The sequence below is a fragment of the Bradyrhizobium sp. MV1.5 genome, assembly GCF_055807615.1.
On the sequence record NZ_JBVVPL010000009.1, the window covers coordinates 89516 to 146499 of the forward strand.

Annotated in this window: 52 protein-coding genes and 1 tRNA gene (1 of these 53 cut by a window edge); 26 read left to right on the forward strand and 27 right to left on the reverse strand. The window is 61.1% G+C overall.

Annotated elements, in window-relative coordinates; translation table 11 throughout:
* Positions 1-139 precede the first annotated feature (139 nt).
* Entirely contained in the window at positions 140-1918 is a 1779-nt protein-coding gene (locus AC0L2J_RS11595) for an acyl-CoA dehydrogenase (RefSeq protein WP_473389633.1), read from the reverse strand.
* 253 nt (positions 1919-2171) lie between these two features.
* Here AC0L2J_RS11595 and AC0L2J_RS11600 point away from each other — a divergent pair.
* A tRNA-Gln gene (locus AC0L2J_RS11600) sits at positions 2172-2246 on the forward strand.
* A gap of 369 nt (positions 2247-2615) precedes the next feature.
* On the opposite strand, the gene AC0L2J_RS11605 is transcribed toward AC0L2J_RS11600, so the two are convergent.
* The 4 genes from AC0L2J_RS11605 to AC0L2J_RS11620 all read right to left on the reverse strand — a co-directional run bounded on the left by AC0L2J_RS11605 (position 2616) and on the right by AC0L2J_RS11620 (position 8014).
* The gene (locus AC0L2J_RS11605) at positions 2616-5018 is read right to left on the reverse strand and encodes a membrane-bound PQQ-dependent dehydrogenase, glucose/quinate/shikimate family (protein ID WP_473389637.1); all 2403 of its coding nucleotides are present in this window, start codon (positions 5016-5018) and stop codon (positions 2616-2618) included.
* A gap of 318 nt (positions 5019-5336) precedes the next feature.
* Positions 5337-6719 carry a DUF2254 domain-containing protein gene (locus AC0L2J_RS11610; RefSeq protein ID WP_473389641.1) on the reverse strand — a complete coding sequence of 461 codons (1383 nt, stop codon included), beginning with the start codon at positions 6717-6719 and terminating at the stop codon, positions 5337-5339.
* Positions 6720-6803: 84 nt separating this feature from the next.
* Positions 6804-7556: a PRC-barrel domain-containing protein gene (locus AC0L2J_RS11615; RefSeq protein ID WP_473389644.1), complete on the reverse strand. Its 753-nt coding sequence runs from the start codon at positions 7554-7556 to the stop codon at positions 6804-6806.
* A gap of 74 nt (positions 7557-7630) precedes the next feature.
* On the reverse strand, positions 7631-8014 hold the full coding sequence (locus AC0L2J_RS11620) for a BA14K family protein (RefSeq protein WP_473389648.1): 384 nt from the start codon (positions 8012-8014) through the stop codon (positions 7631-7633).
* Between the two features lie 262 nt (positions 8015-8276).
* Between AC0L2J_RS11620 and AC0L2J_RS11625 the strand changes: the two genes are divergently transcribed.
* Both AC0L2J_RS11625 and AC0L2J_RS11630 read left to right on the forward strand, forming a co-directional pair.
* Positions 8277-8654: a response regulator gene (locus tag AC0L2J_RS11625; protein ID WP_473389650.1), complete on the forward strand. Its 378-nt coding sequence runs from the start codon at positions 8277-8279 to the stop codon at positions 8652-8654.
* A 217-nt stretch (positions 8655-8871) separates the two neighbouring features.
* The gene (locus AC0L2J_RS11630; RefSeq protein ID WP_007607434.1) at positions 8872-9045 is read left to right on the forward strand and encodes a DUF1328 domain-containing protein; all 174 of its coding nucleotides are present in this window, start codon (positions 8872-8874) and stop codon (positions 9043-9045) included.
* A 178-nt stretch (positions 9046-9223) separates the two neighbouring features.
* On the opposite strand, the gene cax is transcribed toward AC0L2J_RS11630, so the two are convergent.
* Both cax and AC0L2J_RS11640 read right to left on the reverse strand, forming a co-directional pair.
* Complete coding sequence (cax, locus tag AC0L2J_RS11635; RefSeq protein WP_473389653.1) at positions 9224-10339, reverse strand: calcium/proton exchanger; 1116 nt, start codon at positions 10337-10339, stop codon at positions 9224-9226.
* 250 nt (positions 10340-10589) lie between these two features.
* Positions 10590-11402: a Crp/Fnr family transcriptional regulator gene (locus tag AC0L2J_RS11640; protein ID WP_473389657.1), complete on the reverse strand. Its 813-nt coding sequence runs from the start codon at positions 11400-11402 to the stop codon at positions 10590-10592.
* A gap of 370 nt (positions 11403-11772) precedes the next feature.
* Between AC0L2J_RS11640 and AC0L2J_RS11645 the strand changes: the two genes are divergently transcribed.
* Positions 11773-12486, forward strand: coding sequence for a PRC-barrel domain-containing protein (locus AC0L2J_RS11645; protein WP_473389661.1), 714 nt, complete (start codon positions 11773-11775; stop codon positions 12484-12486).
* A gap of 163 nt (positions 12487-12649) precedes the next feature.
* On the opposite strand, the gene AC0L2J_RS11650 is transcribed toward AC0L2J_RS11645, so the two are convergent.
* The 13 genes from AC0L2J_RS11650 to AC0L2J_RS11710 are packed head-to-tail and all read right to left on the reverse strand — an operon-like array spanning position 12650 to position 26646.
* Positions 12650-12949, reverse strand: coding sequence for a cytochrome C oxidase subunit IV family protein (locus AC0L2J_RS11650; RefSeq protein WP_473389665.1), 300 nt, complete (start codon positions 12947-12949; stop codon positions 12650-12652).
* Complete coding sequence (locus AC0L2J_RS11655) at positions 12946-13590, reverse strand: cytochrome c oxidase subunit 3 family protein (protein WP_473389669.1); 645 nt, start codon at positions 13588-13590, stop codon at positions 12946-12948. Before AC0L2J_RS11655 ends, AC0L2J_RS11650 begins: the two co-directional genes overlap by 4 nt.
* On the reverse strand, positions 13587-15260 hold the full coding sequence (locus tag AC0L2J_RS11660) for a cytochrome c oxidase subunit I (RefSeq protein ID WP_473389673.1): 1674 nt from the start codon (positions 15258-15260) through the stop codon (positions 13587-13589). The genes AC0L2J_RS11655 and AC0L2J_RS11660 overlap by 4 nt, the downstream gene beginning before the upstream one ends.
* Positions 15253-16194: a cytochrome c oxidase subunit II gene (gene coxB, locus AC0L2J_RS11665; RefSeq protein ID WP_473389677.1), complete on the reverse strand. Its 942-nt coding sequence runs from the start codon at positions 16192-16194 to the stop codon at positions 15253-15255. Before coxB ends, AC0L2J_RS11660 begins: the two co-directional genes overlap by 8 nt.
* Positions 16191-16946, reverse strand: a complete 756-nt coding sequence (locus AC0L2J_RS11670) for an SCO family protein (protein WP_473389920.1) — start codon at positions 16944-16946, stop codon at positions 16191-16193. The genes coxB and AC0L2J_RS11670 overlap by 4 nt, the downstream gene beginning before the upstream one ends.
* A 14-nt stretch (positions 16947-16960) precedes the next feature.
* Complete coding sequence (locus AC0L2J_RS11675; RefSeq protein ID WP_473389680.1) at positions 16961-17365, reverse strand: hypothetical protein; 405 nt, start codon at positions 17363-17365, stop codon at positions 16961-16963.
* Positions 17355-18425: a hypothetical protein gene (locus tag AC0L2J_RS11680; protein WP_473247741.1), complete on the reverse strand. Its 1071-nt coding sequence runs from the start codon at positions 18423-18425 to the stop codon at positions 17355-17357. The genes AC0L2J_RS11675 and AC0L2J_RS11680 overlap by 11 nt, the downstream gene beginning before the upstream one ends.
* Positions 18422-18952 (reverse strand): c-type cytochrome, encoded by a 531-nt coding sequence (locus tag AC0L2J_RS11685; protein ID WP_473389684.1) that lies wholly within the window; start codon positions 18950-18952, stop codon positions 18422-18424. The genes AC0L2J_RS11680 and AC0L2J_RS11685 overlap by 4 nt, the downstream gene beginning before the upstream one ends.
* A complete protein-coding gene (locus AC0L2J_RS11690) occupies positions 18949-19467 on the reverse strand; it encodes a DUF3341 domain-containing protein (protein WP_473389688.1) in 519 nt (172 codons plus the stop codon). The genes AC0L2J_RS11685 and AC0L2J_RS11690 overlap by 4 nt, the downstream gene beginning before the upstream one ends.
* Positions 19464-20831 carry an NrfD/PsrC family molybdoenzyme membrane anchor subunit gene (gene nrfD, locus AC0L2J_RS11695; RefSeq protein WP_007607460.1) on the reverse strand — a complete coding sequence of 456 codons (1368 nt, stop codon included), beginning with the start codon at positions 20829-20831 and terminating at the stop codon, positions 19464-19466. The genes AC0L2J_RS11690 and nrfD overlap by 4 nt, the downstream gene beginning before the upstream one ends.
* Positions 20828-23683 (reverse strand): 4Fe-4S dicluster domain-containing protein, encoded by a 2856-nt coding sequence (locus AC0L2J_RS11700; protein WP_473389694.1) that lies wholly within the window; start codon positions 23681-23683, stop codon positions 20828-20830. Before AC0L2J_RS11700 ends, nrfD begins: the two co-directional genes overlap by 4 nt.
* On the reverse strand, positions 23671-24324 hold the full coding sequence (locus AC0L2J_RS11705) for a cytochrome c3 family protein (protein WP_007607463.1): 654 nt from the start codon (positions 24322-24324) through the stop codon (positions 23671-23673). The genes AC0L2J_RS11700 and AC0L2J_RS11705 overlap by 13 nt, the downstream gene beginning before the upstream one ends.
* A 27-nt stretch (positions 24325-24351) precedes the next feature.
* Positions 24352-26646 carry an FdhF/YdeP family oxidoreductase gene (locus AC0L2J_RS11710; RefSeq protein ID WP_473389700.1) on the reverse strand — a complete coding sequence of 765 codons (2295 nt, stop codon included), beginning with the start codon at positions 26644-26646 and terminating at the stop codon, positions 24352-24354.
* A gap of 317 nt (positions 26647-26963) precedes the next feature.
* Between AC0L2J_RS11710 and fdhD the strand changes: the two genes are divergently transcribed.
* The 4 genes from fdhD (at position 26964) to AC0L2J_RS11730 (ending at position 29972) form a co-directional block, all read left to right on the forward strand.
* The gene (fdhD, locus tag AC0L2J_RS11715; protein WP_473389704.1) at positions 26964-27797 is read left to right on the forward strand and encodes a formate dehydrogenase accessory sulfurtransferase FdhD; all 834 of its coding nucleotides are present in this window, start codon (positions 26964-26966) and stop codon (positions 27795-27797) included.
* Between the two features lie 479 nt (positions 27798-28276).
* Positions 28277-28867 carry a Crp/Fnr family transcriptional regulator gene (locus AC0L2J_RS11720; protein WP_473389708.1) on the forward strand — a complete coding sequence of 197 codons (591 nt, stop codon included), beginning with the start codon at positions 28277-28279 and terminating at the stop codon, positions 28865-28867.
* Between the two features lie 125 nt (positions 28868-28992).
* On the forward strand, positions 28993-29715 hold the full coding sequence (locus AC0L2J_RS11725; RefSeq protein WP_473389712.1) for a DUF4396 domain-containing protein: 723 nt from the start codon (positions 28993-28995) through the stop codon (positions 29713-29715).
* A gap of 104 nt (positions 29716-29819) precedes the next feature.
* Positions 29820-29972 carry a zinc ribbon-containing protein gene (locus tag AC0L2J_RS11730; protein WP_083843319.1) on the forward strand — a complete coding sequence of 51 codons (153 nt, stop codon included), beginning with the start codon at positions 29820-29822 and terminating at the stop codon, positions 29970-29972.
* Positions 29973-30849: 877 nt separating this feature from the next.
* Here the strand turns inward: AC0L2J_RS11730 and AC0L2J_RS11735 are convergent.
* Complete coding sequence (locus AC0L2J_RS11735) at positions 30850-31890, reverse strand: AI-2E family transporter (protein WP_473389716.1); 1041 nt, start codon at positions 31888-31890, stop codon at positions 30850-30852.
* Between the two features lie 229 nt (positions 31891-32119).
* On the opposite strand from AC0L2J_RS11735, the gene AC0L2J_RS11740 reads away from it, so the two are divergent.
* Together AC0L2J_RS11740 and AC0L2J_RS11745 are read left to right on the forward strand one after the other, a co-directional pair.
* Positions 32120-33307 carry an FAD-binding domain gene (locus AC0L2J_RS11740; RefSeq protein ID WP_473389720.1) on the forward strand — a complete coding sequence of 396 codons (1188 nt, stop codon included), beginning with the start codon at positions 32120-32122 and terminating at the stop codon, positions 33305-33307.
* A gap of 69 nt (positions 33308-33376) precedes the next feature.
* Entirely contained in the window at positions 33377-35263 is a 1887-nt protein-coding gene (locus tag AC0L2J_RS11745; RefSeq protein ID WP_473389724.1) for a chloride channel protein, read from the forward strand.
* 57 nt (positions 35264-35320) lie between these two features.
* On the opposite strand, the gene AC0L2J_RS11750 is transcribed toward AC0L2J_RS11745, so the two are convergent.
* Positions 35321-36571: a cation:proton antiporter gene (locus tag AC0L2J_RS11750; protein ID WP_473389728.1), complete on the reverse strand. Its 1251-nt coding sequence runs from the start codon at positions 36569-36571 to the stop codon at positions 35321-35323.
* Between the two features lie 325 nt (positions 36572-36896).
* Between AC0L2J_RS11750 and AC0L2J_RS11755 the strand changes: the two genes are divergently transcribed.
* The gene (locus tag AC0L2J_RS11755) at positions 36897-37127 is read left to right on the forward strand and encodes a hypothetical protein (protein ID WP_085351187.1); all 231 of its coding nucleotides are present in this window, start codon (positions 36897-36899) and stop codon (positions 37125-37127) included.
* A gap of 693 nt (positions 37128-37820) precedes the next feature.
* Here the strand turns inward: AC0L2J_RS11755 and AC0L2J_RS11760 are convergent.
* Positions 37821-38495: a response regulator gene (locus AC0L2J_RS11760; protein ID WP_473247725.1), complete on the reverse strand. Its 675-nt coding sequence runs from the start codon at positions 38493-38495 to the stop codon at positions 37821-37823.
* Positions 38467-40560 (reverse strand): sensor histidine kinase, encoded by a 2094-nt coding sequence (locus tag AC0L2J_RS11765; RefSeq protein WP_473389732.1) that lies wholly within the window; start codon positions 40558-40560, stop codon positions 38467-38469. The genes AC0L2J_RS11760 and AC0L2J_RS11765 overlap by 29 nt, the downstream gene beginning before the upstream one ends.
* Before the next feature lie 137 nt (positions 40561-40697).
* Between AC0L2J_RS11765 and AC0L2J_RS11770 the strand changes: the two genes are divergently transcribed.
* The 8 genes from AC0L2J_RS11770 (at position 40698) to AC0L2J_RS11805 (ending at position 46736) form a co-directional block, all read left to right on the forward strand.
* Entirely contained in the window at positions 40698-41495 is a 798-nt protein-coding gene (locus tag AC0L2J_RS11770) for a Crp/Fnr family transcriptional regulator (protein WP_473389736.1), read from the forward strand.
* Between the two features lie 423 nt (positions 41496-41918).
* The gene (locus AC0L2J_RS11775) at positions 41919-42392 is read left to right on the forward strand and encodes a PRC-barrel domain-containing protein (RefSeq protein WP_473389739.1); all 474 of its coding nucleotides are present in this window, start codon (positions 41919-41921) and stop codon (positions 42390-42392) included.
* Positions 42393-42562: 170 nt separating this feature from the next.
* Positions 42563-42934, forward strand: a complete 372-nt coding sequence (locus AC0L2J_RS11780) for an SMC-Scp complex subunit ScpB (RefSeq protein ID WP_007607493.1) — start codon at positions 42563-42565, stop codon at positions 42932-42934.
* Positions 42935-42936: 2 nt separating this feature from the next.
* Positions 42937-43194, forward strand: a complete 258-nt coding sequence (locus AC0L2J_RS11785) for a DUF5985 family protein (RefSeq protein WP_007607494.1) — start codon at positions 42937-42939, stop codon at positions 43192-43194.
* Positions 43194-43469, forward strand: coding sequence for a DUF5985 family protein (locus AC0L2J_RS11790; protein ID WP_007607495.1), 276 nt, complete (start codon positions 43194-43196; stop codon positions 43467-43469). The genes AC0L2J_RS11785 and AC0L2J_RS11790 overlap by 1 nt, the downstream gene beginning before the upstream one ends.
* A 360-nt stretch (positions 43470-43829) precedes the next feature.
* Positions 43830-44024, forward strand: coding sequence for a hypothetical protein (locus AC0L2J_RS11795; protein WP_007607496.1), 195 nt, complete (start codon positions 43830-43832; stop codon positions 44022-44024).
* A gap of 105 nt (positions 44025-44129) precedes the next feature.
* The gene (locus AC0L2J_RS11800; protein ID WP_473389743.1) at positions 44130-46394 is read left to right on the forward strand and encodes an alpha,alpha-trehalose-phosphate synthase (UDP-forming); all 2265 of its coding nucleotides are present in this window, start codon (positions 44130-44132) and stop codon (positions 46392-46394) included.
* Positions 46395-46544: 150 nt separating this feature from the next.
* Entirely contained in the window at positions 46545-46736 is a 192-nt protein-coding gene (locus AC0L2J_RS11805; RefSeq protein ID WP_063993336.1) for a hypothetical protein, read from the forward strand.
* Between the two features lie 145 nt (positions 46737-46881).
* Here AC0L2J_RS11805 and AC0L2J_RS11810 read toward each other — a convergent pair whose 3' ends face one another.
* On the reverse strand, positions 46882-47376 hold the full coding sequence (locus tag AC0L2J_RS11810; RefSeq protein ID WP_473389749.1) for a MarR family winged helix-turn-helix transcriptional regulator: 495 nt from the start codon (positions 47374-47376) through the stop codon (positions 46882-46884).
* 113 nt (positions 47377-47489) lie between these two features.
* On the reverse strand, positions 47490-47900 hold the full coding sequence (locus tag AC0L2J_RS11815) for a hypothetical protein (protein WP_473389753.1): 411 nt from the start codon (positions 47898-47900) through the stop codon (positions 47490-47492).
* A 458-nt stretch (positions 47901-48358) separates the two neighbouring features.
* On the opposite strand from AC0L2J_RS11815, the gene AC0L2J_RS11820 reads away from it, so the two are divergent.
* The 7 genes from AC0L2J_RS11820 to AC0L2J_RS11850 all read left to right on the forward strand — a co-directional run bounded on the left by AC0L2J_RS11820 (position 48359) and on the right by AC0L2J_RS11850 (position 56634).
* On the forward strand, positions 48359-49693 hold the full coding sequence (locus AC0L2J_RS11820) for a substrate-binding protein (RefSeq protein WP_007607508.1): 1335 nt from the start codon (positions 48359-48361) through the stop codon (positions 49691-49693).
* Between the two features lie 99 nt (positions 49694-49792).
* Positions 49793-50668 (forward strand): branched-chain amino acid ABC transporter permease, encoded by an 876-nt coding sequence (locus tag AC0L2J_RS11825; RefSeq protein WP_007607509.1) that lies wholly within the window; start codon positions 49793-49795, stop codon positions 50666-50668.
* A gap of 11 nt (positions 50669-50679) precedes the next feature.
* Positions 50680-52527, forward strand: a complete 1848-nt coding sequence (locus tag AC0L2J_RS11830) for a branched-chain amino acid ABC transporter ATP-binding protein/permease (protein ID WP_473389758.1) — start codon at positions 50680-50682, stop codon at positions 52525-52527.
* Positions 52524-53222 carry an ABC transporter ATP-binding protein gene (locus tag AC0L2J_RS11835; protein ID WP_007607511.1) on the forward strand — a complete coding sequence of 233 codons (699 nt, stop codon included), beginning with the start codon at positions 52524-52526 and terminating at the stop codon, positions 53220-53222. Before AC0L2J_RS11830 ends, AC0L2J_RS11835 begins: the two co-directional genes overlap by 4 nt.
* A 78-nt stretch (positions 53223-53300) precedes the next feature.
* Entirely contained in the window at positions 53301-54506 is a 1206-nt protein-coding gene (locus AC0L2J_RS11840) for an ABC transporter substrate-binding protein (protein ID WP_007607512.1), read from the forward strand.
* Positions 54507-55015: 509 nt separating this feature from the next.
* Positions 55016-56389 (forward strand): Na+/H+ antiporter NhaA, encoded by a 1374-nt coding sequence (nhaA, locus tag AC0L2J_RS11845; protein WP_007607513.1) that lies wholly within the window; start codon positions 55016-55018, stop codon positions 56387-56389.
* An 83-nt stretch (positions 56390-56472) separates the two neighbouring features.
* Positions 56473-56634: a hypothetical protein gene (locus AC0L2J_RS11850; protein WP_473247716.1), complete on the forward strand. Its 162-nt coding sequence runs from the start codon at positions 56473-56475 to the stop codon at positions 56632-56634.
* Between the two features lie 342 nt (positions 56635-56976).
* On the opposite strand, the gene AC0L2J_RS11855 is transcribed toward AC0L2J_RS11850, so the two are convergent.
* A protein-coding gene (locus AC0L2J_RS11855; protein ID WP_473389766.1) for a cytochrome P450 family protein crosses the window boundary here: on the reverse strand, positions 56977-56984 show its end. 1213 nt of this gene lie beyond the right edge of the window; only the last 8 of its 1221 coding nucleotides appear in the window; its start codon lies off the right edge, out of view; the stop codon is at positions 56977-56979.

Consider the following 56984-nt stretch of genomic DNA (forward strand, 5'->3'; position numbering starts at 1 on the left):
TCCCCCTGGGTGCCCCCCTCCCTACGGGGTCCGCCCGTCCCCCCATCCTATCGGCGGGGGGGGGGGGGTTTTAAAAAATTGTGGTTTCGCCCGGCCCTCCGCGGCCACGACACTGAATGTGTGGCGCGCATATGCGGCCTTACCCCAACAGCACCGCATCCGCAGCAGCGACCGACTCCGCGCTCTCCGTCACGGTGCGCTCGAGCGCGCCGGCCTGCACGGCGATGTTCTCGGCGAAGAAGCGCGCCAGCGAGACGTAGCGCGCGGCATCCGTGATGCCATCGGATTTCGCGGCGAGCGCTTCGGATGCCAGCATGCAGCCGCCGAGCGTGGCGCCGAACTGTTGCAGATACGGCGTTGCGCCGGCAAGCGCCTCGTTCGGCGCGGACGCAACCCGCTCCAGCAGCCATTTGCTGGTGCGCGTCAGCGCCTCCAGTGCCTCGCGCAGTTTCACGCCGGTGGTGCCGAAAGCGGGATCGTTGGAGGCTTCGACCTGCTTCACGATTGCGGAGAGCTCGTCGAGCAGCGCCCACACCGACGCGCCGCCGTTGGCCGCGAGCTTTCGCGTGACGAGGTCGATGGCCTGGATGCCGTTGGTGCCCTCGTAGATCGCAGTGATGCGGGCATCGCGATAGTGCTGCGCCGCGCCGGTCTCCTCGATGAAGCCCATGCCGCCATGCACCTGCACGCCGAGATAGGCGACCTCGTTGCCGATATCGGTGGAATAGCCCTTGGCCATCGGCGTCAACAGCGCCGCGCGCGCGGCAGCATCGGCGCGGACCTTCGGATCTCTGGCGCGTGTCGAGATGTCGATCGCCACCGCGGTCGCATAGCAGATGGTGCGCGCCGCCGCGGTCTGCGCCCGCATCCGCATCAGCATGCGCTTGACGTCGGGATGCACGAAGATCGCATCGGAGCCGTCACCCTTCTTGCCGAGGGCGCGGCCCTGCTTGCGCTCTTGTGCGTACGACAAGGCCTGCTGATAGGCGCGGTCGGCAACACCGACGCCTTCGAGGCCGACGCCGAGGCGGGCCTGGTTCATCATCGTGAACATGCAGCGCATGCCCTGGTTCTCTTCGCCGACCAGGAAGCCGATCGCGCCGCCATGATCCCCCATGGTCATGGTGCAGGTGGGGGAGGCATGCATACCGAGCTTGTGCTCGACGCCGGAGGCGAAGATGTCGTTGCGCGCACCCAGCGAGCCGTCTTCGTTGACCATGAATTTGGGCACCAGGAACAGCGATATCCCCTTGGTGCCGGCGGGCGCGTCCGGCACGCGCGCCAGCACGAAATGCACGATGTTATCGGTCATGTCGTGCTCGCCATAGGTGATGAAGATCTTCGTCCCCTTGATGCGATAGGTGCCGTCGGCCTGCTTCTCGGCGCGGGTGCGCAGTGCGCCGACATCGGAGCCGGCCTGCGGCTCGGTCAGCTGCATCGTGCCGGTCCATTCGCCGGAGACGAGCTTCTCGAGATAGATCTTCTTCAACGCGTCGCTGCCATGCGCGTCCAGCGCCTCCATCGCCGATGCCGTCAGCAACGGGCAGAGGCCGAAGGCGACGTTGGCGGCGCTCCAGATCTCGGTGCAGGCGGCATTGATCGCGAGCGGCAGGCCTTGACCGCCAAAATCCTCGGGGCCGGACACCGCGTTCCAGCCGCCCTCGGTCCAGCGCTTGTAGGCATCCGGCCAGCCCGGCGCGGTCGTGACCTTGCCGTCGCTGAGCTTGATGCCGTGCTCGTCGCCGACCTTGTTCAGCGGCGCCAGCACGTCGGTCGCGAACTTGCCGGCTTCCTCCAGCACGGCGCTCACGATATCGCCGTCGAAATCGCCGTAGTGGCCGGCCTCCATGGCAGCCTTCAGGCCGGCGCCGTGGTTCAGCGACAGCAGCATGTCAGAGATCGGCGCGCGGTAGGTCATGGCTCACTCCCGGGGAAACAGTTCTTGCCGCCGTATTCCCATGAAATGGGGGCGGTCTCAACTGTCGGGAGGGGTGGCGGAACGCCCGTCGGAAGCGGCGGGCGTAGCGCCCTATCAGGCATGGCGCGTCGCCACCGGCGCCTGTGGTATTTTGCTCCTCCGGGCGGTTGAAATACCGCGTCTCTCCCTATAGACCGGCACCAATCGAGGGAATCCGCGGACGCTCCTGTCGCCGCCGTTCCCGAGGGCCTGATGGGGCGTAGCCAAGCGGTAAGGCAGCGGATTTTGATTCCGCCATTCGGAGGTTCGATCCCTCCCGCCCCAGCCAGCACGTAAGCTGTTGAGTTCGCTTCATAAGCAGCCTATTTCCGCCAAGGTTTTCAGGGCCGTTTGGAAATACAGATTCTGAGCTCGGTCCGGTCCGAACGAGATCGCGTCGTACTGCACGATGCCCTCCGTCGCTTTCATCCCAACATATTACTCGGGAGACGGGCCGGCGCAGGTCCACTACGTCGTCATCGTAGGATAGAGTACCCCGGCGAACAAATCGGATGTTGCTACCAAGAGCGCGCTTTCGTTTCCAAGTGCCGGCTCTCACGCTCGGAACGCCGCTGCGTGTCCCCACGTTTTTCTGAAAGCTCACAACAAACGCAATCCTGCCTCCCTGCAGCGCCGCCGATTGTGAACTAGGGTAGCACTACTTAGCCGGTAAGGCGTACGCCACCAGGGAATCACCGATCGGCGTCTCCATGAAATGATGACCGCCGGCCATGATGACCAGGTACTGGCGGCCGCCAGCCTCATAGGTGATCGGCGTGGCCTGGCCGCCGGCAGGAAGCACGTCCTTCCAGACGGTTTTTCCGGTCTTGATGTCGATGGCACGGATCAGATTGTCGGTCGTCGCTGCGACGAAGATAAGCCCGCCGGCGGTCACGACGGCACCGCCATTATTTGGCGTCCCGATCCTGATCGGCAGCATCGAAGGGATCCCGAACGGGCCGTTCGTGCGGGCTTCACCCAACGGACGATCCCACAGCGTCCTTCCGGTCTTCAGATCGATAGCGCGAATTCCGCCATAGGGCGGCTGCTTGCACAATAATCCGGTGCCCGGCAGCCGCCAGCCGGCATTGACGTTGATCGCATATGGGGAACCGAGCTGCGGATCGCCCGCGCCTTCCTGCCCGCCGATTTCGCCGCGCGCCTGGTCTCGCGGCGCCCAACCGAGACGATTGGCCTCGTCGCGCGGCACCAGCCGATTGTAATTCGGCATGTCGTTGTAATTGGCAACGATGACGTCGCGAACGGGATCGATGGCGATGCCGCCCCAATCGGAGCCGCCATTATAGCCTGGATATTCAATCCAGTGCGGGCTGGCCGTGGGTGGCGTGAAGATGCCCTTATAGCTCGCCTGACGAAACTGGATACGGCAGATCATCTGGTCGATGGGCGACATGCCCCACATGTCGCGCTCGGTGAGATCGGCCTTTCGCAGCGTGTGGTAAAGCGAGAATGGCTGGGTCTTGGCGCGCTGCGCCGGCTCAACGCCGCCTTGCGGCACCGGCCTCTCTTCGACGCCGACGAGCGGCTTGCCCGTACGGCGGTCGAGCACGAAAATGTCGCCGCGCTTGCTCGGCAACACCAGCGCCGGCACCGGCGCGCCATTGTCCGTCGGGAAGTCGATCAGCGTCGCTTGAGAGCCGAGATCGTAGTCCCAGACATCATTGTGCACGGTCTGGAAGTGCCAGGCGGGCTTGCCGGTCGTGACATCGAGCGCGACCAGCGATGTCGCGAACTCCTTCTCGCGGTCCGAGCGGCTGCTGCTCCAGTAGTCCACGGCCGAAACCCCAAGCGGCAGATAGACGAGTCCCAGCTCCTCGTCGCCGGAGGCGGTCGTCCACATGTTGGGCGTGCCCCTGGTATAGGTTTGTCCAACCGCCGGCGGCGCGCTTGCATCCGGCTTGACCATGTCCCAGGCCCAACGCAACGCCCCCGTCTGCGCGTCGTATCCCTGAATCACACCCGAGGGCGCGTCCCGCTTTTGCCCATCGAGCACTTCATGCCCGATAACAACGACGCCGCGAACGATCGTGGGCGCCGAGGTAATCGCGAACATGCCGGGATCGTGCCGGCCGATGCCCCTCGCGGTGTCGACCTGTCCATCATGTCCGAATGCCTCGCAGCGCTTGCCGGTCATCGCATCGATTGCGATCAGGCGTGCGTCAAGCGTACCTTCGATGATGCGGCTGGCACAGGCCGCGCCCTGATCGGCATTGGAGAGTTCGTAATATGCAAGGCCTCTGCAAGCTGCGGTATACGGAATGAACTCGTCCGGAACGCGCGGGTCAAATCGCCAGATCTGCTTGCCGGTCTTGGCGTCGACGGCGATAACGATGTTCTTGGGCGTGCAGACGTAGAGGTTATCCCCCACCTTCAGCGGCGTGTTCTCTGCGCCGTATGTGCCCTTTGTATTCTTGGTAGGCAAGTCGCCCGTGTGATAGGTCCAAACTTTGGTGAGCTTGGCGACGCTCGTCGAGTTGATCTCGTCGAGCGGCGAATAGCGGCGCGCGCTGTAGCTGCCGCCATACGCAGGCCAATCTGCGCCTGCCTTGAGAGAGGAAGGGTCGGCCATCGCGACGGTCGGAGATGGCATGACGCGAGGAGCGGCGCTTGCCGGCCGAAAAGCCCCGGACATCAACACAGTTGTGGCTACCAGCAGTACAAGCCCCGCAGCGATTGTCGCCGCAGCTTCATACTGGTGGCGAATGGGCCGAAGCCGCGGCGTGAGCGCCAGGACGGCGATCAGCAAAATGGCCGGTCCGACGGTCCGCGGCACCAAGGCCCAACCGTTAGCGCCAACTTCCCAGAACGCCCAAGCGAGGGTGAGCAGGAAGAGAACAAGGTAAAGCCATGCGCCTTCAACGCGCCGGCGGGCCAACAGGAGACCCGAGAGGATCAGGACGATTCCGCTGGGCAGATAATAGAAGGAGCCTCCCAACCAAAGCAGCCATGCTCCGCCGGCTCCGAGCACGAGGCCGATGAGAGCCATGACTCCTCCGAGAGTGAATGCCGCCCAATCTGCTGCGCGATATCTCTGAGCCATGCCGGTTACTCGTCATCTGTTGATTACTTTGCTCCAGATCCAAGAGTGCGTCCGCCGCTTTGGTTCCTGCATTTGCACGTACGCTTCCGGACCACGGAGCGCCGTTGGCTCGGGGAGGCGATGAGCTCAAGCGACCCTCAGCAGCCCGAACAGATGGGCAATTCGTTTCTGCTCGGCTATCTTGATTTCGGGGTCATACGCATTCTCAACGTATGTGTTCGCTGCCTATCATAAAGACCTGCCGATCGCTCGGCGCAGTTGCCGTGTTGATGACATGGCTCTGCGTCGCCGCCTATTCCGTCCTGGCGGGCGCCGAACTCAAGGCTGAGATCGGAAGGCGACTGTCTCAGCGATTGCCTTTGGCGGATCATCGTCGCCCGCTAGAGGCAAGACCTGTTCGGTGAATTGCCCCATCGGACCTGCCCGGACCATCAGAGTAAACAGCTGATGTCGGCGTTCGACATCCTCCCTGTCGCTGCGAGCGGCAATCAGGCGACGAGCGTCTGCAAGGACGAGGTCGGCGTGGTGGGAGAGCGCCGCGAGCCGGGTGGGGTCGCGCTCGGAGCTTGCGACTTGTGTCATCACCTCAATCATTCGGATCGAAATTGCAGGCTGGGCGCCTGCGCTTTGCCGGATCATATGAAACATCGTCCCGAGCAGTTGATCGTATTGCACATGCGGCACCACCAGCACCGGCTGACTTCCTCTGATCGACACTCCTGATGGCAGATGCAGGGGTACGAGATCGCAGAGCGCCGCACCCAGTCGATCCAGGACCGAGAGCGCGGTGTGTGGATCGTTGATGCCGGGCGAAAGTGCCCTCACCGCGACTTCGACGAGTTGGCGAACGGCAAAGCGCAGATCGGAAGCGATGCTGCTTGTTGCGCCCAGCGCCGTCGCATTCCGGATAGCCGCTTCGGCACCGTCGACGGGAGGATTAACCAGAGCGACGGTCGCCCCCGGAAAAACATAGTCGCCGGGGCCGATCAACAGCCGAATGGTGGCTCTATGCTTGGCCGCCCAGGTGGCCAGGCCCTCTTCGTCCAGATGCTGCAGATAACCGCGCCGCGAGTCCTTCAGAGGCAGGGAGCCGATCCAGTACTCGCCCGGCGGAGGCTTCGGCTGCGGATCCTGGACCGTTAGCTGGCGTGTAGCGCTGCGGAGGTCTTCACTGACGAGTTCGACGACAGTTTCAACGTTGATCCGGCCGGCGACGTGACCGACGAAGTAGACGAGCGTCGCCACGCAAGCCAATGCGAGCAGAATTCCAACGCTTAATGATAGATGAGGGACGAAGCCCCCCTCGGGCTCTGTCCGGATGCTTCTCAGCACGACGAGAGCGTAACAGAAGGTGCCGAGCAGCATCCCCAGTGTGAGTTGATTGCCGCGATCGCGAGTGAAATTGCGCAGCAGTCTCGGCCCCATCTGACCTGCAGCGAGAGACAACGCGGCAATGGTGATCGAGAACACGGTTCCCGCGACACCGATCGTCGCGCCGGCTACGGTGCCGAGAAGGGTGCGAGCGCCGGTCGCGCCGCCGTCGTACATCCAACTCTGTAGATTGGAGAGGTAGACCGTGTTGCTCTGGTCGATATGAACGAGGGTGAAGGCGCCGATCAGGCTGCAAAGCACCATGACCATAGGCACCAGCCAGAATGTCTCGCCAAGGTCAGCCAGCAGTTTTTCAGCGCGGGCGAGCATATTTTGAGCCGCATAACCACATCGAACCTGGAACCAACATCCGGGAGGTGGAGCGGTTCCGCCCAACCGCTCCACCTCAGAAGATTACCCGTTGCTGGGGTACTTGAATTCAGGCGCCGACTTCAACTGGTCGGCCGTCGTGTCCATGGTCGCGGTCCACTTGTTGGCCGCATGATCGAACTTCAGATTGATTGCCGAAGGCCGCACTGCGACGTAGTGGTCGCCAAGGCCCAGGAACCCTCCCACCGAGAGGACATAGCCGTCGATGCCGTTCTCGTTCAGCGCGACGTCCTTGATCGTGCCAATGTCCTGTTTGGCGTTGTTGTACACCTGCAGACCCATCAACTGCGAGCTCAGGCCGTCCTTCGGCGGCACCGATGTGAAGGCTCCGCCCAGGCGATCCGAAGTTGCGTTAGCGCTGTTGCTGGATGAGTTTGAATTCGTAGACGACTTCTGCGCGTTAGCGCCGACCGTTTTCACCTCGGCAAACGTATTTGGACCAACGAACATTGTCACCGGATTTCCTGATCGATCCCTGGCCTCCACCAGGAACGACTGCGGCCGTACCTTGACGTCGGTGAAACCTGCCTGTTGCAGGTCGTTGACCATCTGTTGCCGAGTGCTCGCCTGACCAGGGTCGGACTGGACCGCGTCTGCCTTGTTGCCCCCCTTGTTTGTCATGCTGTTTTCAGCGCGTTGGTCGGCCGACTGATTGCGGCTCGAGCTCTGCACGGCGCTATGGTCCACGGGACCGGTAGCTTGCGGGGCGCTTTGCGCCATCGCAAGCGATGATGCGCCGACAAGAGCTGCCGCCGCCAGGAATGAGGTCGCTTTCATGCATGGTTCTCCTTGCTCGAGTTCAAAAGTTGATGGCGTTCGTAACGGCCCGCGCCGGCAGAACGCCGTCTTGCTCAGGGACATGGATGCCGGATGCCGTCGTATCCCATGTAGGTCCCGGAGCTCGGGTCGTACGACTTGTATCGCTGGGAGCAGTAGGCGTTGTTCTCGGCAGCTTGCGCCCGGCTGTTGGCGACGGCGCTTCCAATCGCCGCACCTGCCACGAAGCCACCTAACGCTGGACCCCAGCCGCGGCTATAGCGGTGCCGGTAGCCGTCACGCCAGTGATGACGATGCCAACCGTGGTGGCGGCCATGCCTCCATTGAACTTCCACCAGGCTTGCGTGGTTCTTGGCCATCCCGCTCGCAGCCAACAACGGTGCGGCTTGCGCAGTAGTTCCGACCGGAATCGCGAGCGCCAATACGGCGACGGCAACGTACCATCTGTTTGCTTTCATAAACTCATCTCCGCGGTTTTCGTTACCTGAAGAAAATGCGCGAGCTGCGGTGCCGTTGCAGAGACAGTTGGTACATATGTGTACCCCCGCCGGGAGCACCTGCTTCCTGCAGCAGCAAGGCTCCGGTCAAAGCACCACTGGCCCCGTGCGGCAGCGGACCAACTTATGCGGTCTGCAATCCGGCTCCGGGTTGATCACCGCGGCATCATCCATACGATAGGCGAAGACTCGTAGGGCTTGCCGCAAGGTCATTGGAGTCCCAATGCGAATAGTCATAATCGAAGACGAATATTTCATCGCCGACGATCTCGCGGTGGAGATCCGGCGCAGCGGTCATCAACCAATCGGCCCGTTTGCAGAGCTAAGCCCAGCTTTCCATGCAGCTGCGAGCGCAGCTATCGATGCGGCGCTTCTTGACGTCGACCTGCACGGGCGGGCCTCGTTCGAATTCGCAGATTTCCTCTTGAACAGAAGCATCCCCTTCCTGATCTACACGGGATACAGTCGCGAAGTCATACCCAGCCGATTTGCCCGGTACATGGTTGAAAAGCCGGTTCCAATTCGTGACGTGGTTGATCGCTTGTGTCGCCATGCGCTTGTGCACGGCTCGCCGCGGGACTGGTATGGCGTTGGTCCGTAATTGCCGCGACAGGGGGCCATAGCGTTGTGGCTTGGCGTCTGACGTAGCGCGTACGCAGCCGCGCCGACCTTCTGCCGGGCATAAAACGTTCTGATCGGAACGCCGAATGCCCAGAACGATTGTCGCTAGGCAAGCCCGGGAGCACCTTCGAAGTGGGTGTGCTTCCGAACCGGACTTGTGCATACCTCGACTGTAAAGAGGGCCGTAGGAGCTTGGCATGCTGAAGTGGGCGTTGATCTTCTTTGTGATATCGATCGTAGCCGGATTGCTCGGGTTCAGCGGAATCGCCGCTGGTGCATCCACCATCGCCAAGTGGCTGTTTTTCGCGGCCGTTGCGATTTTTCTGGTGTTCGTGCTCCTCGCTTTCTTTGCGGGAGAGGTGATTCTTTAGCGCTGATCAACGGGCGCTCGGCACGTCCAGCAATCGCGAGGGTCTGCTCCGAAGGCGGTCCCACTTAGATCTTGGAGAGGCGCCGGGGCGATGGCCGGCGGCGCCTCCGATCTGTCAACACGCAACTACTTTGGAGCTCCAACGGCTGCCGCTGTTGAGCTCATCTCGGCTTTGCACTTCAGGAAAAAAAGTATGCAAGGGCCAGCACGACGTAAACTCCAATGAGCAGTACGCCCTCGAACCAGGTGGTCTCGGCGTCTCTGGTGATGGCATTCACGATGAACGCAGTGCCGGCGATTGAAAAGAGGTCGACGGGATTTTGGAAGACAAGGGTCATCGGCTTGCCGATCACCCAGGAGAAAATGACGAGAAGCGGAGCAACAACCAGCGCAATCTGAATGGCGGATCCAATGCAGAGCGTCATCACGAGTCCCATCCTGTCGCGCCGAGCGAACCAAACAGCCGCAAAAATGTCCGAGCTGGTGCCCACAAGAGCAAGCACGACGACGCCAAGAAAGAGTGGTGTCACACCCGTTGATTTGGCCGCTTCCGTCAGAGCGCCGGACACAAATTCGCTCTGCAGGGCCGCCGCGCCGGTGCACGCCAGTAACACGATCAGGCATGTGGTTGCCGACCACGCCGATTTAGCCGAAGCCTCCTCATTGGTCGCGAAGACATTCCGGTGGGTAACGAGGGTGAAGACAAGATTTCCGGAGTAGAGAATTAGCAGCACCACGGACACAGCCAGGCTAAGTAGCTCATCGGAGGCATTCACGTTATTGACATGACGGATGCTGCGACCCGTGTAGTCGAACACTGCCGGCAGAATGAGAGCGATCACCGACAGAACGAGCATGCTCGACAACAACCCAGCGCGCGCCTGGGTGAAGCTTTGGCGCTCGCGATTGAAACCGCCGGCGACGATGGCCAGACCCAACCCCAGCAAGCAGGTCGCCGCTATGGACCCGGTGATCTGGGCATGGACCACCTCGACATGGCCGCGCGCGAGAACAAATAGCGCAAGAATGAGCTCGGCCAAGCTTCCAAGACTGACGGTCAGGAGACCGCCTATGGCAGGACCGGTGTGGGAGGATAGCTGGTCGGTTGCTACGCGAATCCATTCAGCGAGTACAGCTATTGCGAGAACGCCGGATCCGAATATCCAGATCGGAGAAAGATGAAAAATGTACTCGCCCATCGGGGTGAGCAGAACGAACACCAGCGGCACAACGCGCGCGACGGTACCGTACTGCCCAAAGATAGTCGTTGCTCTGGAGACGTTGGACTTCGGCAAGCTGGCGACTGGCTCCTGGCGATCCCGCAAGGCTCGCTACTTCGATCTTAGCCGGCACATCGGGCCATTCCGCCGCCGACGGAGCGTGGCTTCTGCACCCACAAAGCTCTCCGCATTCGATTCCCGGGCAGCTCGTGACGACTAACGCGGTAAGATACCCAGCGTTCGCTGCGCCGGCCTGAACTCGGTACGCAACCGGACAAGGCAAACGCATTGCGACGCCCAAGCCCTCATTTCTTCGCGCCATCAATCATGAGTTGCTTGCTTGTCGAGCATTGGCTGCATTGAGAGAGTTCTCATGTGCAGATAAAATCACGCGAGAGCAGTTGCAGGACAATTGCTCGAGTTGCGATTGATCCAGAATCTCGACTTGAGCGCGGCCTTGCTTGATGATGCCTCGCGCTTCCATTTCGCCCATTGTCGACGTGATACCTGCGCGCCGAACTCCAAGGGCCTGTGCAATGCATCGATGCGTGAGCGGGATTTCACGGGAGAACAATTTGTCCGCTGCAACGAGAAGCCACCGAGCCAGTCGTTGCTGCAGACTGTGACGCGAGTTACATGCAGCGAGCTGCGAGCTTTGGATCAGGGTGGCCTGCACGTACCGCAGCAACAGCTTCTGGATCTCGACATCGCCCCTCACCAGCTCAATCAAAGCATCTGCCTCGATGCGCAAGGCTCTACCGGGAACCTGAACCATGCAACGGTGAGGGGAAACGCGCATGCCAAGGATCAGGGGAATGCCGATGAAATCCTTTGCTCCGACAGTCTGTATCTCGACCGGGAGGCAGTCTCCGGCTCTGGCCGTCAGCGAGGCCGCGCCATTTTCAAGAAAATAAGCATTTTGCAACAGCACATTACGTTCCTGCAGCATTTGTCTCGGCCGCAGCGTTACTTCGTCGCAGAGTTCGACTAGCCGGCTGCGTGATGAGTGTGGAAGGCGGCGCACCAGATCGTTCGTGGTGTGGTTCGCGTGCGGCGCTTGATCGCGCTCTCGTGACGGCGCGAGAGATGGTGTCCGACCGTGCGTTGGCAGGACGTTTTCGAGTTCGTTGCTCAGCATTTCGCGGCTCCTTGGAACGGCTATCCACCAAGATGTGGGGCGTGCGCCGGCCTCCTCACAGTCGGGCTGAAGGTGAAGACTCGTCAGGAGAAACCTGACCTGGTCCTCAAGGCCTGGATCGTGAGCTTGCCTCTGATCGCGAGCAATTAATGAAGTACGTCGGCCTAGGCATGTAATAGCCTTGCCTGAATGTGCACGCGTGGATCTGCGGTGCGTTTCCCAAGGGCGGGCCGGGTACCCGATTGGTCGCTGCACTTTCTTCTTGGCACGGCAGCGGACCGTTCGCTTGACGGGCGGCCAGAACTTCGCACATCGGAAACGATTATACGATCAATCATGACGTTGGCACGAAGGATCGCAGGAGCACTGTATGGGCCTAAAGAGCAGGATCACCCTTGCAATTGTCGCAGGTACAATCTCGACCTCCGTGCTGTTGGGTCCCGCATGGGCAGAGACGGCGACGCGGGCTACGACGGAACAGTCGGCGCAGTCACAGCAGTTCGTCAACACGGTCTATAATGGATACCGTGCGTCGCGACTGCTTGGGAGCGCGGTGTTCTCGCTGAAAGGTGAGTATTTGGGAGCCGTCCGGAACGTGACCTTGGCAGACGACGGGCAGATTGATTCTTTGCTCGTCGAAGGCTTCAGGACGAAGGATGAGCCGGAGTTCATCTCCCGGATTCCCTTCAACCGGGTGCTGCGCCCGCTTCATGAAGGAGCTATCGTGGCCAACTTTTCCGATTTGAGGTCGCGAGAATACGGCCTCTTCGTTGACCCTGATCAGGCGCAAGCAGAGCCGCACGAATTCTCGGTCTCCAAGGTCATCGGAGACTATGCGCGGCTGCAGGCAGGACAAGGCTATGGCTATGTCTCCGATCTCGTTTTCGACAGCGGGGGAAAGCTCGCGGCCGTTGTGATATCCCGCGGGGCGTCCGTTGGCGGAGGGACGTATGCCTTTCCGTACCCGGGTCAAACGGGGCGGTGGAGCCCGAAGCTAAGCTATTATGGTCTGCCTTACGTCACACCGGAGCAAGCAAACAAAGCCGGTCTGCGGCTCAATATGAAGGGGTTTCAGAACTCGTGAGCCACCAACGTCCGCCTAATGGTCCGCGGCGGTGTGCCTCATGAGAGAGGCGCGCGGCTTCACGAGCGAACTGGTGCAGTCACGCCTTTGAGCGCAGCGAAAGTTCTCCTCTCCGAGGCTTGCGTTCGAACGTGGCTGCATCAGAGCGCTTTGCTCCCGTGCGTCAGATGCGTGCGAGAACATCAGCGAAGGTCAATACGAACATCGCGATCACGAAAACAAGCCCCGAGATCGCCGCGATCCGGACCAGCGGCTTCGCTGAGGCGAGTTCCATGAAGAGCAAGACGACGAGGGTCGATTTCACCCCCGCAATGATGATGCCGCTGGCTGTTGTCATTCGGCCCATGGGAACATAGGCGGCGACGAGGCTGAGCACGAGGAGTGCGAGGAGCGCTGCCCAGATCAAGAGGTTCCTCGCCCATAGGCGGCGCACAATACCACCTGATTCGCCCTGCCTGCTCATGATGCGCGCCCCGGCAAATAGATCAGCGGATAGAGGAAGATCCATACGATATCGACTAGATGCCAGTAGAGGGCTGTGACCTCGATTTCGGGATTGTCTTTGGCCGGAAGTTGGCGCCGGAGCAGCACCCAGAACAAGCGGCTCACGAGAGCAATCCCGATGGAAAGGTGGATCGCGTGGACGCCCGTGACCAGCCAATAAAATCCGTAAAACAGCTGCGCTCCGGGCTGAGACAATGCAAACCCGGCTCCCGGCACGAGCTGCTTGTCAATGTCCTCCTTGTACTCGAAGCCCTTGATGACGATGAACGCGAGCCCGAGCATCGCGGTGAGCATGAGGCACGCGAGGACGAGCCGCCGCAGTGGTGCCGACTCCTCCGCCGCCTGCGCGGCGATCGCCATGGTGAGGCTGCTGGTCAACAGCACGGCGGTGTTGATCGTGCCGTACCAGATATTTGTCTCCCTCCCGGCTACAGCGAACGCCTCCGGATGCTCGACTCGACAAACCGTGTAGGTCAGCATCAAGGCTCCAAAGAACAGCGTTTCGCTGGCGAGGAAGACCCAGATGCCGAACTTACCTGCCTCGCGCTGCTGGCCGAAATTCGACCAGGGTTCTCTCAGCAGTGCGCTTTCGTCGCTCATCGCGTTTCTCTTGCGTTTTGCATTTCGGGAGGATCGGTTCCGGCCGACATACCTTCGGCGTGGTAATCATAGGGTCCGCGATCTACGCGGGGCTGCCTGTCAAAATTCTTCGGGGGAGGCGGAGAACCCGTGGTCCACTCCAGGCCTGTCGCGCCCCAAGGATTCTTCGCGGCGTTTCCGCCGTAGAACAGGGACCAGGTGAGATATCCGAGAGGCAACAAGTAGGCGATGGCGAGGACCGCTGCTCCGGCAGACGACATGACATTGTAGATCTGAAACTCCGCCGGATAGGTATGATACCGGCGCGGCATGCCGAGATAGCCTGCAAAGAATTGCGGCAGGAATGTCATGTTGAATCCGGCATACATCAGGATGGCCGCGAACTTCGCCCAGCTCTCCGGGTAGAGCTTGCCCGTAACCTTGGGCCACCAGAAGTGGAGCCCGGCAAAGAAGGCGGATACCGAGCCGCCCACCATGATGTAGTGGAAGTGCGCGACGACGAAGTAGGTGTCGGTGACATGGATATCCACCGGGATCGACGCGAGGAACAGTCCGGAGAGCCCGCCGGTCGTAAACAGACCGACGAAGCCAAGCGCATACAGCATCGGCGATTCGAAGCTGATCTGGCCGCGATACAGCGAAGCGGTCCAGTTGAAAACTTTGATTGCCGACGGCACGGCGATGATGAAGGACAGGAAGGAGAACACCAGGCTGGCCAGGGCCGACTGTCCGGAGACGAACATGTGGTGGCCCCAGACGAAGAACCCGACGCCCGCAATCGCAAGCATGGCATAGACCATGAAATCGTATCCGAAAATCCGCCGCCTCGCGAAGCATGGGATGATTTCGGACACGACGCCCATTGCCGGCAGCACCATGATGTAAACCGCCGGGTGCGAGTAGAACCAGAACAGGTGCTGGAACAGGATCGGATCGCCGCCGCGAGCCGGATCGAAGATCGGCAAGCCCAGCACGCGCTCCGCGATCACGAGCAGGAGCGAGATGGCGAGCACCGGGGTGGCAAGCACCATGATCAGCGACGTCGCGTAGATCGCCCAGACGAACAGCGGCAGCCGGAACCAGGTCATGCCGGGAGCGCGCAGCATGTGGGTGGTCGCGATGAAGTTCACGCCGGTGGCGATGCTGGCGAAGCCGACGACGAACACGCCGGCGGCGGCCGCGAAGACGTGGGAGTTGGAGAACATCGACGAATAAGGCGTATAGAACGTCCAGCCGGTGTCGACGCCACCGGCGACAAGGGCATAAACGGTGAAAGCGCCGGCAGCGACGGTCAAATACCAGCTGAAAAGATTGAGGCGCGGAAAGGCGACGTCAGGCGCCCCGATCATCAGCGGCAGCAGGAAATTGCCGAACGTATTCGGGATCGACGGCACCAGGAAGAACCAGACCATGATGATCCCGTGGAACGAGAACAGCTTGTTGTAGGTGTCCGACGTCAACAGCCATCCGTTCGGCTGGAACAGCTCGAGCCGAACAGCGGTGATTGCGGCGCCTCCCAGAAAAAAGAAGAACGTGATGGTGATCGCGTAAAGGATTGCAATGCGCTTGTGGTCTGTCGTGGCAAGCCAAGACGAGATCGTCGAGCCGTGGCGCAGATAATCGGGGTGCGGCGGCAGCGGCAGATCTCCGGCGAGCAGGGCGTCAGTCATTTTGCTGTCCCTCCCCGAGCGAGCGGATATAGGCGGTCAGGCTCTGGATCTCTCCGTCGTCGAGCAGCCCTTTGAAGCTCGGCATGATCGGCTCGAACCCGGCCACGACGTCGCGTTTCGGCTGCAGGATCGAATCGCGGATGTAGGCATCGTCCGCGGAAACGGTGCGTCCATCCGCCAGCTGCACGGCGCGGCCGTAAAGACCCGCCAGGCGCGGCGCGTGGACGTTCGAGGAGCCGGCATGGCAGCCCGAGCATCCCCGCGATACGAACAGCCTGGCGCCCTCATGAGCAAGGTCGTCGCCCTCCGGCTGCTGCACCAGCCATTTGGCATAGTCATCCTGCCGCATGACCACGATCTTGCCGCGCATCATGGAATGGTTGGTGCCGCAATATTCAGCGCAGAGCAGTGGAAAGGTGCCGGTTTTGCTGGCCTGGAACCAGAGATCGGTGTCCCGTCCGGGCAGCACGTCCTTCTTGACCCGGAACGCGGGGACGAAGAAGGAATGGATCACGTCCTGCGAGCTCATCAGGAGATGGACTGGTTTATCCAGCGGCACGTGCAGGGCATTGATCTCACGCGCGCCGTTTGAATGCTGCGTCTTCCACATCCACTGCTTGGCGACGACGTGAATTTCAAGTGCTCCCGTGGGCGCGGCAAGGCTGCTGAGGTCAGCAGAAGATGCCCACCAGAATAGGAAGGCGAACGTCAGCAACGTCGCGACCGTCCAACCGATTTCGAACTCGCGGCTGAGAATCTCAGGCATCGGGCCGCGCTTGGCAGCTGATCCGCGGCGGTACCGGACAGCAAACAGTAGGATGAGGCCGAACACGAGGACCACGGTCGCGCCGGACAGGACGAGCAACAGATAGAAGATGTGGTCCACCGTGACGGCGTGCGTGCTCGCTTCCGGCAGCCTGAACAGCGAGTTCATGCCGACGCTCCGCGACCTCTGCTGCGGACCAGCATCAGTCCGATGAAGGCGGCCATGATGGCAACCGTGGAGGCCCCGACAATCTGCAGAATGACGGTGATCCTGCCGGTGTAGATGCCGTGCACCGCGTCAAATCCGTAGCAGAGCAGCGCGACGCGGCCGGAAAGTCCGCCGATCCGACCGTCACCGGCTTCCAACAGAGCGAGGCGAATATCAACGGGCTGCAGCGCGAGGCTGGACAGCGCGCGGACGACCCGTCCGTCGGGCGCGAGCGTGACGAAGGCTGCCGGATGCGCAATCGCGTCATGCTTGTCGTCGATTTCGGTATGGTAGCCGATTGCACCGAGCAGCGCGGCAACGGTCTCCTTCGGTCCTGACAGGACCGATGTTCCCGCGCCCCCGATCTGCCCCTGGGTAAAGCGGCGGGCGTCGTCAATGGTGTCGCGCGGATCGATTCCGACAACGACAAGGCTGTAGTCGCGTCCTGCGACAAGCCCGGTTTGCTGCAGCGCTGAGCTTGCGATTGTCAGCGCCGGCCCGCAAATCTGCCTGCAGGTGAAGTCCGCTGGAAGGAGCAGGGTCGGACGTCCGTCGATCGCATCGCGAAGGGTGACGGTGTGGCCGCCGACTGCGCTGAACTGCAGCGATAACGGAACGCGCGCGCCCTGAGGAGGATCGAAGCCGACGCGCCCGATCTGCTGCTCGGTCAAACCGGCATGCGCGAGCCCCGGCCAGAGCGCAAGCGCCAACACAACGATGGCCTGCCTCATGGATTGCCCCCACTTGCACCGTGCGGAGGGGCAGGCGCAGGTTGAAGGGCGTCATAAGCTTGATCGCCCCGTCCGGCGACGAGCTGCATCGCCTCATCGATCGGGATGCTGGCGATGTTGTGGTCGCGATCGACCCAGGCATAAGCGGTGAGCCTGGCACGCTGCGCGGCCTCGAACCGGGTCAGGTCGGCCTCCGGAAAGGTCTGGAGCTCGGGCGAGGGAAACCGGCGCTCTGCGCGCGGGGTGAATGCGCCCGGCGCTTGCGTATTCAGGAACAGCAGCATTCCCGCAATCGCGGCACCCACGAAGAGCAGGAAGCTACCCACGACGACGAGAACGGCACGGTTGTGAATGCCGGCCGGTTGCGGGAGCGCGCGGCTGCCCATCTCCTTATTCGGCATGGCGCACCTCCGCGGATGCGATGCCCTGCCCAAAGAGGACAGAACCTATCGTCAAGGTAAGGAGAGCGCCCAGAGCCGTGAGTGCAACAGGAGCTTGCGCCGAAAATGCGGGCACTAGCAGCCAAGCGAAATGCATGACGGTCCCGAAGAGCAGCAAAAGGCCGACGATGCGCAAGCCTGCAGGGCTGACGCGCACGCCCTCGAACAGCAACAACGCGAATGGAAGAACGGCTCCGGTGACGAATGTCACGAACAGAATGCCCGTCCATGCGTCCGTGCTGCGCCTCAGGAACCACTCGGCCTTGTGAGGCAGATCGCCGTACCAGGCCACCACATATGTCATGTATTCGAGGTAGACGACGCCCAGCAGCGTTGCGATCAAAAGGCCGCCGATATCGCTCAGCGCTTTGCCATCGGCATTCGACGTTGCAAGCACGGCGACAACGGCCAGCGCGGCGAGCAGCTGCTGTATCGTTATCATGGAGGCGAAGGCGGTGGAGACGTAATGCGGTTCGACGGAGAGGAACCAATCGACCGCAACCATGCTGATGGTGAAGCCGAAGAACGCAAGTCCCAGCCCGGCCAGTAGCCGCCCACCCAGTCCGAGAGCGAAAGTCACTCCGAGCACGGACCATCCGATCAATGCAATCACGGCACGCAGGACAAACCATGGCTGGTCGAGGTACCAGCGCGCGATGTCGGGCTTGATCTGGCTGGCGCCCGCGGCCCAGGGGTAGATGTCAGTCAGTCCGGCGAGAACGGGGATGAAGGCGATGGCGACGAGGGGCACCATGACTGCCAGGGGTCGCAGCACCGGTCCGGCCGCAAAGCCCCAGCGGCCGCCGGTCAAGCGATGAATCAGCAGGAGCGTCATGCTGCCGATGGGTGCGCAGCTCCAGATCGCAAATCCCAAGAGCCAGCCCTGGAGCAGGCTCGGATAAGGGCGGAGTCTCCCGGCCGCGAGCATGAGGCCAGATGCGAGCAAGATCAACACGAGGCCCGCTGCGGTTCGCGGCGTCCCGATTGCTCTAAGGGCAGGGCTGCGGAGCACGGCGGTCACGGTAGCTTGCTCCTCAGCTCCGGGAAGTCGGCGACGTCGGTTCGTTGCGACTGCTGCAGCGCGCGGATATAGGCGATGATGGCCCAGCGGTCGCGCGGCTCGACGCGCGCGGCGTAGGAATACATCACGCCGTAGCCATGGGTGATCACGTCGAAGAAGTGTTGAGCACCGGCCGAGCGGAGGCGCGCGGAATGGTAGGAGGGGGGCGCGGGAAAGCCACGCTGCACGATCATGCCATCGCCGTGGCCGGAGAACCCGTGACACGGGGAGCAATAGATGTTGTAGCGCTCGCGGCCGCGGGCCAGCAGCGCCATGTCAACCGCGGGCGGCTTGGCGATCTGCTGCAAACGGTGGAGATCGCCCTGTGCAACGACCCCTTGCGGTAAGGCCTGGGCTTCGGTGCCATCCTTGAACAGCCCAGCCTTCGAGAACGTCCCATAGCGATTCTGCTGAGACATGGAATGATCGCCACAGCCGGCGAGCGCCGATGATAGCAACAACAGCCATGGCAGCGCGCGGGCGGTCATGGCGTGCTCAGCTCCGTGACCGCCACGGCGCCGGCGTCGCGGAGGACTGTCCTCAGCTCGTTCGGGTCGCCGTCAGAAGCGGCCAGCAGGAAGTAGCGGTCCTGCGTTGCGCGTTCGAAGCCCGGAATCTCGAACATTGCATCGTGCAGACGAGGCAGGCGGCACGACCAAAGAAAGGTGATGACGCCGGCGAGCGCCGCCGCGAGGATACCGACCTCAAACGGCACCAGCAGGAACACCTGCCAGGAGTTCAGCGGCCGGCCGCCGCTGTTGATGGGATAGTCGATCACGGCGCTGTACCATTGCAGTGCGAAGGCGAATGCTGCAATTCCGAGGCCGCCGGCGAGCATCACGCCGCGAATTGCGGATCGGTCCTGCCCAAGCTGTTCGGCGAGCCCCTCGATCGGATACGGCGTGAATGCTTCGAGTGCGGCGTGTCCCGCGGTACGCACGCGCTGCAGGGCCGCCTTCAGCGCTTCACCGTCGAGGAATTCCGCCACAAGCTTGGCCGTCATGCCGCGGCCTCCTGATGGGCGAGCTCGCGCACGTCGAACATTGATATGCTCGGGACGAGCCTCACGAAGATCAGGAACAGGAAGGCGAAAAGGCCGAGCGGCGCGACAAGAAAGCTCCAGTCCCAGAACGTGAAGTGAAACGTCCGCCACAGGGATGGCATGTAACCGTGCGAAAGCGTGTTCCAGACGATGAGGATGCGCTCGAGCCACATGCCTATGTTGATCGCGATGGCAACAGGAATCAGAATGAAGAGCGACCGTCGGGCGAACGGCCACCATAGCAACTGCGGGATGAGGCAGTTGCAGGCCAGCAAGGCCCAGTACAGCGGCGCGTAGGTGCCAGTGAACTCGAAGCGAACCACCTCACGGTCGGCATGCTCACCGCCGTACCAGCCCATGAACCACTCTGTCGCATAGGAATAGAACATGACGATGGAGGCCATCAGCAGGATGCGGGCCATCACGTCGAAATGGCGGCGGGTGATAATAGCCTGAAGGCTGAGGCCCCAGCGGATCGCCGCCGCCAGCACCACGACCATCGCGAACCCGGAGTACATTGCGCCGACGACGAAGTAGGGTGGGAAGATGCTCTCCTGCCAACCCGGCATCAGGCTCGCCGCGAAGTCGAGACCGACAATCGAGTGCACCGAGCAGACCAAAGGCACGCCAAGGGCGGCCATCGTGGTATGCAGTGTCTGCAACCGCGACCACTCACGCGACGAGCCGCGCCATCCCAGCGCAAATGCGCCGTAGAGCAGTTGGCCGGCACGGCGGGGCGTGCGGTCGCGCATGGTCGCAAGGTCGGGGATCAGGCTGACATACCAGAACAGAATGGAGAACAGCAGGTAGCTGACGATGGCCCAGAAGTCCCACACCAGGGCGCTGCGCCATTGCGGCCAAAGCGCCATGGTGTTCGGATATGGGGCGAGCCAATAGGCGTAGATTGGTCGACCGAGGTGAACGATGGGCATCAGCCCGGCGATCGCGACCGCAAGCAGCGTCATGGCTTCCGCGAAGCGATTGATCGAGGCGCGCCATCTTTGTCGAGTCAACAGCAGCATCGCCGAAATCAACGTGCCGGCATTGCCGATTCCGATCCACCAGACGTAGTTGGCGATCGCGACTCCCCAGACGATGGTGGAGTTGATGCCCCATATGCCGATGCCCTCGTAGAACAGCCAGGCGATTGCAACGAACAGCCAGAGCACGAACGGCAGGGTGATTAGCAGGGCCAGCCACCATGCTTTCCCGAAGCCGGTGAAGAGCGGATCAGTTACGGCCTGGGTGACTGCGGCGTCTCCTGCCCGCGCTGCCGAGATCCAGCGGTGCGCCGGGGGATGCTGGGGAAGAAGAACTTCGCTCATGTCCGCCTCTCCGGCTCCGAAGGTGCGGGATTGCGCACGTCGGCAAGATAGGTGGTGCGCGGCCGCGTGCCGAGGTGGCCGAGCAAGGCATAGTGGCGCGGGTCGGCTTTCCTGTGGTTGATCTCTGCGTCAGCCTGGTTCAGGTCTCCGAAGCTGATGGCGCGGGTCGGGCATGCGTTCTGACAGGCAGTCTGCACCTCGTGTGGACCGAGCGGCCGGTTCTCGCGTTCCGAGGCGCGACGTGCGCCGCTGATGCGCTGGACACAGTAGGTGCATTTTTCCATGACGCCGCGGGCGCGTACGGTCACCTCCGGGTTCTTCTGGCCGCGATAGGATTCCGCGCCCAGATTGCCGTATTCCTCACCGTCGGCATAACCGAAGAAGTTGAAGCGCCGAACCTTGTAAGGGCAGTTCGCCTCGCAGAAGCGGGTGCCGATGCAGCGATTATAGACCTGCGCGTTGAGGCCCTCACTGTCGTGAACGGATGCGGCGACAGGGCAGACAGGCTCGCAAGGCGCGTGCTCGCAATGCATGCACGGCACGGGCTGAAAGCCGAGTTGCGGGCTATCCGGCGTGCCATGATCATAGGCATCGACGCGCATCCAGTGCATGTCGCGTCCCATGGCCACCTGCTCCGGCCCCACCACGGGAATGCTGTTCTCGGCCTGGCAAGAGAGCACGCAAGCATTGCAACCGATACAAACCGATGTGTCGATCACCATCGCCCAGGCATGGCCGTCGCCCGGCTTCACGGCCGGGGGCATTAGGCTTGGAGGATCGGGATTTGCCGACGGGGGCAGGGATTGCCCGAGCCGGTATTGTGGATAGAGCTCGCGGACGTCCTCTGGCGTGCGAACGACGTTCTGCGTCGTGAGAATCGGCTCCCGGCGTCCTGTCCGCTTGATCGCAACTTGCGGAAGGCGCCAACTATTGTCGGAGGTTCGGATCGTGTAGGCACTGGCGCCGACGCCGTTGCCGATCGCGCCGGCCTTTTGCCGCCCCCCACCAAGCGCGAGCGCGCCGACGCCCATGGCCATCCCGGGATCAGTCAGCACGGGCACCTCGATCGATCGGCCGTTCGCGGCGACCGTAACGACGTCCCCGGATGTGAGACCGAGGCGGGTTGCCTGATCCGGATGCAGCGCCAGCGCATTGCCCCAGACTTGCTTGCTGAGCGGTTTCGGACACTCCTGCAGCCATGCGTTATTGGCGTATGAGCCGTCCCACAGGCAAGGATCAGGGCGCAGGACTAGACGGATCTCGTCATCCTGCAGATCGTGGGGCTCGGCGTCCGGGAGCGGCGGCAGAAGCGGAGCAGCCGTCGAAAGTGCAGTGGCACCGCTTCCTGCAATGAGGCCGTCGTGCAGCACGCGCCGCCACCACGCCTCGAAATCGGCAGAAGCCATGCCTTGCCAGGTCTGCCGCACCAGCTCGTGAGAACTTGCGTCCTCTTCCCCGCTCAGCCAGGCGAGAAGCTCGTGCTCGCTGAAGCTCTCGTAGAGCGGCTTGATCAGAGGCTGGACGATGCTGGCCGTCCCGTCGCTGGCTCGCAGATCCGACCACGTTTCGAGACGATGTCTCTGCGGGACATGCCAGTTCGCGACAGCCGCGGTTTCGTCCGCGTACTCGCCCATATGCAGGCGGAATGTCGCTTTTTGCGCCCGCGCCTCGAACCGCAAATCGGCTGGTGCGTCGTAAGCGGGATTGGCGCCGATCATCACGAGCTGACGCACGCGTCCGGCGTCGAGATCGCTTGCGAGCTGTTCGAGCGATCCCGCCTGCTTGCCGGACGGCGTACGATCGATGGGATCGATGAGCCGAATGGGCGCATTGAGCTTGGCATTGATCCAATGCACCAATGCGTGGACTTCCCTGGACACTGCCGGGCCCGCGATGACGAGCGCCTCTCCCTTGTGCGAGTTCAAGTCGGCCATGATCTGCTGAAGCAGCAGGCGCTCGCGCTCCGGAAGTTCGGTTGCGCCGGTCGTCGCGCCGAACTCCCGCGCGAGGATCGCTGCGAACCGCTCGATTGCCTCGGGACGAAGCGCCAGACGTTCGTCCGCCTTTGCTCCGGTGAGCGTGAGTGCGCTCTCAAGACAATAGAGACGCGAGAAGGCATTCGCGTCGCCGCGGCCGGTTGCGTAACCGCGGCCAATCCGAATCTGATCGGGGCCATGCCCGAGCGGATCGGCATCGAGCGCGACGATCACGCGGGCCTTTGCGAAATCGGCAATGCTGCTCACAGGCTGGCCATAAGCGAGCTGCGCGCCTTGTCGCGCGTTCTCGTCGTCCGTTGGATCGTAAGCGTGCCACGATGCGGCCGGGAACGCCTCAAGCAATTCGTCGATCTGGCGCAGCAGAGTCGGGGAGGTGGTGCGCCCGGTCAACAAGCGCAGGCCTTTACCCTGGCTGCTGCGGGCCTCGGAGAGTTCGGTCACCAGCGCTCGGTTCAACGCTTCGCGCGGCGCAATCGCGCCATCGTGCAGGATCGTGCGCGAGCGGTCGGGATCGTAAAGCGAAAGAACGGCTGCTTCAGCGAAAACGTCGGTGGCACCCAGGCTGCCCGGATGACGCGGGTTGCCCTCCACCTTGATCGGCCTGCCGTCGATCGAAGTCACGATCACGCCGCGACCGATCCCCGCCAACGCGAGCGTCGTCGCAAATTTCAGCGGTTCGCCGGGAACGATGCGCTCCGGCATCCTGACATAAGGCAGGATCTGCTCGTCGGGTTTGCTGCAGGCCGCGAGTCCACCGGCCATGCCGGTCGCCAGCAAGCTGAGCGCCTGACGGCGATTGAGCTTGCTGCGCCCGGCAGGATCGGGCCGCGTCGGCAATTCCTTCAGCGGTGGCATATCGTGCAGTCCGTCAAATGACCTGTGTTGATGTGATAGCCTGCGGCAAGCTTGGGCCCGACCTCGGCCTGGTTCTTCGGGGTCTGCCAGTTCGGATCGAAAACCGCCTCGCGAGGACGCAGGTAACGTTCAGGAGAGCGGTGGCAATCGAGACACCATTGCATCGTCAGCGGCGCGGCCTGGCGCATCAGCGGCATGCCTCCGACGTCGCCATGACAGGTGGTGCATCCGACACCTTTTGCGACGTGGACCGAGTGATCGAAATAAACGTAGTCGGGGAGGCGGTGGACGCGCTGCCATGCCAGCGGCTTGTTTTTGACCAGACTCTCGCGCACCGGCGCCAGCATCTGCGCGTTGGTCCAGATTTGGGAGTGGCAGGTCATGCAGGTCTCGGTCGGCGGGATGCCGGCAAAGCGCGCCTTCTCTACAGAGGTGTGGCAGTAGCGGCAGTCGAGACCGAGGCCCGACACGTGATGCTCATGACTGAACGGCACCGGCTGATTCCGCGTGATGTTCTGGTTGGTCACGTAAGGGGATCGCATCACCTCATAGGACAACCCAACTGCAAGCACCGGCGCTGCTCCAATTGCCGCGATCATCACCGTCGCAATCGTGTTCGCGCCGGGGCGGAAAAGCTGCATTCATCGGCCCCCCTTCCGCGCCATCGCTCACGCGCGGATTCGAACCGGCACCGATTTAGCGGCCGGCGTCTTCGAATGGATGTCGTGGTGCGACAGCGGGATCAGGGGGTTCATTTCCGGATAGTAGGCCCCGACGCAGCCATCCGGCAGTTTGAACGGGGTCACCTTGAGAGGACCCACCTCGCGCAGGATGCCATCCTCTGCGTCGCTGACGAGGGAAACCATTTGACCTTCCTGAAGTCCGGCGCGTGCGATTTCGTCGGGATTCATCAGCAATACGTCCCGTGTACCCTCAATGCCTCGCATCCGATCGCTGTAGCCGTAGATCGTCGTATTGAACTGGTCGTTGCTGCGCATCGTGAGCAGCCGGAAGCGGCCGGGCGCATCGGAAAAGCCGGTCGAGGTGAGGGTTTCGGGCGCTGTAAACTCTGCCTTGCCGCTCTCGGTCTTCCAAATCCGTTCGCGGGCTGAATTGCCACGATAGAACCCGCCCGGCGTGAACATCCGCGCATTGAAGTCGTGGAATTCGTCCGGATAGGTCTCGGCGATCTCGTCACGGATGAGATCGTAGTTGCCGACCCATTCATCCCATTTCAGTTTGGGATTGGGGTTCAGGGTTGCTTTGGCCAGACCCGCGACGATCGCCACCTCGGATCTCAAGTGCTCGCTGGCGGGCTTGCGCAACCCGATCGAACCCTGGATACAGCTGAACGTATCCTCCATGGTAACGGCCTGCTGGCCGCTCGCCTGCACATCTTCTTCGGTTCGGCCGAGGCACGGCAGCAAATAGGCGGCCTTGCCGTGCACGAGGTGGCTGCGGTTGAGCTTGGTGGCAATCTGGACCGTCAGCTCCAGCCCGCGCCAGGCCGCTTCCATCTTCGATCGCTCCGGAATGGCGCGGACAAAATTTCCGCCGAGGCCGACGAACGCCTTGACCTTGCCGGCGAGGACGCCTTCGCAGGTCTCAACGGTGTTCATGCCTTTGTCGCGTGGCGGCTCGAATCCGAATTGCTTGGCGTATTTATCGAGCGGGACCAATTCAGGCTTCTCGGAGATGCCGACGGTGCGCTGACCCTGGACGTTCGAGTGTCCACGCACGGGTGAAATGCCGGTGCCATCTCGCCCGATGTTGCCCTTAAGGAGCAGCATGTTGACGAGCATCGCCACGTTTTGAAAGCCGTGTACGTGCTGGGTCAGCCCCATGCCGTAGATCCCGATCACGCGATCAGCCTCGACGTAGACCTGCGCGGCGCCCTCGATAACCGAACGGCTCAGACCGGATGCGATCTCGATCTCGTCCCAGGACGTCGCCCGGACCTTGGCTTCGAACTCTTCGAAGCCATGTGTGTGCTGCTCGACGAAGGGAGCGTCGATCACACGTTTGCCCTCCTGCTTGGCGGCATCGTCCGCCGCGAAGACGTGCTTGCAGATTCCGACAATGACCGCGATGTCGCCACCCACCTTCACTTGATGGTACTGGCTGCTGATTTGTGTGGTCTTGCCGGTCAGCATCTCCGTCGGATTCTGCGGATTGATGAAGACTTCGAGACCCTTTTCGCGGACGGGGTTGAACGTAATGATCTGGACGCCGCGCTTGGCAGCGTCCTGTAGGGGATGCAGAAAGCGCGGACTGTTCGACCCGGTGTTCTGCCCGAAAAAGAACATGGCGTCACAGTTGCTGAGATCGTCGAAGACCACCGTCCCCACGCCCGCGCCGATCAGCTTCTTGAGAGCGACGGAGGTCGTTTCGTGGCACATGTTGGAGCTGTCGGGCAGGTTGTTGTTGCCGTACACCCGTGCAAAGAGGGCATACAGATAGGAGGTCTCGAGGCTGGCGCGTCCGGACGCATAGAACACGACCGATTTCGGATCGAGGGCCCTCAATCGCGAGCCGATGGCATGAAATGCCTCGTCCCAGGAGCACGGCACGTACTTGTCAGTGGTGCCGTCATAACGCAGTGGATGCGTCAGGCGCCCCTGCTGCTCGAGGTCATAGTCGCTCCATGACAACAACTCGGTTAGGGTATGCTCGGCAAAGAACTCCGGCGTACAGCGGCGCGACGTTAGCTCCCAGAGCGTTGCCTTGGCGCCGTTCTCGCAGAATTCGAAGGCATGATAATCCGCAGGTTTGGCCCATGAGCAGGAAACGCACATGAAGCCTTTCGGCTTGTTCTGCCGACGAAGGGTGTTCAAGGCCGCGGGCGAATCCCACTCCTTGCCGAAGATCCGCGCTATTCCTTTCAGGGACCCCCATCCGCCAGCTGGGCCGTCGTATTCAACCGTGTCGGGAGTGTGGTCACCAGCTTTGTTGGGTCGCGCCATGATCTTGCTTCTCTTCGGGAACCGGCCAGCCTGTGCATCGGCAACGTATGTTCCCCGCGCGGGTTCCTGAGCAGCCGCTTCTCGGCGGGACGGCGGCTTGAGCGGCAAGCGCGTGAAAAAACCCAGCACCTGCAAGACCATCGACGGACGGGCGACGCACGCATTCTCCGCTCAGGAAATCTGTGCGCGGTGCCGTACCAAGGGAATGGTTTTGATCGCGCGATGTTGAACAGCGGGAGCGGGGCCCGACAATGGATGATGGCCAGGGAACGCGGTCCAATGGTTGAGGTTGCCAGAAGCCAACCTCGGAGCCGGATATGCAGGATCGTTGTACGCGCGACAAGCCGGAGCTGGTGTGGCGGGGGAGTCGCCCGATTCCGTCCTCACGCAAGGTCGCAGAGGAACGGCCGATCGCGCTCACGTACAACGGCTCGACTTACGCGGTGATGATGGCCTCTCCCGTTGACCTCCTGGACTTCGGCGTAGGCTTCAGCTTGAGCGAGGGCATTGTGGAGCATGGCGAGGACATCATCAGCATCGAAGTCGTCGAGCTCGAGCTCGGTTGCGAAGTACGGATCTGGCTCGACGACTCCTATGGTGATCTCCTCGCCAACAGGCGGAGGGCGATGGTCGGGCCGGTCGGCTGCGGCCTGTGCGGAATTGAGAGCCTGGAACAGGCTTGCCCGCGGCCGACGCGCGTAGTCAGCGAGGGCGGGTTTCGCCCGGTCGACATTCTGGAGGCGATGCGCTCCTTGCGACCGCTCCAGCCTCATAACCAGGCGACGGGCGCGATGCACGCTGCGGCCTTCTGGGACGGCCATGACATCCGATTGGTAAGGGAAGATGTCGGACGCCACAATGCGCTGGACAAACTCGCTGGTGCGGCGGCCAGAGTCGGGCTCGAAATGTCACGGGGGGCTGTCCTCATAACCAGTCGGGTCTCCGTCGAACTGGTTCAGAAGACGGCACGAATGGGTGTGCCGTTGCTCATCGCCGTCTCCGCACCGACTTCGCTGGCGATCGAGACTGCTGAGCATGCCGGCGTAACGCTCGTCGCGGTCGCGCGCGACGATGGCTACGAAATATTTAGCCACGCCGGCCGACTGATCTTTGGAGAGGAGTTGGGTTCCGCTGCGCTGGGCCGGCTCTGACTTGCTTTCCGCAAGACCTTGGCAACCCAGCTCTGTCCCAGAGAACGTCGTGTGCCTTCGTTCGGTCTCGTACCGACATCGCATCACTCAACTGTTTGGGTCGGAACGTCCGAAGCCCTCCAGCGCGTCGGTCCGAGCCGCCCTTCGGTTCGAAGAGAAGGCCTCAAATCAGGATGTTGGAACGGAGAATAGGAGTAGTCCTGAAAAAGGAACCGCCGATGGCCCGAGTGCGTACTCTCCGCAGACCCGCGGACCGTTCCGATCGATCCTCGGAGATTGCGGGGAGCGCAGCAATGCAGGACGGCCGGGCGACAGGCCTAGTTCCGACACCAATTGCGCCTGGAGGCCGCGTTGGCCCCTTGGCTGCACGGAACAAGCTGCTGCGTTGCATCCCAAAAACCGAGCTCACAGTACTCCAGTCGATCGGGACGCATGTCGAGCTCAAGCCGCGTCAGGTCCTTCATCATTGGCGCTTGCCGATGGAATATGTCTACTTTCTTGGCAGTGGTCTCGTATCGGTCTCAGCCAAGGTCGAGGCCGGGCGCTTCGTGGAGGCTTGGCTGGTGGGCTCCGAGGGAATGATCGGCGCGCCCTGCGTTTTGGCGCCGGAGGATCCGATGCCGCCGCACCGTCGGGTCGTTCAGGTGGGCGGAACGGCACTGCGAATTCCGACGCCGGCCTTTCTCGCCGCGCTTGACGATCTTAGGGCCCTCCGTGAAGTGATCCTCTCCTACATCAATCTTGTCTTGTTTCAAACGTCACAGGTGGGAGCCTGCAACTCGCTCCATTCCGTCAAGCAGCGACTTGCCCGCTGGCTTCTGGTCGCGGCAAACGCAATGGACTCTGGAGAACTGCCGATCACGCATGCTGTTTTAGCTCAATTACTCGGGATTCGTCGGGCCAGTGTCAGCGAATGTCTCGAGGCGTTCGAACAGGCCGGCATCATCCGCAACACCCGAGCAGCGATAACTCTGGTCGACCGGGCCCAGCTGGAGCATTCCGCCTGTTCGTGCTCTGGATTGATACAGCGCGAGTACGATCGGCAGATCGGCCGTCGCTTGCGTGCGTGAGAATTGAATGTGGAATAGCCAATTCTCCAAGCGCTCCGCCCCGAGATGATCGTGGGAAACCACAAAGCTCGATTTGAACGAAGGCGATCTTCACAACGTTTCTTCTCCGAGAAAACGGAGGAGCCATGATACCAATTTGGCTAAGAGATATCGCGCTGGCTTGTCTGGGTGTCGGATTTGTCTGCGCGGTCATCATCGCGATCGACCTCACCCGCCATCCACAGCGTATGTGGATCATGAATGTCGTCTGGCCAGTGAACGGTCTGTTCGGCACCGTACTGACGTTGTGGCTGTACTACCGGTTCGGCCGGCTTGCGGCCCGGGATGCGACTGAGCAGAACAAGCACTCCGACAGCAAGAGGGAGACACCGTTTCCCGTCATGGTCGCGAAAGGTGCCATGCACTGTGGCGCCGGATGTACACTCGGGGACATCATCGCCGAGAGCCTTGTGCTCGCGTTTCCGGTGATCGCGATCTGGGCGGGATGGAAAAGCCTCTTCTCAGAGAAAATGTTCGCGATCTGGGTCGTGGACTATCTGTTCGCTTTTGCGCTCGGCGTTGCATTTCAGTACTTCACGATCAAGCCGATGCGCGACTTGTCGCCAGGCGCGGGCGTCGTTCAAGCCGTGAAGGCAGACACTCTCTCGCTGACTGCGTGGCAAATCGGTATGTACGGATTTATGGCGATCGCGCAGTTCGCGATCTTCAGGAATCTGTTCGGGGTGAGGCTCGAGCCGTCGATGCCGGAGTTTTGGTTCATGATGCAGATCGCAATGCTTGCGGGCTTTTTCACGAGCTACCCAGTGAATTGGTGGCTTATAGAGGCCGGCGTGAAAGAACGCATGTAGGGCAAGAGGGTGCTGCTTTGGCGACCCCGAACACAATTAGCAACTCTCTTCGCTCGCGACGCTTGGACCAAATGGGGCGCCCGCGCTTAACAGGGAGAAGTATCATGGCGGCGCATGCAGGTGAGACAGCCCAAGAGACTGGAGACTTCAGGTGTGAGCGATGTCATCAGGCCACTCACGTCACAAAAGGACACAAGATTCCGAAATGCCCGCATTGTGGAAGCACGAGCTTCGACACCCGGCGAAACGAGCCGTAGGTGCAACCTTCACTCGGAAGCAGGACGTCAACACAGCCAATCTTGCGCCGTGATCGCCTCTCGAAGTCTTTCGAATGGCTGACGTACGTCCTGCAGAAATTCCGCCATCTAGCGGCTTCTCCAACGAAATATTCGTCGTCGCCCGGCGCGGTTCTCCAATGACTGAATGCGCCGGGCACTTTGCTACACGCGCAGCGCGTCACCACCGATGGTGCGCACGGATCACGCCGTGATGGTGGTGCCGATAGTGCCGCGGCGCCCAGCCGTAGCTATGACGCCAAGGTTGCGCGCGCCGGACCGTATATCCCCACGGTCTCGGCGCGGACCAACCGTAGCTATAGCGCCAGGGGCGCGGGCCCCAGGCGTATGGCCGCGGTCTCCAGCCATAGCCGCCCCAGTAAGGTGTATAGGAGTAAGCCGGATAGTACCCACCGTAGCCGTAGGGGTATCTGTAACCATAGTATGGCGGATATTCCTCATAATACGGGGTCGCAAAGGCTGAGCCGATCAAGGCTCCTGCCAGCAGGCCGGCGCCGATTCCCCAGCCGCCACGCCATCGAACCTGGGTCAGATTATCCCGCACTGCCGACGTGTGCTGCGTGGAGCTCGCGGCTGCCGAGAGCGGTGTCAGAGGCGCAGCCTGGCTACTGCTGACAGGAGAAATTGCGATCAGGCCGGTGAGAGAAAGGGCAAGTGTGAGTCTCCGCATCTGTGGCTCCTGTAATTTCAGAATGCGGTCTCAACATCAGCCTGCAATCTTGGTTTCTCGGGTCAAGGGTTCGGGACACTATGTCGCGCCGATTGCCGGTCAGACACGCGAGTGTACGACACCGTACCAACTCCGTGGCCTCCGCACCTTTTCAGCAGTGTTCCTGAACTAGGCAGCCTGTTTACTCTCCCGCTCCAGGAAGCCTTCGACATAGATCATGCGGACAGCAACGAGCAGAACGGCGATCAAGGGCGTGGCAACGATCAGTCCGATCAAACCGAAGAGAGTGCCAAGGATCGTTTGGGAAAGTATCGTCAGTGCGGGTGGCAGCGAGACAGTTCGTTTCTGAATCCATGGTGCGATGACATTTCCCTCCAACAGCTGGATCGTCAAAAACAAGAGAGTGACCCAAGCGGCAAGAGCAGGAGACTGTGCCAGAGCCACGAGGATCGCCGGCACTGCGCCTGCAAGTGCCCCGATGTATGGCACGAAGTTCAGAAGGGCCGCCAGCAGGGCCAGTGATAGTGGCAAGGGCGAACCGATGAGGAGAAGGCCCAGTCCGAGGAGCAGACCAACGATCAGCATGTCGACGAGTTGACCAAGAAACCAGAGCCTAAGCGTAGCACCGAGCTCTCCGGCAACTTCTCGGCCGCGAGGTCGCCAGGCCATTGGAAGCAAACGAAGCGAGCCTTCGAGATACAATTGGGGCGACGCAGCGAGGAATATCGCTGTCGCCGCCGTCACGACGAGAGTGCCACCTATGCCGAGAACGGAGCCAACGACGCCGGTGACGTAGCCTGTCAGGCCAGTGCGCAGAGACTTTCCGGCGATCTGCAACTGTTGAGCCAAAATCGAACCCCACGAGCTGTTTTGCAGTTCGCTCCAGATCCGTGCCAGTTGGGTTCTCAGTTGCTGGCTGATCTCGTCGGCCTGGATGAAAATGGCGCTGCCGCGCCACCACAGCAGCGCACCGAGTGCGAGCCCTGTCACAAGAATGACGGAAATCAAGGACGTGTATGGCCCGAGGCGCGTTACCCGACGGACCGCGTTGCTGGCGCCCCGCAAAACGCAAGCGATGACCACGGCGCTGAACAAGAGCAACAGTATGTCGCGAAGCAGCCAGACCGAGAGCGCGAGAAATAGAGCGATTGCGCTTACACGAAGGGTGCGCTCGATGTGCCTCACATGAACAGTCAACTTGTCTTCCAATTCGTCTCCTTTGTCGGAACAGTCCAGATTCCGAAGCTCGACATTGAAGTTGCGCAGGCGAGACTACTCGGAAAATCATCGCGGCGATCGCGTCGCATGTATGTAATACTCTGTTGCGGCCTCAAATGTTCTTGTACGCAAGCGACTAATTCTCGTCCGAAGACCGCCGAAGCACCAGAGCGAGTCGGGCATCGTGTTGCTGATCGTCGTTCGTTTCTGAGGAGATGGCATGAACAGCGTTCTAATCTCCGGGGTTGGAATTGCCGGACCCGCGCTTGCCTATTGGTTGAAAGCAGCCGGCTTCCAGCCGACGCTCCTCGAGCGCGCCTCCGCTCTACGGAGCGGAGGCTATGTCATCGATTTTTGGGGGCTCGGCTACACCATCGCTGAACGGATGGGATTGATGCCGGAGATCAGTCGCGACGGCTACTACGCCCGAGAGTTTCGGATCGTAGATGAAGCTGGCCGTCGGCTGGCCGGCTTCGGTACCGACGTCTTCTCCGAGTTAACGAATGGACGATACGTTACTCTTCAGCGCAGTGACCTCTCGCGCATGCTGTTCGAACGGGCCAGCGGCGTCGAAACCATTTTCGGAGACGAGATCATTCTCGTCGAAGAGAAACCAGATTGCGTCGAAGTCCAACTGAAGCACGGCGGCAGGCGGAGGTTCGACCTTCTCGTCGGGGCAGACGGCCTGCATTCAGCCGTGCGCAATCTGGTCTTTGGACCACAGGCTCACTTCGAGCGGCGTCTGGGGTATATCGTGGCTGCCTTCGAAGCTCACGGCTATCGACCGCGCGACGAGGATGTGTACCTGATCTACGGTCAACCGGGCCGCATGGTAGGCCGCTTCACGCTGCGTGATGATCGCACCTTGTTTCTCTTGGTATTTGCCGAGCATCACTCAGTTTTGCCGGAAACGCCGGCCTCGCAAAAGGCGCTCCTTCGTGAAATCTATGGCGGAGATGGCTGGGAATGCGATCAGATGCTCGCCGAACTGGAGCGCGCCGGTGAACTCTATTTCGACGCCGTCAGTCAGATCAGGATGCCGAACTGGTCACGAGGTCGGGTGGCGCTCATTGGTGATGCCGCCTTCTGCGTCTCGCTCCTGGCAGGGCAGGGATCGGCGCTGGCGATGATTTCAGCTTATGTCTTGGCCGGTGAACTCGCCATGTCCGGTGGACGATATTTGGAGGCATTTGCCGGATACGAGGCGCGGCTGAAGAGCTATATAGGCCGGAAACAGCGGGGTGCGGAGCGCTTTGCCGGAGCCCTGGCGCCGAGAACGCGTGTGGGAATGCTCTTCCGCAACTTCGTGGTCAGAAGTTTCTCGATACCGGGGCTGGCGAGGCTCGCAATTGGGCGGGACATCGCCGACGAACTGAAGCTTCCTGACTACCGTTGGGCGGGACCATGAATCGACGGGCAACCAATAAGGGCGTCCAATGGCGGTGACGTGGAGGCTCGGTGGGCGCGGATTGTCGCCATGCCTCTTGGCAGGAACCGCCTTTCGGAACCAGAGTTCATATCGGTGTCTGTGCGCAATAGTGGTCAAATGCCCTCGGTCCTGACTTACGGCACGCGAAAAGCCCTGATCGGCAGCAGCATCAAGCCGTTTGCTGAAGAGCGGAAGGTCAGCCTTCTCGTGCTTTGCGCGCTCGCCTTGGTGATTGGCGTCATGACCGGACTTGGCGCCGTCGGCTTTCGCGCGCTGATCGGCCTCGTGCACAACTTGTCTTACAATGGCAGGCTGAGCGTCGTTTACGACGCAAACGTCAGTGAGGGCCCCAGTCCTTTCGGCGACTTTGTTCTTCTTGCGCCTGTGATCGGCGGCCTCATCGTCGTCTTTCTCGTCCGGCGGTTCGCTCCAGAAGCAAAGGGACATGGCGTACCCGAAGTGATGGACGCCATATTCTACAAGCGCGGCAAAATTCGGGGTTCGGTAGCTTTGATAAAGGCGCTGGCGTCCGCAATATCGATCGGAAGCGGCGCCGCCGTCGGGCGCGAAGGCCCTATCATTCAGATAGGCTCAGCTCTTGGCTCAGCCTTTGCTCAATTTATCGGGCTCTCGACCCGGCAGAGGATCACGCTGCTGTCCGCGGGCGCGGGCGCGGGCATTGCCGCAACCTTCAATACTCCGCTGGGCGGCGTGCTGTTTGCTCTGGAAATTCTTCTGCCGGAAGTTTCAAACCGGACATTCCTCCCAGTCGTCGTGGCCACGGGGGCTGCGACGACGATCGGGCGCATCCTGATCGGTCCGGACCCGGCCTTTTCGGTTCCGGATGTGCAATTCAGCATGGTCGCATCCTTCAATGCGCAGGAAGCTCTCGCATTTGTCCTGCTTGGCTTGTTGTCTGGAGCGGCAGCCTGGGCGTTTATCCGTCTGCTCGTCTTCATGGAAGACGGGTTTCCGAAGCTGTCTGGCAACGAGTATGTTCAAAATATCATCGGCATGTCGTCAATCGGCCTGATGATGGTGGTGCTCACCCATGCCTTTGGCCACTCCTACGTCGACGGCGTCGGCTACTCCGTCATTCAGGAGATACTGGACCACAAGATGACGGCGGCGGGGTTACTGGCGCTGCTGTTCGTGCTGAAGCTGTTGGCAACGACGGTCAGCCTCGGCTGCGGGGCGTCGGGCGGGATCTTCTCGCCATCGCTTTACCTTGGCGCCACGCTGGGGGCCGCCTTTGCCGCTGCAACCAATCCAATCCTGCCTCATTCAGGGCTAACGCCATCTTCGGCCGCGATCATTGGAATGGCGGCCATCGTCGGTGCAGGTACGGGCGGCGTCATGACGGCGATCGTGATGGTCTTCGAGATGACCCGCGATTACGCAATCATCGTTCCGGTGATCGTTGCGGTGGCGTTGGCTGCAGGCGTCAGGCGTGCACTCGTCAACGAGACGATCTACACGATCAAGCTGCGCCACCGCGGGCACCGCATTCCGAAGGAGCGGCATATCAACCTCTATCTGGTGAAGCAGGCCCAGGACATCATGGAGAGGCGCTTTATCGTCGCCGGAGTAGGAACGACACTAAAACAGGCTATGGCTGCGGAAGATATCGATGATGCACTTCCTATCGTGGTTGAGCGCGAAGGCCGGATTGTCGGGCTGATCCCACCACGTTCCGGCTTATGGGCGGAGTCGCAATCGAACCCAGCTCTCATGGTCGAGCAATTTGTCGAGCGGCGAATGGTCATTTGCCGCGATCAGGACCTTTTGAGCTTGGTGTTTGCCAGGTTGAAGCGCCATCGGGCCGGCGCGGCAATTGTTGTCCGCTCTGCCTCGCGCCCGCGCGTGAACGATATCGTTGGCGTCCTCACCAAACGGGTGATCGCCGATGCCGTCATCGACAGCTATGAGGATTGATCCGTTCAAAAATGAGGCGCTTGTCGCCTGCGCTTGAAGGGTCATTGGAGACGAGACCTATTGTCCGACAGTCCGCTTTGCCACCCAGCCTAGAGTCGAGCCTTGAATGATGATGCTGAACAGGACGACCGCATAGGTTGAGGCGAGCATGGCGGCCTTGGCCGGGCTATCCGGGATTGATAGGGCGAGTGCAACTGAAATCCCGCCTCGAACGCCCGCCCAGGTGAGAAAGGGCGCGTTGCGCAGGGAAAGCAGCTGAGTCCATCCGAACAAAAACGGTTGGACTGAAACGGAGACAAACCGGGCGAAGAGAACGACTGGAATTGACGCTGCCGCCAGGCCAAGGCTGCGAAGATCAAAGCGCAGTATCAAGGTCTCGAGCCCGATAAGCAGAAAAAGGACGGAATTGAGGATTTCGTCGATGAGGGTCCAGAGCGCGAAGAGATATCCTTGTGTCCGCTCGCTCATCGCATATCGCGGTCCTCGGTCGCCGATGAGGAGGCCTGCGGCGACCATGGAGAGCGGCCCGCTGACGTGCAGATGTAACGCAAGTGCGTATGTTCCGGTGACGAGCGCGAGAGAGATCAGTACCTCTATGGCGTAGTCGTCGATGAGCCGCATCGCGCGATACGCAACATAGCCAGTCAACAAGCCCAGCACTATTCCGCCACCAGCTTCGCGAACAAGTAACTCAGCGACATCGGCAGCCGAAACCGGAGCGCCGTCTCCGGTGCTCGCAAAGCGAAGCATGATCGTGAACAGAACAATCCCGACGCCGTCGTTGAACAATGCCTCGCCTTCCGTCTCGATCTGCAGCTCTTTCGGCACTTTGGTGTTGCGAAGCGTACTCAGGACAGCAACGGGGTCAGTCGGGCTGATCAATGCGCCGAACACGAATGCCCAAGCCAACGATACGGGTAGGTTCACAAGGCCGCAGACGAACCAGAACATCAGGCCTACGAGGACGGTTGAGATCGAGGTGCCGAGAACGGCCAGAATAAATACCGGAATGGCGCGGCTTCTGAGTGTGTCCAGATCTACGTGCAACGCGCCGGCGAACAGCAGAAATGCAAGCATTCCGTTGACGACGACTTCGGTAAAGTCGATCTGTCGGAGTCCGTCGGCAAGTTGGTTTAGCAGATGAGCCGTCGGAACCGCTGCATCCAGACCGATCATCAGCAGCGACGTCAGGACACTCATCAAAAGAAGACCTACGCTGCGGGAGAGCGGCAGGAACTTGTGATTGAGCCAGCCGAAGGCGGCAGACAATGTGAGCAGAACGGCAGCAATATCCATCAGCGAAAGCACGGCAGGCTCCCATGTGCTCTGGCGAGAGTGCCTGTTCACTCCCTTCCGTTAAGGCCGCTGTTCGCTCTAGCCGGTGAGGGTAGTGCGTTCGAGATAGCGACTTTTGAGACGTGAATAAGCAAAAAACAACTTCGGCAGTTCCTGCGGGACATCTAAGCGGATTGGGATAAGCCTCAATTCCAAGCACCTCTCAGCGGCGGGGGCAGCTATCCATTTTCTGCATCTGCGGCGAAAGATCGCGACGACGATTGTCAGTATCGTCGTTCACTCCGCATTCATTGGACCGACATAGAAGTGCGGAGGGGGCGTACGACAAGGAAAAACTATGAAGAAAATCGCCTATGGATTTGCGGCCGCTGCTTTGCTTGCGGGCACTCAGTTCTTGGTTCCTGCCAATGCGATGATGGCGCCACCGGTCGGCGCCGCGGCAACATCCGAGACGATGCAGGCTGGCTATCACTATCATCATCATCGGAGGGTCTGCACCGTGCGGACCGTAGTCAAGCGCGGCTATCATGGTCGGCGTATCGTCAAGCACGTGCGCGTCTGCCGATAAACGCGAACTTGGAGGGCCGTCGATCGAGGCGGCCCTCACCTTGCATAGCAGCAATCCTCATCGCGCGGTGAGATGGGTGCGCGGCACACTACATCGGAAGCTGACGCTTAAGAGTCGCGGGAAAATCGACGTGCCGCGATCTCCAGCGCTGCGACACAAAGAGCCGTGAACAACATACCGAGGATCAGGAGCACCACGACTGTATCCATGATCAAACGAGTTCCTGCAAAGGATCGGGACGATGAATCCGACCCCGTCATTCCTCGATGTCGGTTGCCACACGCCTATAGCCGTCAAGCAATCGCGTATGCCGAGAACAGGAGACAGGTGAGGTAGATGCAAGCGAGGCAAATGCCCGCGGTTCTCGCCGTGCGGGCATCTAGCCGCGAGCTCGTCCGAGTGGCGAGCCCGGGCAGTTTCTCATACTGTGCAAAGAGCTGGCGACCGGGACGTCCTCGGAAAAGTACATTTCTCATGTATGCCTCCAAACAACCATGATCCGTCCAATACGTGCGGAATGCAGAAGCCGGAAAGAACGGTGTTCCGGCCGGCGATTCGCGTTGGTTCTCTCGTCCGCTTCATGGAAGATAATGGACGGCGTCCCATCGGGCAGTCAGGAGATGAGCGGGGCTTGTCGGGATAATCCTGACGTCCGCATGCCACGCAGGGCCGTTTGGCCCACCTACTTCCCGCTCAAACTTGATCCGCACTCTTTCCCGAATGGCTCAACCAGCCAAGGGCCACGCCGTAGCGCACGATGTCGGCACGCGTGAAGAGTCCGAGCTTTTCGACCGCCCTGGCCTTGTAAGTTTCGACGGTCTTGATGCTGATGCTTAGCTGATTGGCAATTTCCTTGTTGCTGAAGCCTTGTGCGATGAATCTGAGAACCTCACTCTCGCGCGGTGTCAGCTCGCCGGCTGTGGAAGCGCCGGAAGACGAGTGGGCGCCCTGCGCGGATGGAAGTGCTTTCTCCGCAATTGCGGGATCCAGATACAAACCACCTCCAGCGATCGCGCGAACTGCGCGCTCGAGCTCGTCGGCCGCAGAGCGCTTCAGCAGATAGCCGCGAGCTCCCGCTTGCAGCATCGGTTGAACGTAGGCGTGATCCTCGTGCACGGTCAGCGCCAGAAGACGAACTTGAGGAAGCTGCGTCGCCAGGGTGCGAGCAACTTCAAGGCCACTGATGCCGGGCAGTGAAATGTCCAGGATGGCAATATCCGGCGTGGCCTTGCGAATGACATCAAGGGCGGCCTGTCCATCCGTTGCTTCCCCGACGATCTCAATGTCCTGCACATCCTGAAGCAACGCCTTCATTCCGGCCAGAACAAGCGGATGATCGTCAGTCAACGTGATCCGGATCGGGCACATAGCCCATCTCCTCTATTGGCACCGGTATTCTCATGAAAAGAGAGGTGCCGTGGCCGGGTTCAGATTCGATCGCCAAAGATCCACCGAGCAGCGTGAGGCGCTCCTCGATGACGGACAGGCCCAATTTTGCGTGGCGGCTCTCACCCTGCGAGAATTCCTGAAAGTCGAAGCCGTTCCCGTCGTCTTCGACGACGATCCTAAGCTCAGCTGTGCGTCGGTCGATGACCACGCTGACGTTTCGAGCTTGCGCGTGTTTGACCACGTTGTTCACGGCCTCCTGGACGGCGCGGTAAACCGCGATTTCGACGTCCTGGCCGAGACGGTCTCTTCTGCCCAGAGGCTGAAAATCGACGCTGATCCCGAACCTGCGCTGGATCTCTGCGCAGAATGCCTCTAGCGCCTTGTAAAGGCCCAGGTCGTCAAGGGCAGTCGGGCGCAGGTCAGAGGCGATTTGATGGATATCGCGCCCAATCCCTCTCGCGAGTCCTTGCAGCCAATTGAGCCTCTCCAATCCGAGCTTGCGTTTCGGGCTCGTGCCAAGAAGCGGCTCCAGGTTCTTTAGACCGAGAAGGAGACCTGTGACCGTCTGGCCGATCTGATCGTGAAGCTCTCTTGCGATTCTACGGCGTTCATTTTCTTCCGCTTCGGAAAGACGTCGAAGCAGTTGCTGTCGCTCCAGCTCAGCTCGCTTGGTCTCGTCGATATCCAGAATGACTCCATATACGACGTCCAAGTTCTTATCATCGATGCGAGACAGCCGTCCGCTGGCCCGCAGCCACCGGCTGTGAGGGGGAGCGGTCCGGAAATCTGCAATCGCCACGTTTCCCGAACGGCAACTCAGCAAGGAAGCCTCAAAGTTCCGCTGGTCGGCGGGATCAATACAGCTCAGTATCCGATCCATCGGAAGGATCGTATCTCCTTCGGAGCGCGAACCGTCTATCCGGAGCATCTCCCGGGCGCGGGGCGACACGATCGCTTCTCTGCTCGCAAAATCACAGCTGAACACGCCGAGATCTGCGGCATCGATCGTCAGCCTCCGTCGCTCTTCACTTGCGCTGAGTGCCAATGCTGCCTGCGCCTCTTGCTCGCGCCGGCGAAGCGAAATGTCGCGTATGGTGTACCAGGCCAAAGTCAGAGCCAAGACGAAGCTCAATACCCCACCCCCGGCAAGGAAAATGGCTGAGCGCTGGACGGGACCATTCAGTTCCTGCGTCGGTATTCCGAAATGGACCGACCATCCGCTGGTTCCGGGGATGACTTTGTAGATCGAGTCGACTTGTTCGCCGGCAGGCGTGGTTTTGACGTAGCTTCCTTCTGGCGCTGAGGCTATCGCCTGGCGGACCGTAGCGCTGGCAGATTGTCCGAGTTCGGATTGTTCACCGAAGGTGCGGGCGACGATGTTCCCCTTGGCATCGACCACGAAACCCACCCAGCCGGCCGGGGCTCCTGCGCTCTTCAAAATCTGGCTTATTGCATCGGGCACCAGGGCCACCGTGAGTACAAACTTCAATTGTCCATCGCGCTCAACGGGGGCCCTGACCGCCACCACGCGTTTGCCGGTGATGGGACCACGCGGCCCAATTCCGCCGATCGCCGGCTTTCTCGTTTTCAGGATCTGTTCGAAGTTCTCTCGGTCGGCGGTGGCGCGCATCCCATCCCCGAGTGGACGGCTGACATCAAGCACCTGATTCCCGTCAGGATCGACGAGCTGAATCGTCTGCCAAAGAGGACGTGCTTCGTTGACACGCGTCGCTTCGCGATAGAACGCGTCGAGGTCCGGCTTGTCGAGTGTTGCGGAAGCCGCGATGGTCTCGGCGATCTCGAGCTGGAGACTGATCTCGGAGGCAAGCCGGTTGACGACGCTATCGAGCGTCTCCACGGCGGCAGCCTGAGAGCCCCTGCGCTGCTGCTGCGCGTTCAGGAAAACGACCCAACCCGCAAAAAGCGCAAGAGGCATCGCTGCCGCGATGAAGACGAGGATCAAGGGGCGGCGGGCTGCGCGCCGGGAGATTGAGGTGGGCGCCTCCATGCGGGTGGGTATCAAATGAGACAGCAAAACGCCCACGTGCTGGCACTTCCTCGATGTTTCTGGTTCTTGTCAGGTTTTTCCCGACACTTCTATCGGTCACCCTGACTCCCAGGATCGCTCGATCCATCCCATCGTACAGGCAATCATTGTAGCGGTCTAGAATTGGGCTTGACATGGAACATTCTTCATCGCCACTGCGGTTGATCGAAAACGAATTCAACCCGAAGCGGCTTGGTTTGGACGAGCCCTTCTGCGGGACTAGCCGCAACGAACTCGTCTCCCGACTGTCGGCTTCATCGCAGTGCCGTTTGCTCGAAAGCTGCGAGACGGTGCCTCTGAACAAAGGACAAATTCTCTACGATCGCGGCACTCCTCTTCGCCATGCCTACTTCATCGAGTCCGGTGGGTGTTCTGTCACGACCCGTGCGGGCGACTGCCTGCCGGTCGAGATCCATACGCTCGGGATGAAGGATTTTGTCGGCGTGCCGTTGGTCCTGGGCATGCACGTTTCGCCGCACCGCTGCAGCGTGAGAGTGCCGGGCCAAGCGCTTCGGATCCAGTCCGATCAGCTGATTTCTTTGATCAAGAGGGACGTCGAGCTTGAAAAGATGCTTTTAGGCTATGTTCAGGCGATCCTGATTCACAGTTCGCAGCTATCAGCCTGCAATTCCAGGCACACGCTGCACCAGCGCCTCGCCCGGTGGCTCCTGGTTGCCAGCGACAGGCTCGGGTCTCGCGAGATACCTTTCACGCATAGTTACATAGCCAATGCTCTCGCGGTCCGGCGCGCCGGCGTTACGGTCGCTCTCGGGAGTATGATGCGCGACGGAGTGATTGGATGTCGCAGGGCGGGGATCGTCGTCATGGACGAGGCCAGGCTGAAAGCGATGGCTTGCGATTGTCAGGGGATCATCCTGTCGGCGCACAACCGTCCTTGTGCGGTGCCGCCCCTCCGAATTGCCTATTCGTGAACGCGATTCCCTACTGCCGTTAAGTCGGCTGTACGGCAGCCAACAGAGTCCAGATATTCTTGAAGCGATAGAGGCGGAGATGTCATCGCAAGAAGGCCGGATCCGAACCGATACCGAAGTTCTGGTGGGGGCCTTGGAGGAGGCGCAAAGGCTTCTTGCCGCTTACGAGAACCCTTGCTGCAATCGCACCAGGGACGACATTATCGCTATGGTCGAGTTCATCATATGCAACCCTTCCGTGACACGTGCAATGCTTCATCAAAAGATGCGCAGCCGCCTCAAGCTGGTCGGATAAGTCTCGTGCGGGAGCGTACATTCGCATTCAGGAAAACGAAACTTGCGAGCGTGCGATGAGTTGACGATGATCCAACAGAAGTAGGAGCAATCGTCATGAAGATATCACTTTGCATTCTTGCCTCCGCGATGCTGCTGGCTACGCCGGTCATGGCGCAGTCGTCCCAGAACAACGCGACGACCGCGGCGCCCAACGTGCAGCCGGCTGCCTCGACCGCCTCCATGCACAAGGAAGGTGAATGGCGTGCATCGAAACTCGTTGGCGTGAACGTCTATAACAACAGCAACGAGAAGATCGGCGACATCAATGATCTGATCCTGGATTCCAGCGGGCGGGTTGCCAACGTGGTGATCGGAGTGGGAGGATTCCTTGGAATGGGCGAGCACAACGTCGCCGTAACGTTCGATCAGCTCAAATTCGCCAAAGAACCGGTGAAGACCGTGTCCAACGATGGCGCTGGAAAGACCGGCAATGCCGGTTCGACGAGCACGACGGGAAGCGCATCAACGTCGGCCCAGCGAAGCGATAATTGGTATCCGGATCACGTGGTGCTGAACGCCAACAAGGATCAGCTGAAGAAGATGCCCGAATTCAAGTACTGAGCCGATTTCGGTCCCTATTTCCAGCATGCTTATCGGCGGTGTCATCTGAGATGACGCCGCCTTTTCCAGTTGCATTTGATCCGGTCGGCTTAGATTTGTGGCAGAGGAAAAGCAGTCTTGAATTTCTGCATTGAATCGATCAGCTTGCGTGCCGCTGGCTGAGGTCGACGATGTCTGATGAAGCACTGCCGGAAGAGGTAGAGGAGCTTGTCCGACGCTACATTCGCTCTGTGGCGCAGCTCGAAGCCCTTTTGTTCTTCCACAAGCGGCCCGGCGAGCGCTTCGACGTGGAGTCGCTCGCTGCACGCCTTTACGCGGGCAAGATCGAGATGGCCGATGCTCTAGCGTCCCTGAGGAAGGATGGCTTCCTCGACGGCGAGGCGGGGATCTATGCGTTTGCGCCGCGGCCCGAATTGCGGCCAGTGGTCGATAGCTTGGCCTTGGCGTATTCGCGGCATTTGATCCCGATCACACATATCATCCACAACAGCCCACACCGCATCCAGGCATTTTCAGATGCCTTCAGGATTCGAAAGGATTAGTCATGGCTGCGGTGATTTACACACTTTGCGCGATCACGAGCGGCTTTTGTGCATGGCTGCTCATTCGGGCATATATCGGTAACAGGTCGAAGTTGCTCCTATGGAGCGCCGTCTGCTTCGCGGGTCTGACTTTCGAAAATGCTGCTCTCTGGATCGATAAGATCGTATTTCCTCAAGTTGATCTTTCCGCCGTGCGACTATCGATCGGCCTGTTCGCCATGACGGTCCTGCTTATCGGCATGATCTGGGAGGCCGACTGATGGACCATTTGAATCCCGTTCTTTCCGGTGCGACGGCATTCGCATCGCTCCTGGCGAGCATATATTTCCTGAAGTTTTGGCGTAAGACGGGCGACACCTTTTTCCTGCTCTTTGCGGCTGCGTTTGTGATCGACGCCGTCGCAAGATTTGTCCTGGCTGTGGTGCAAGTGACGAATGCGAGCGAGCCGGTGTACTTCATCCCGCGCCTGATCACATTCGGTCTGATTGCGCTTTCGATCGTCGGGAAGAACGCGCTGCCGAAGAAGCGCAAGTGAAGCGCGAATTCAAGAGGCGCTGACTTGCAAGATTACTCGGGGTGCAACCGTACACCCGGTTTCGCGCCTTGAACGACGGGCAGGGGAATCGACCACCGACCTTGCCCGGGACGGATGGACAGGTCATGCCGTCAGGAGAGGCGGACCCCAGCCGAGGAACGCTGGGATTCCAACTCCCGCCGCGCGCTAATTCACCCGCACGTTGGCGGGCTGCTGTGTGGGACAGGAGTGATCTTCGGCAGAGCGCGCACAGCTTGCTACGTGACGAAACACGGTACAGTTCTGTACAATAGCAGCCGATCTGCCCCGCTGCCGCTTGCCCGCGGGCGACCTCCGAAGGATATTGCGCAGGGGGCTTTCATGATCAGCAAATCGAATCAAACGGCACTCAATGTCTTTCCGCAAGCGTACTGCCTGTCTTGCGAGGAAAAGACGCCGCATCGGCATGAACGGCTGGCAATCCACGGTACGCAAATGGCACGTGCGACTTGTCTCACCTGCAACAACGAGCGTACGGGCTTTGAGGAGGGGAAGCGGCTCGCCAATCCGAGCTAACAGCAGCCGTCCTTTGGTCTGGTATATGTTCGCTCACTACCGCTTAGCGCAATCGACAGTGGCCAATGCGCCGCGAGAGCTGCGCCTGCTAAACGGCTCGAGCAAATGCCTGCGGACGGTCGGGGTAGCTCCGGAGTGACCCCGATATCGTACAAGGAGTTCTTCCGCTATGGCATTTTCGGCCTGGCGGTAGCCGCAGTCGTGGCGTTCGGTATCTCGCCATTTACCGGAGGAATCGTACAGCAGTGGTCGCGAAGCGATGTTGAAGCCAGATCCAAGCTGGTCTTCAACGCCATCCAGCCGTTGCTTAGTCGTGATGTGGAAGACCAGGCCTGGGACCGGCTCTCGGACCTTTTCAAGAGAGTGGCGCTCGACAAGAAGATTCTCGCGGTTGGATTTTGTGATCCGGAAGGCTCGTTGCTCGCGCCAACACCGGAGATGCCGGCGAGCTTCTCCTGCGAAAAGTCGGCCAAATCCGAGAACGAGAGTTTCGCAAGCATCGCCAGCGGCGGGCGACGAATTCTCGTAGCTGCGTTTCCGATCTCGAGTAGCCGAGGTCGTTCCTACCTCGTCATTCTAACCGACCTCAGCTTCGCGGCGGCCAGGTCCAGCCAGGTGCTGGCGTATCTGCTTGCCGCGCTTGCCGGCGTCGTTCTGGTCCTGACCGTTGGCACGATCATTTTCGCCGTCCTCATGATGCGCGGCTGGATGAAGGCATTGCGACGCGCGGTCGAGGAGGTCCGTCGAGGTGCTCAGGGAGTGCCACTCCAACTCGGTGGCTCGTCTATTGATCGAGAAATTCACAAGCTCTTGCGTAGCGCCGAACAAGTTACGTTTACAAGCCAGATCGATTGGACGCCGAAATCGCTTCAGGAGGTGCTGCAAAGCGTCCTCCCGGGGGCCGAAGTTCTCGTCCTTTCCAATCGGGAGCCCTACATTCACAACACTTCGGAAGCGGGGACTGTGGTGCAGCGGCCGGCGAGTGGATTGGTCTCGGCCCTGGAGCCGATCATGCGTGCCTGCGGTGGCACTTGGATCGCACACGGCAGCGGCAGCGCCGATCGGGAGACCGTCGACGACCACGATAGGCTCCGCGTCCCCGAGGCAGCCCCGGCCTACACGCTTCGGCGCATCTGGATCTCTGAGAAAGAACAGGACGGATATTACTACGGTTTTGCCAATGAAGGGCTCTGGCCATTGTGCCATATCGCTTTCGTGCGCCCTACGTTCAGGTCCAGCGACTGGCAAATGTATCGGCAGATCAACCAGCGCTTTGCCGATGCAGTCGTTGCCGAGGCGCGCGCCGAGGACCCCATTGTGCTGGTCCAGGACTATCACTTCGCGCTTGCTCCAAGAATGATCCGTGAGCGCCTGCCCAGGGCGACGATCATAACCTTCTGGCACATTCCGTGGCCGAATGCGGAAACCTTCAGCATCTGCCCATGGAAGGCGGAGATTATCGAAGGATTGCTCGGCAGCACCATTGTTGGATTTCATACCCAATTTCACTGCAACAACTTCATCGAGGGTGTGGATCGCTTCTTGGAAAGCAGGATCGATCGCGAAGTGCAGGCAGTCAGCCTTGGAGGACATGAGACCAGAATACGTCCTTATCCAATCTCGATCGAATGGCCGCCAAGGGAACTGGAAAAGCTACCACCTCCCGCGGAATGCCGATCTAGCATCCTCGCCCAGTTCGGATTGGCGGAGGATACGAGGCTGATCGTAGGCGTTGAGCGATTCGATTACACCAAAGGCGTTCTTGATCGCATGCGGGCCGTAGACGCGCTTTTGTCGCGAAATCCGGCCTGGACAGATCGGCTTGCCTTCATCCAGGTCGCAGCACCGACGCGCAGCAAACTCAACGCGTACTCGAAGCTCCAGGCTGAAGCGGAGGCGCTCGCTGCCGAAATAAACGAGCGGCACCGCGGTCGCCAACCCTTGATGCATTTGGTCGCGCGGCACTACGAGCCGTCAGACGTGTTCCGGCTGTTCAGAGCGGCCGATGCCTGCGTCGTCAGCAGCCTGCATGACGGAATGAACCTCGTCGCGAAGGAGTTCGTTAGCTCGCGAGAAGACAACGCTGGGGTCCTTATCTTGTCGAGCTTCACCGGGGCGTCACGAGAATTATCCGAGGCTCTCATCGTCAATCCCTATGACACCGAAGAAATGGCATCGGCTATCGAGCTTGCACTTACAATGCCAATCGAGGAGCAGGCCGAGCGCATGAAGCTCATGCGACAGCAGGTCAAGGAGCATAACGTCTATCGCTGGGCAGGCACGATGCTGGTGGACGCAGCGAGAAGTCGCACCCGCGAGCGGGTTCTTGGCCTGGCCACCAAGGCCGGTAATGGCGTGAAGCAGATCTGAGCGAGCTCTCCAAATGCCGATTTTTCAACAAACACCGTACTGAAGCGTACCGTTCCCTCTTTCCACGGCGAATAGCTCGCTGGCACTCTTGTCGTCCGCGAGCTGTTGCCTTGGGCATGTGGACTTGGGCATGTGGAAAGGAAGGCGGAAATGGACATACTGATCGGAGCTGTCATGATCGCAGCTGCAGGCCTCCTGATTTTCATTGGGCTCCCGAGTCGCGCTGGCGATCATCCAAAATTCCTGCGCTTCGAAGCCGCTCTGGTTCTGTACCCTCCAGTCATTCTGTCGTTTCTGGGCCTTGGCGCCGCGGCGCTGATTTCAGGCCTGCTCACCAGATAGTCGCCTTTCGAGCCATGAGACGGCTCTCAAAATCCGGCGGAAAATGCGATCCGTCAGCCGCGGAGGTGGAAACCAATCGTCCAGGAGGCTGATGCGTAGCCGGTGCCGATAACGCAAGCCTGAGTAGACGTGGCCTCCTTGGGGCTTAGCGCGCTGGTTTCGGCCCGCCAGATTCCCGAAACGACCTCAGCAGGCGATCCAGCGCCGGGCTCGCGGCACGGCGGAGCTCCTGAAGATTTCTCTGCGAAAGTGCCCGCAGCTTTTGTTCACCTTTCCTGGTCAGTTTGAGGTGCACACGTCTGGCATCCTGCGGGTCGGCAACCCGGCTTACTAGCCCAAGCTTGGCCAAACGATTGATCAATTCGACCGCCGAGTGAGGTCGGATCAGCAGAAAGCGCGCAACATCACCGACTGTCGCAGGACCCGGGCGCACGAAGCCCTTGATGCCAAGCAGCGCCTGATGCTGCGTAGGCGTCAATCCCTGCTTTGCTGCGGCTGCCTCGCTGAAGGCCAGAAAGCTCCGGATTTGGTACCGGAACTGCGCCAGCGCAGCATAGTCGGAGTCATGCATCGTGTGGGTGGCTGCGGATGGCGCAGACCTGACCGCAGTCGCCCGTTGCGCCTTCTTCACCTGAACCATGCCATGCCGTCTCCGTGCTTCCCACCCGGCGACGCGGGCCGTTAGCCAAAAGTAGCAAGCAGGAGCGCCCGCACCAAGCAGCGGGAACTCCGGATACACAGCTATCCGGCGCTCTACTCGAAGCTCGAGAGTAGGATCTTCACCAGGATGACCTGAAACGCGATCGGGATCCGGGCGCTCTTCCGCCTGATCGAGCGCTGCAGCGCACCGGCGATCTCGGCGCTGGTCAGGCTGCCTGCCGAGGCATTGGCGATCAGCTCGCTCCACATCTGCGACAGCGAACCGCCGGGCGGGATTACCGGCTTGATGGTCACGCCGCAGCCCTGCGCCCATTCCACGATCTCCCGCATCGTATGCGGCCCGCAATTGCGCGCCGTCGCGAGACGTTCGGCCGTGAGCGCCCGCAGCAATTCGCGCGACGGCGACCAATTCCCTTTCGGCGGTTGCTCGCCGTTGAGCTCGACTGCGAGCTCCTTCAGGACGTTCTGGGCACGCACGCTCAGCCGCTTCATCGGCCCGGGCACACGCTTCGCCTGAACAGAGCCGACTGCCGGTCCCCGCTCACCGGTCGTTCGATTGCGAGGGTCGGGCATGCGCGAGGCATCGCCGGACTGTGGTGTCGCCCCCTGTCCGTTCACCTCTTCCACCGACCACGCCGCCTCCTGCCGCTCCGCAACTTGCGGCCACGACCGTCGCTTCCGGGTACCCGCCACTGTCGTTCGCCGCGCCATTTCTCTCGCCAAGCTCGCCAGCCTCGTACTCACAAAGGCTAATATATATCGTGATCCGATATGTTTTCACGTGATAATTTTTGTCGTTCGACCAAAGGCGAAATTGACAGCGGGGCTTTACAAGCAATGCTAAGCGCCAAGAGCTACACGCGGATGTGACGTGCCCGGCGCAGCAGGCCTTTGCGGTCGGCTGGCGCCGGACAGGTCGTGCTGGCGCCTGCAAACAAGAGTGATATTCGGAGGAAACGATCATGACTGACGATCTCATTCGCCGCGGCATCTCGCGCCGTGGTCTGCTCCAGACCACCGCCGGCCTCATCGGCGGCTCCATGCTGCCGGCGATGCCGGCCTTTGCCGACGACAAGCCGGCGATTGGCACTTATCCGGTTGGCGTGTCGGGTTCCACCGCCTTCATCGGCATCTCGGTGCCGCGCACCGGCACGTACGCGGTGCAGGGCGAGGACGAGCTCAAGGGCTACCAGCTCGCGATCGAGCACATCAACGAAGGCCACCAGCTGATCAAGAAGATCTCGCCCAAGACCAGCAAGGGCGTGCTCGGCAAGGAGCTGAAGTTCGGCGTCGCCGATTCGGCGGCCAAGCCGAACGAGGCGGTGCAGGCGCAGCAGCGCTTCATCAGCGAGAACAAGGCGATCATGATCACCGGCGGCACGTCGAGCGCCGTTGCGGTGGCGCTGAACAAGCTCGCCCAGCGCGAGCATGTGATCTTCGTGTGCGGCATTTCCGGCTCGAACGACACGACCGGCAAGGACTGCGTTCGCTACGGCTTCCGCCAGAACTTCTACGGGCAGACTGCGGCTGCAGCGATCGGCCCGGTGATGGTGCGGGAGTTCGGCAAGGGCAAGAAAGCCGCGTATCTCACGCCGGACTACACCTACGGCCACACCGTCACGAAGTCGATGCAGGACTTCCTGGCGACCGCTGGCTGGACCACCGTGACCAACCAGGTCGCCCCGCTCGGCGCGCCGGACTATTCCTCTTACCTGCTGAACGTCGCGAACTCTGGCGCCGACGTGCTCATCAACGTGAACTGGGGCCATGATGCGGTGCTGTCGACCCAGCAGGCAAAGCAGTTCGGCGTGCTCGACAAGATGAAGCTGGTCGTCCCCTACCAGGTGCCTTTCATCGCGCGCGAGACCGGCGGCCTGATGCAGGGCGTCTATGCCGCCACCGACTATTGGTGGACGATCGAGGACAAGTTCCCGCTGGCCAAGATGTTCAACGAAGCCTTCGAGAAGAAGTACGGTTACAAGCCCGAATGGGGCGCCGAGAACGCCTATGTCAGCTTCGCGCATTGGGCGCACATGTGCGAGCAGGCCGGCAGCTTCAGTCCGCCCGACGTGATCAAGGCCTACGAGAAGGGCGAAACAATCCCGTCGCTGGTCGGCGACGTGCATTACCGCCCCGAGGATCATCAGTGCGTTCGCCCGGTGATCATCGTCAAGGGCAAGCAGCAGAAGGACATGAAGAACAAGGAAGACTGGTACGACGTCGTCGAGATCGTCCCGGGCGAAGCCCTGATGCAGAAGCCCGACGCCTTCGGCTGCCATCTCGGCGACTACAGCTGAGATCTCGCAAACCCCTGTGACGCCGCGGACTGCACTCCGGTCCCGCGGCGTCACCTTTTTCTGACGCGCACCCTCGCGCGCCACAACAGCGATTGTCGCATGATAAGTTGGCCTAACCTCGTTTCACAGCTTTTCAACGGGCTCGCATTGGGTGCCTTGCTCGCGCTGATCAGCTCCGGCCTGACCATCATCTACGGCACGCTCGGCGTGCTGAACCTCGCGCACGGCGCGATGTTCATGATCGGCGGCTATGCCGGCTTCGTGGCCTACCAGTACACGGAATCGTTCATCCTCGCCGTGATCGCAGGCTCGCTGTTCGTGATGCTGCTCGGCGTTGTCATGGAACGCGTCATTATCCGCCACTTCTATGATCGCCCGCACGAGGATCAACTGCTCGTGACCTTCGGGCTCGGCATCTGCTTCGTCGAGCTGGTGCGCCTGATCTTCTCGAGCCAGTCGCAGCTGGTGCCGCCGCCGGCGCTATTCCAGGGCATCACCAACCTCGGCTTCATGTTCTATCCGACCTACCGCCTCGCCGTGGTCGGCATCGTCGCGATCGCCCTCGGCGCGCTGTTCATCATCCTTTACCGGACCCGGCTCGGCCTGATCGTGCGGGCCGGCATCGAGGATTCGGTGATGGTGGATTCGCTCGGCATCAACGTCTATCGCGTCTTCATGGTGGTGTTCGGCATCGGCGCGATGGCCGCCGGCTTTGCCGGCATCGTCAACGCGCCGGTGGTGTCGCTGACGCCGGGCATCGGAGACGACATCCTGGTCCAGACCTTCGTGGTGGTGGTGATCGGCGGCGTCGGCTCGTTTCCAGGCGCGATCCTCGGCGGTCTGATCGCCGGCGAGATCATCAGCGTCACCTCCATGTTCAACCCCGGCTATGCCTATGTGATGCTGTTTGCGGTGATGACGCTCGTGCTCGTGGTGCGACCGCATGGCTTGCTCGGCGTCCAGGGCCGCGAGTAAGCGATTTTCCCATGCTCAAGCAACGCCCATTCCTGATCGAGACACTGACGGCCATCGGCCTGATCGTGGCTCCCTTCGTGCTGCCGCATCTCGGCTTCGCGCCGAACACCGTCAACCGGATCCTGGTCTGGGGCCTGTTCGGCCTCGGCTTCGACATCCTGTTCGGCTTCACCGGGCTATTGTCGTTCGGCCAATCCGCCTTCTACGGCACCGGCGGCTTCGTCGCCGCCTACCTCCTGACGCGCGCCGGCTTCGGCAACGTGCTGGGTGCGCTGATCATCGGCATGATCGCGGCCGCGGCGACCGGATACCTTGTCGGCCTGATTGCGCTGCGCCGGACTGGCATCTATTTCGCCATGATCACCGTGGCGATCGCGCAGGTCTTCTTCTTCGTCGAGTTCAATCCTTTGTCGGATTTCACCGGCGGCGAGAACGGGCTGCCGGGGGTGCCGACGCCGAGCTTCAATCTCGGCTTCACCACGCTCCACTTCACCAATGGCTGGTCGCTCTACCAGTTCATCGCGCTTTGCTACTTCGTCGGCGTCATCATCGCGCTCAGGATCGTGCGCTCGCCGGTCGGCGCTATTTTCAGCGCGATCCGGGACAATCCGCTGCGCGCCACCGCGGTCGGGCACAACATCCACGGCTACAAGCTGACGGCCTTCGTGATCGCGGCGGCTTACGCCGGTTTCGCCGGCGGCCTGCTCGGCGTGCTCCAGGCCTTCATGCCGCCTGATGCCTTCACTTTCGACACCTCGGGCCAGCTCGTGATGCAGACGGCCATCGGCGGCAGGGGCACGTTGTTCGGACCGCTGGTCGGCGCAACCGTGTGGCTGTTCCTGCAGGATTTCCTGCAGTCCGCGCTCGGCCTGGGAGCGGCCTGGAAGCTGGTGCTGGGCGTCGTGTTCGTGCTGCTGGTCTGCTTCCTGCGCGGCGGCATCATCGGCGGTCTTGCCGATCTATATCGCCTTGTCTCGGACGGGCGGAAGCGGAGGGAAGCGGAAGTGGGGCAAGAGGCCGCTGACGGCGAGGCCGCGCAGCATCTCCCGCCCGCGCCGATGCAGGCGAAGGAGGTCGCGCATCCCGTCTATTCCGGGCCGATTCTCAAAGCCACCGGCCTTACCAAGCGCTATGGCGGGCTCATCGCCAACAGCGACATCGATTTCAGCGTCAACCAGGGCGAATTGCGCGGCATCATCGGCCCCAATGGTGCCGGCAAGTCGACCTTCTTCAAGATGCTGACCTGCGAGATCGCGCCGACCTCCGGCCAGATCGTGTTCGAGGGGCGCGACATCACGGGCTTGAAGGTCACCGAGGTTTGCCAGCTCGGACTGACCAAAAGCTATCAGGTCAACCAGCTCTTCACCGGGCTGACGGTGCGGGAGAACCTGACGATCGCCGCACTCGCAGAGCTGCGCGGAAAATTCCGGCTCGACCTGTTCCGCACGCTCGCCGGCGTCAAGGGCCTGACGGAGCAGGTGGCGCACACGCTCGCTTTGGTGAACCTGACTCGTCGTGCCGACACGCCGGTGTCCGAGCTTGCGTATGGCGAGAAGCGCAGGCTGGAAATCGGGCTTGCGCTCGCCACGTCGCCGCGCCTGCTGCTGCTTGACGAGCCGCTCGCCGGCATGAGCCCGCGAGAGCGTGTCGAGACCGTCAAGCTGCTCAAGTCGATCGCGCGCGGCCGTACCATGATCATCATCGACCACGACATGGATTCCCTGTTCGAGCTGGTCGAGCGCGTCACCGTGCTCCAGGAAGGCCGGGTGCTGGTCTCCGGCACGCCGGAGGAAATCAAGGCCAACGCCGCCGTCCAGGAAGCCTATCTCGGCGGGGTGCACGGAGAAATCGCGGCATGAGCCTGATCGAGGTCAACGGCCTGAACAGCTATTACGGGGACTCCCACATCTTGTTCGACGTCGCCATGCACGTCGAGCGTCACGAGGTGGTGGCGCTGCTCGGCCGCAACGGCGCCGGCAAGAGCACGACGCTGAAGAGCCTGATGGGCGTCGTGACGCCGCGTAGCGGCAGCGTGAAGTTCGACGGCATCGATATCGCCGGCCGAAAGAGCCACAGAATCGCGCAGGCCGGCATGCAGCTCGTGCACGAGGAGCGCCGCATTTTCGGCAGCCTGTCGGTGGAAGAGAATATCCTGCTCGCCGGGATCACGGCGCCCAAACGCTGGCCTCTCGACCGCATCTACGAGATGTTTCCGCGACTGAAGGAGCGGCGTAGCAACCGCGGCACCGAGCTGTCGGGCGGCGAACAGCAGATGCTCGCTATCGCGCGGGCGCTGGTGCGCGATCCCAAGATCGTGCTGCTGGACGAGCCGTTCGAGGGGCTCGCGCCCGTCATCGTCCACGATCTCGTCAAGGCCTGCCGCGAGCTCGCCGCCGCCGGCCAGACCATCGTGCTGGTCGAGCAGAATTTGGCGGCGACGCTGGCGCTGGCGAGCCGGATCTACATCATCAACAACGGACACATCGTGCACGACGGGCCAGCTCGGGAGCTCAAGGCACAACCGGAGCTGCTCCAGCGCTATCTCGGCGTCTAGTTGATTTCACCGAGCGCGACGTGACGACGCGAAGTCTTGACGACTTCGCGCTGAAATCGAAAAGGAGGAACACGTCAAATGAAATACATTGCGGTAAGAGCGGTTCAACTGTTGCTGGCAGCGTCGATGGCGGTGACGACTGCACACGCGGCCGAAAACAAGGTCGTGATCGGCGATATCGACGACATGTCCGGCCTGTATGCCGACGTGATCGGCCCCGGCGGCGTCGAGGCGGCCAAGATGGCGATCGAGGATTTTGGCGGCAGCGTGCTCGGGAACAAGATCGAGTTCATGGTGTCCGATCACCAGAACAAGCCCGACGTTGGAGCGCAAAAATTCCGCGAATGGGCCGATCGCGACGGCGTTACGATGATTCTCGGCGGCTCGAACACGGGAGTCAGCCTGGCGATGAACAATGTCGCCAAGGAGAAGAAAATTCCGTTCATCGCCATCGGCGCAGCCGGCGCATCGCTGACCGGCAAGGACTGCACACCCTATACGGTGCACTACGTCTACGACACGACGGCTCTCGGCAACGGTACCGCCAAGACCATGGTGAAGCAGGGCGGTAAAAGCTGGTTCTTCCTCACCGCCGACTACGCCTTCGGCACCCAGTTGCAGGAATCCGCCTCGAAGGTGGTTGAGGCCAATGGCGGCAAGGTGATCGGCGCCGTGCGCGTTCCGCTCTCCACGTCGGACTTCTCGAGCTATCTGCTCCAGGCGCAAAACGCAGGTGCGCAGGTGCTTGGACTCGCCAATGCCGGCAACGACTTCACTAACTCGATCAAGGCTGCCGACGAGTTCGGCATCGCCAAGACGATGAAGCCGGCCGCATTGCTCGCCTTCATCAGCGACATTCACAGCCTCGGCCTCAAGACCGCACAGGGCCTGTATCTCACCACCGGCTGGTATTGGGATCTCAACGAGAAGACCCGCGCTTTCGCCAAACGCTACTATGAGAAGACGAAGCGCGAGCCCACCATGAATCAGGCGGGCTACTATTCGGCGACCATGAGCTACCTCAACGCGGTCAAGGCTGCCGGATCCGCCAATTCAGAGAAGGTCATGGCGGAGCTCAAGAAGATGAAGATCGACGACATGTTCACCAGCAACGGCAAGATCCGTGCCGACGGCCTGATGGAGCATGAGATGTATATCATGCAGGTCAAGAAACCCGATGAGTCCAAACAACCTTGGGACTATTACAAACTGGTTCACACTATGTCGGGCGAAGAAGCATTCGGAAAGTTGTCCGACTCGGCGTGTCCGCTGGTTACACACTGATAGTCGTGTTCCGACCGCGTGGTCGCATAACAGGAGCGCACCCGCAGGTGCGCTCCTCTTGGAGTACGTAACGGGCGGGCGTGCGCGGCGGCACATCCGCGGCGCTTCCTCTCTCGCTGCCGGGCAGCCCGACCAAAACTCCGATCCTGGCGGCAACCTATGGTGTCGTGTTGTTCAGCGCTGCGCCGAGCCCCTGTAGAACTCCCCGCAACACCAACCAGAGGCGGATTTCAGTCCGCCGGGGACGTGCCGCCAAGCGCAAGGGCGGAACCTGCCAGGCGTTGTAGCGCGCCGGTACCGCTCCTGAGTCTGAAAGGATTCCGAGCGCCTGCGAGCACACACACCCGGAATGAGTGCCGCCCGAGAGGGCGGATGCAGCTGCTGCCGCCTGATCCTCTCCACGGCCGACTCCCCGGACGCCGTGTTCCGTCGTGGAAGGTTGAAATGACGCCCATGCGATGTATAACCGGGGCTCGGGTGTTCGCTGTATCGGCAGCGACAGGAAAGCGATGGTCGGGCCGCCACGCGGAGATCCTGCGCCCGTGAACCACAATCCTCCGTTTGACGGTCTGCCGAAAGCCCAGCAGCTGGCGGAACAGGCCCTCAACACCCTTCAGCGGTTCCTGCATGTCGAGGCCGTCAGCGGTGCGGTCCTGCTCGCTGCCGCCGCCGCTGCACTGATCTGGGCGAATTCCCCGGTGGCTCACAGTTATCACGATTTCTGGCACCTTCCGGTGACGATCGCCCTGGGAGAATTCGTCTTTTCACGCTCGCTGCATTTCTGGGTCAACGACGTGCTGATGACCGTGTTCTTCCTCGTCGTGGGCATGGAGATTCGGCGGGAAGTCCACGAAGGGGCGCTGAGCAGGCTGGACCAGGCCATGCTGCCGCTGGTCGCGGCGATTGGTGGCGTCGTCCTCCCGGCACTGATCTATCTGAGCCTCAACGCCGGTCCGGATCGAGGGCAGGGCTGGGCCGTGCCTACGGCGACGGACATCGCCTTCGCAGTCGGAGTGCTCGCCCTGCTCGGACGAAGAATCCCGGTCAATTTGCGGGTCTTCCTCCTTGCTCTGGCTATCATCGACGACATCATTGCAGTGCTGATCATCGCGCTCTTCTACACCGCAGGCCTTCAGCCTGGCGGTTTCGTCGTGTCGATGATCGGCGTTGTCGCCGTCCTGGGCTTTCGCCGGATCGGAGTCGGCTCTGCGCTTTTCTACCTCCTGCCTGGTTCTCTGGTTTGGATCGGGTTCATGGCGGCTGGGATCCATCCCACCCTAGCGGGTGTGCTGCTCGGGCTGATGACTCCCGCGCGCGCCATCCCCATGCGTGAGCCACCCCTGGAGATGGTCTCTCGCGCTCTCAAGCAATTGCGAAGCAGCGATGCGGTTAGGGCGAAGGATCCGCACAGGTTGGCGCAACCACTGCGGGACCTGCGCGTGGCCCAACGGGAGCTACTGCCGCCGGTCTCTCGGGTGCAGACGGCGCTGCATCCGTGGGTGGCATACCTCATCATGCCGATCTTCGCGCTGGCGAACGCCGGCGTCGCGCTGACGGGCGTCGATCTGCCCGCGGGCGGGCATTTGGTGATGCTGGGCACTGCGCTCGCCCTGGTCGCCGGCAAGCCGCTTGGCGTCGTCGGCGCGACTTGGGCGGCCGTACGACTCGGCTGGTGTCGGTTGGCCCCGGGCGTTTCGTGGGCTGGGGTCTGCCTTGTCGGGCTGCTGGCCGGCATCGGTTTTACGATGTCGATCTTCATCTCGATGCTCGCCTTCTCTGATGAAGGACTGCTGACGGCGGCCAAACTGGGCGTCCTTCTCGGCTCGCTCATCGCGGCCATGCTCGGCCTCGGCTGGGGATTCAGCCAAGTCCGGCGCTTGTGAAAGTCCAACCGATGCCCTTTAGAGCCCCGCATGTCTCGTTCGTGTCATTTGCCGTCGAGGTCCAATCCTCCGGAGTGACACAGGTGATGCTCGTCGAGACGGACCTGCACCTGAATCCGCGGCATCCCGCCTACGACCGCTTGGCCGTCACACAACTGATTGCAGCGTCAGAGGCGTACACGAGCGCCAATGTGGAAGGTCCTTCTTCCATTCGGCTCATTTCCACCCGCAACGGGGAAATCTAACGGTATCATCAGCCGCGGTGCTGGTACGGACTCGTGAACCGGAGGCGGGATGAGCGAGGCGAGGTATCTGAGCGCGGAAGGGGTAGTATCGCTCCGGCCGCCCGGAAGGGTTGGTAGGCGACTATGAAACATGTGCCGTCGTTGCTGGGCGTCATCGCCCTGTTTTGCATCGTGTTCTTCCTGACGAGAGCGTCGCTTTCAACGCCTCAACTAGCGGCTGGCATTTGCATTGCTCTCCTCGTCTATGCCGCCACCATGGTCTGGCATATCCGCAACATCCTTCGGTAATCGAAAGAGGCGGCAAGGCGCGAGCAGCCGATGGCCCAGTTCTCGGACCGGCCCTTAGGCCG

What these genes read in the sequence shown, in the direction of transcription:
- AC0L2J_RS11595 (WP_473389633.1), bottom strand. Translation starts at nt 1,918, where the DNA reads ATGACCTACCGCGCGCCGATCTCTGACATGCTGCTGTCGCTGAACCAC.
- AC0L2J_RS11605 (WP_473389637.1), bottom strand. Translation starts at nt 5,018, where the DNA reads ATGGCTCAGAGATATCGCGCAGCAGATTGGGCGGCATTCACTCTCGGA.
- AC0L2J_RS11610 (WP_473389641.1), bottom strand. Translation starts at nt 6,719, where the DNA reads ATGCTCGCCCGCGCTGAAAAACTGCTGGCTGACCTTGGCGAGACATTC.
- AC0L2J_RS11615 (WP_473389644.1), bottom strand. Translation starts at nt 7,556, where the DNA reads ATGAAAGCGACCTCATTCCTGGCGGCGGCAGCTCTTGTCGGCGCATCA.
- AC0L2J_RS11620 (WP_473389648.1), bottom strand. Translation starts at nt 8,014, where the DNA reads ATGAAAGCAAACAGATGGTACGTTGCCGTCGCCGTATTGGCGCTCGCG.
- AC0L2J_RS11625 (WP_473389650.1), top strand. Translation starts at nt 8,277, where the DNA reads ATGCGAATAGTCATAATCGAAGACGAATATTTCATCGCCGACGATCTC.
- AC0L2J_RS11630 (WP_007607434.1), top strand. Translation starts at nt 8,872, where the DNA reads ATGCTGAAGTGGGCGTTGATCTTCTTTGTGATATCGATCGTAGCCGGA.
- AC0L2J_RS11640 (WP_473389657.1), bottom strand. Translation starts at nt 11,402, where the DNA reads ATGCTGAGCAACGAACTCGAAAACGTCCTGCCAACGCACGGTCGGACA.
- AC0L2J_RS11645 (WP_473389661.1), top strand. Translation starts at nt 11,773, where the DNA reads ATGGGCCTAAAGAGCAGGATCACCCTTGCAATTGTCGCAGGTACAATC.
- AC0L2J_RS11650 (WP_473389665.1), bottom strand. Translation starts at nt 12,949, where the DNA reads ATGAGCAGGCAGGGCGAATCAGGTGGTATTGTGCGCCGCCTATGGGCG.
- AC0L2J_RS11655 (WP_473389669.1), bottom strand. Translation starts at nt 13,590, where the DNA reads ATGAGCGACGAAAGCGCACTGCTGAGAGAACCCTGGTCGAATTTCGGC.
- AC0L2J_RS11660 (WP_473389673.1), bottom strand. Translation starts at nt 15,260, where the DNA reads ATGACTGACGCCCTGCTCGCCGGAGATCTGCCGCTGCCGCCGCACCCC.
- coxB (WP_473389677.1), bottom strand. Translation starts at nt 16,194, where the DNA reads ATGAACTCGCTGTTCAGGCTGCCGGAAGCGAGCACGCACGCCGTCACG.
- AC0L2J_RS11675 (WP_473389680.1), bottom strand. Translation starts at nt 17,365, where the DNA reads ATGCCGAATAAGGAGATGGGCAGCCGCGCGCTCCCGCAACCGGCCGGC.
- AC0L2J_RS11685 (WP_473389684.1), bottom strand. Translation starts at nt 18,952, where the DNA reads ATGACCGCCCGCGCGCTGCCATGGCTGTTGTTGCTATCATCGGCGCTC.
- AC0L2J_RS11690 (WP_473389688.1), bottom strand. Translation starts at nt 19,467, where the DNA reads ATGACGGCCAAGCTTGTGGCGGAATTCCTCGACGGTGAAGCGCTGAAG.
- nrfD (WP_007607460.1), bottom strand. Translation starts at nt 20,831, where the DNA reads ATGAGCGAAGTTCTTCTTCCCCAGCATCCCCCGGCGCACCGCTGGATC.
- AC0L2J_RS11700 (WP_473389694.1), bottom strand. Translation starts at nt 23,683, where the DNA reads ATGCCACCGCTGAAGGAATTGCCGACGCGGCCCGATCCTGCCGGGCGC.
- AC0L2J_RS11705 (WP_007607463.1), bottom strand. Translation starts at nt 24,324, where the DNA reads ATGCAGCTTTTCCGCCCCGGCGCGAACACGATTGCGACGGTGATGATC.
- AC0L2J_RS11710 (WP_473389700.1), bottom strand. Translation starts at nt 26,646, where the DNA reads ATGGCGCGACCCAACAAAGCTGGTGACCACACTCCCGACACGGTTGAA.
- fdhD (WP_473389704.1), top strand. Translation starts at nt 26,964, where the DNA reads ATGCAGGATCGTTGTACGCGCGACAAGCCGGAGCTGGTGTGGCGGGGG.
- AC0L2J_RS11720 (WP_473389708.1), top strand. Translation starts at nt 28,277, where the DNA reads ATGGAATATGTCTACTTTCTTGGCAGTGGTCTCGTATCGGTCTCAGCC.
- AC0L2J_RS11725 (WP_473389712.1), top strand. Translation starts at nt 28,993, where the DNA reads ATGATACCAATTTGGCTAAGAGATATCGCGCTGGCTTGTCTGGGTGTC.
- AC0L2J_RS11730 (WP_083843319.1), top strand. Translation starts at nt 29,820, where the DNA reads ATGGCGGCGCATGCAGGTGAGACAGCCCAAGAGACTGGAGACTTCAGG.
- AC0L2J_RS11740 (WP_473389720.1), top strand. Translation starts at nt 32,120, where the DNA reads ATGAACAGCGTTCTAATCTCCGGGGTTGGAATTGCCGGACCCGCGCTT.
- AC0L2J_RS11745 (WP_473389724.1), top strand. Translation starts at nt 33,377, where the DNA reads ATGCCTCTTGGCAGGAACCGCCTTTCGGAACCAGAGTTCATATCGGTG.
- AC0L2J_RS11755 (WP_085351187.1), top strand. Translation starts at nt 36,897, where the DNA reads ATGAAGAAAATCGCCTATGGATTTGCGGCCGCTGCTTTGCTTGCGGGC.
- AC0L2J_RS11760 (WP_473247725.1), bottom strand. Translation starts at nt 38,495, where the DNA reads ATGTGCCCGATCCGGATCACGTTGACTGACGATCATCCGCTTGTTCTG.
- AC0L2J_RS11770 (WP_473389736.1), top strand. Translation starts at nt 40,698, where the DNA reads ATGGAACATTCTTCATCGCCACTGCGGTTGATCGAAAACGAATTCAAC.
- AC0L2J_RS11775 (WP_473389739.1), top strand. Translation starts at nt 41,919, where the DNA reads ATGCTGCTGGCTACGCCGGTCATGGCGCAGTCGTCCCAGAACAACGCG.
- AC0L2J_RS11780 (WP_007607493.1), top strand. Translation starts at nt 42,563, where the DNA reads ATGTCTGATGAAGCACTGCCGGAAGAGGTAGAGGAGCTTGTCCGACGC.
- AC0L2J_RS11785 (WP_007607494.1), top strand. Translation starts at nt 42,937, where the DNA reads ATGGCTGCGGTGATTTACACACTTTGCGCGATCACGAGCGGCTTTTGT.
- AC0L2J_RS11790 (WP_007607495.1), top strand. Translation starts at nt 43,194, where the DNA reads ATGGACCATTTGAATCCCGTTCTTTCCGGTGCGACGGCATTCGCATCG.
- AC0L2J_RS11795 (WP_007607496.1), top strand. Translation starts at nt 43,830, where the DNA reads ATGATCAGCAAATCGAATCAAACGGCACTCAATGTCTTTCCGCAAGCG.
- AC0L2J_RS11800 (WP_473389743.1), top strand. Translation starts at nt 44,130, where the DNA reads ATGCCTGCGGACGGTCGGGGTAGCTCCGGAGTGACCCCGATATCGTAC.
- AC0L2J_RS11805 (WP_063993336.1), top strand. Translation starts at nt 46,545, where the DNA reads ATGGACATACTGATCGGAGCTGTCATGATCGCAGCTGCAGGCCTCCTG.
- AC0L2J_RS11810 (WP_473389749.1), bottom strand. Translation starts at nt 47,376, where the DNA reads ATGGTTCAGGTGAAGAAGGCGCAACGGGCGACTGCGGTCAGGTCTGCG.
- AC0L2J_RS11820 (WP_007607508.1), top strand. Translation starts at nt 48,359, where the DNA reads ATGACTGACGATCTCATTCGCCGCGGCATCTCGCGCCGTGGTCTGCTC.
- AC0L2J_RS11825 (WP_007607509.1), top strand. Translation starts at nt 49,793, where the DNA reads ATGATAAGTTGGCCTAACCTCGTTTCACAGCTTTTCAACGGGCTCGCA.
- AC0L2J_RS11830 (WP_473389758.1), top strand. Translation starts at nt 50,680, where the DNA reads ATGCTCAAGCAACGCCCATTCCTGATCGAGACACTGACGGCCATCGGC.
- AC0L2J_RS11835 (WP_007607511.1), top strand. Translation starts at nt 52,524, where the DNA reads ATGAGCCTGATCGAGGTCAACGGCCTGAACAGCTATTACGGGGACTCC.
- AC0L2J_RS11840 (WP_007607512.1), top strand. Translation starts at nt 53,301, where the DNA reads ATGAAATACATTGCGGTAAGAGCGGTTCAACTGTTGCTGGCAGCGTCG.
- nhaA (WP_007607513.1), top strand. Translation starts at nt 55,016, where the DNA reads ATGGTCGGGCCGCCACGCGGAGATCCTGCGCCCGTGAACCACAATCCT.